Annotated in this window: 51 protein-coding genes (2 of these 51 running past the window's edge); 31 read left to right on the forward strand and 20 right to left on the reverse strand. The window is 54.6% G+C overall.

The window, feature by feature from the left end; all coding sequences use genetic code 11:
- Both gldG and ACYVHB_RS12425 read right to left on the reverse strand, forming a co-directional pair.
- Positions 1-1419 carry the 5' portion of a gliding motility-associated ABC transporter substrate-binding protein GldG gene (gene gldG / locus ACYVHB_RS12420; RefSeq protein ID WP_461052057.1) on the reverse strand. The gene continues 261 nt to the left of window position 1, outside the view, so the window shows 1419 of its 1680 coding nt (coding positions 1-1419); the start codon lies at positions 1417-1419; its stop codon lies off the left edge, out of view.
- A gap of 62 nt (positions 1420-1481) precedes the next feature.
- On the reverse strand, positions 1482-1730 hold the full coding sequence (locus ACYVHB_RS12425) for a hypothetical protein (protein WP_461052058.1): 249 nt from the start codon (positions 1728-1730) through the stop codon (positions 1482-1484).
- Between the two features lie 165 nt (positions 1731-1895).
- Here ACYVHB_RS12425 and ACYVHB_RS12430 point away from each other — a divergent pair, with 165 nt between their 5' ends.
- Positions 1896-2738, forward strand: a complete 843-nt coding sequence (locus ACYVHB_RS12430) for an SRPBCC family protein (RefSeq protein WP_461052059.1) — start codon at positions 1896-1898, stop codon at positions 2736-2738.
- Entirely contained in the window at positions 2719-3888 is a 1170-nt protein-coding gene (locus ACYVHB_RS12435; protein ID WP_461052060.1) for a zinc-dependent alcohol dehydrogenase, read from the forward strand. The genes ACYVHB_RS12430 and ACYVHB_RS12435 overlap by 20 nt, the downstream gene beginning before the upstream one ends.
- 82 nt (positions 3889-3970) lie before the next feature.
- On the opposite strand, the gene ACYVHB_RS12440 is transcribed toward ACYVHB_RS12435, so the two are convergent.
- Positions 3971-7516: a putative LPS assembly protein LptD gene (locus ACYVHB_RS12440; protein WP_461052061.1), complete on the reverse strand. Its 3546-nt coding sequence runs from the start codon at positions 7514-7516 to the stop codon at positions 3971-3973.
- A 103-nt stretch (positions 7517-7619) separates the two neighbouring features.
- Here ACYVHB_RS12440 and ACYVHB_RS12445 point away from each other — a divergent pair, with 103 nt between their 5' ends.
- The 3 genes from ACYVHB_RS12445 to ACYVHB_RS12455 all read left to right on the forward strand — a co-directional run bounded on the left by ACYVHB_RS12445 (position 7620) and on the right by ACYVHB_RS12455 (position 11386).
- Positions 7620-8546, forward strand: a complete 927-nt coding sequence (locus ACYVHB_RS12445; protein ID WP_461052450.1) for an N-acetylmuramoyl-L-alanine amidase family protein — start codon at positions 7620-7622, stop codon at positions 8544-8546.
- A 116-nt stretch (positions 8547-8662) separates the two neighbouring features.
- Entirely contained in the window at positions 8663-9673 is a 1011-nt protein-coding gene (locus ACYVHB_RS12450) for an MlaD family protein (protein ID WP_461052062.1), read from the forward strand.
- A gap of 102 nt (positions 9674-9775) precedes the next feature.
- Positions 9776-11386: an acyl-CoA carboxylase subunit beta gene (locus ACYVHB_RS12455; protein WP_461052063.1), complete on the forward strand. Its 1611-nt coding sequence runs from the start codon at positions 9776-9778 to the stop codon at positions 11384-11386.
- Positions 11387-11656: 270 nt separating this feature from the next.
- On the opposite strand, the gene ACYVHB_RS12460 is transcribed toward ACYVHB_RS12455, so the two are convergent.
- Complete coding sequence (locus tag ACYVHB_RS12460; RefSeq protein WP_461052064.1) at positions 11657-12085, reverse strand: c-type cytochrome; 429 nt, start codon at positions 12083-12085, stop codon at positions 11657-11659.
- Positions 12086-12167: 82 nt separating this feature from the next.
- Positions 12168-12764, reverse strand: a complete 597-nt coding sequence (gene gldD, locus ACYVHB_RS12465) for a gliding motility lipoprotein GldD (protein ID WP_461052065.1) — start codon at positions 12762-12764, stop codon at positions 12168-12170.
- Positions 12765-12832: 68 nt separating this feature from the next.
- Between gldD and ACYVHB_RS12470 the strand changes: the two genes are divergently transcribed.
- Positions 12833-13702 carry a YitT family protein gene (locus tag ACYVHB_RS12470; protein ID WP_461052066.1) on the forward strand — a complete coding sequence of 290 codons (870 nt, stop codon included), beginning with the start codon at positions 12833-12835 and terminating at the stop codon, positions 13700-13702.
- A gap of 87 nt (positions 13703-13789) precedes the next feature.
- Here the strand turns inward: ACYVHB_RS12470 and ACYVHB_RS12475 are convergent, their stop codons facing one another.
- The 8 genes from ACYVHB_RS12475 to ACYVHB_RS12510 all read right to left on the reverse strand — a co-directional run bounded on the left by ACYVHB_RS12475 (position 13790) and on the right by ACYVHB_RS12510 (position 18802).
- Positions 13790-14542: a hypothetical protein gene (locus ACYVHB_RS12475; RefSeq protein WP_461052067.1), complete on the reverse strand. Its 753-nt coding sequence runs from the start codon at positions 14540-14542 to the stop codon at positions 13790-13792.
- Positions 14543-14653: 111 nt separating this feature from the next.
- Complete coding sequence (locus ACYVHB_RS12480) at positions 14654-14944, reverse strand: hypothetical protein (protein ID WP_461052068.1); 291 nt, start codon at positions 14942-14944, stop codon at positions 14654-14656.
- A gap of 13 nt (positions 14945-14957) precedes the next feature.
- Complete coding sequence (locus ACYVHB_RS12485; RefSeq protein WP_461052069.1) at positions 14958-15260, reverse strand: DUF2442 domain-containing protein; 303 nt, start codon at positions 15258-15260, stop codon at positions 14958-14960.
- Positions 15257-15532 carry a DUF4160 domain-containing protein gene (locus ACYVHB_RS12490; RefSeq protein ID WP_461052070.1) on the reverse strand — a complete coding sequence of 92 codons (276 nt, stop codon included), beginning with the start codon at positions 15530-15532 and terminating at the stop codon, positions 15257-15259. Before ACYVHB_RS12490 ends, ACYVHB_RS12485 begins: the two co-directional genes overlap by 4 nt.
- Before the next feature lie 3 nt (positions 15533-15535).
- A complete protein-coding gene (locus tag ACYVHB_RS12495) occupies positions 15536-16312 on the reverse strand; it encodes a TIGR00266 family protein (RefSeq protein WP_461052071.1) in 777 nt (258 codons plus the stop codon).
- Positions 16313-16453: 141 nt separating this feature from the next.
- Entirely contained in the window at positions 16454-16744 is a 291-nt protein-coding gene (locus tag ACYVHB_RS12500) for a hypothetical protein (protein WP_461052072.1), read from the reverse strand.
- 60 nt (positions 16745-16804) lie between these two features.
- On the reverse strand, positions 16805-18343 hold the full coding sequence (gltX, locus tag ACYVHB_RS12505) for a glutamate--tRNA ligase (protein ID WP_461052073.1): 1539 nt from the start codon (positions 18341-18343) through the stop codon (positions 16805-16807).
- Between the two features lie 84 nt (positions 18344-18427).
- Positions 18428-18802, reverse strand: coding sequence for a Rid family detoxifying hydrolase (locus tag ACYVHB_RS12510; protein WP_461052074.1), 375 nt, complete (start codon positions 18800-18802; stop codon positions 18428-18430).
- Between the two features lie 87 nt (positions 18803-18889).
- Here ACYVHB_RS12510 and ACYVHB_RS12515 point away from each other — a divergent pair, with 87 nt between their 5' ends.
- Both ACYVHB_RS12515 and ACYVHB_RS12520 read left to right on the forward strand, forming a co-directional pair.
- A complete protein-coding gene (locus ACYVHB_RS12515) occupies positions 18890-19483 on the forward strand; it encodes a TIGR04282 family arsenosugar biosynthesis glycosyltransferase (protein WP_461052075.1) in 594 nt (197 codons plus the stop codon).
- A 16-nt stretch (positions 19484-19499) separates the two neighbouring features.
- Entirely contained in the window at positions 19500-20639 is a 1140-nt protein-coding gene (locus ACYVHB_RS12520; RefSeq protein WP_461052076.1) for an App1 family protein, read from the forward strand.
- 56 nt (positions 20640-20695) lie between these two features.
- Here ACYVHB_RS12520 and ACYVHB_RS12525 read toward each other — a convergent pair whose 3' ends face one another.
- From ACYVHB_RS12525 to ACYVHB_RS12535, 3 genes are all read right to left on the reverse strand, one after another.
- Positions 20696-21634, reverse strand: coding sequence for a sugar phosphate isomerase/epimerase family protein (locus tag ACYVHB_RS12525; protein ID WP_461052077.1), 939 nt, complete (start codon positions 21632-21634; stop codon positions 20696-20698).
- 70 nt (positions 21635-21704) lie between these two features.
- Positions 21705-23495, reverse strand: coding sequence for a hypothetical protein (locus ACYVHB_RS12530; RefSeq protein ID WP_461052078.1), 1791 nt, complete (start codon positions 23493-23495; stop codon positions 21705-21707).
- Positions 23496-23573: 78 nt separating this feature from the next.
- A complete protein-coding gene (locus tag ACYVHB_RS12535) occupies positions 23574-24824 on the reverse strand; it encodes a hypothetical protein (protein ID WP_461052079.1) in 1251 nt (416 codons plus the stop codon).
- 267 nt (positions 24825-25091) lie between these two features.
- Here ACYVHB_RS12535 and ACYVHB_RS12540 point away from each other — a divergent pair, with 267 nt between their 5' ends.
- The 5 genes from ACYVHB_RS12540 (at position 25092) to ACYVHB_RS12560 (ending at position 31438) form a co-directional block, all read left to right on the forward strand.
- Entirely contained in the window at positions 25092-25715 is a 624-nt protein-coding gene (locus tag ACYVHB_RS12540; RefSeq protein WP_461052080.1) for a hypothetical protein, read from the forward strand.
- Positions 25716-25738: 23 nt separating this feature from the next.
- The gene (locus tag ACYVHB_RS12545; RefSeq protein ID WP_461052081.1) at positions 25739-26884 is read left to right on the forward strand and encodes a helix-turn-helix domain-containing protein; all 1146 of its coding nucleotides are present in this window, start codon (positions 25739-25741) and stop codon (positions 26882-26884) included.
- A 77-nt stretch (positions 26885-26961) separates the two neighbouring features.
- Positions 26962-28479 (forward strand): S41 family peptidase, encoded by a 1518-nt coding sequence (locus ACYVHB_RS12550; protein WP_461052082.1) that lies wholly within the window; start codon positions 26962-26964, stop codon positions 28477-28479.
- A 92-nt stretch (positions 28480-28571) separates the two neighbouring features.
- Positions 28572-29279 carry a deoxyribonuclease V gene (nfi, locus tag ACYVHB_RS12555; RefSeq protein WP_461052083.1) on the forward strand — a complete coding sequence of 236 codons (708 nt, stop codon included), beginning with the start codon at positions 28572-28574 and terminating at the stop codon, positions 29277-29279.
- A gap of 107 nt (positions 29280-29386) precedes the next feature.
- Positions 29387-31438 carry a hypothetical protein gene (locus ACYVHB_RS12560; protein ID WP_461052084.1) on the forward strand — a complete coding sequence of 684 codons (2052 nt, stop codon included), beginning with the start codon at positions 29387-29389 and terminating at the stop codon, positions 31436-31438.
- Positions 31439-31444: 6 nt separating this feature from the next.
- Here ACYVHB_RS12560 and ACYVHB_RS12565 read toward each other — a convergent pair whose 3' ends face one another.
- Positions 31445-33283 carry a glycoside hydrolase family 2 protein gene (locus tag ACYVHB_RS12565; RefSeq protein WP_461052085.1) on the reverse strand — a complete coding sequence of 613 codons (1839 nt, stop codon included), beginning with the start codon at positions 33281-33283 and terminating at the stop codon, positions 31445-31447.
- Between the two features lie 131 nt (positions 33284-33414).
- Between ACYVHB_RS12565 and ACYVHB_RS12570 the strand changes: the two genes are divergently transcribed.
- From ACYVHB_RS12570 to ACYVHB_RS12580, 3 genes are all read left to right on the forward strand, one after another.
- Complete coding sequence (locus ACYVHB_RS12570) at positions 33415-34515, forward strand: saccharopine dehydrogenase family protein (RefSeq protein ID WP_461052086.1); 1101 nt, start codon at positions 33415-33417, stop codon at positions 34513-34515.
- A gap of 113 nt (positions 34516-34628) precedes the next feature.
- On the forward strand, positions 34629-34979 hold the full coding sequence (locus ACYVHB_RS12575) for a winged helix-turn-helix domain-containing protein (protein WP_461052087.1): 351 nt from the start codon (positions 34629-34631) through the stop codon (positions 34977-34979).
- A gap of 118 nt (positions 34980-35097) precedes the next feature.
- On the forward strand, positions 35098-35625 hold the full coding sequence (locus tag ACYVHB_RS12580; RefSeq protein ID WP_461052088.1) for a molybdopterin-dependent oxidoreductase: 528 nt from the start codon (positions 35098-35100) through the stop codon (positions 35623-35625).
- A 102-nt stretch (positions 35626-35727) separates the two neighbouring features.
- Here the strand turns inward: ACYVHB_RS12580 and ACYVHB_RS12585 are convergent, their stop codons facing one another.
- Positions 35728-37095, reverse strand: coding sequence for a PQQ-dependent sugar dehydrogenase (locus ACYVHB_RS12585; RefSeq protein WP_461052089.1), 1368 nt, complete (start codon positions 37093-37095; stop codon positions 35728-35730).
- A 138-nt stretch (positions 37096-37233) separates the two neighbouring features.
- On the opposite strand from ACYVHB_RS12585, the gene ACYVHB_RS12590 reads away from it, so the two are divergent.
- The 14 genes from ACYVHB_RS12590 to ACYVHB_RS12655 all read left to right on the forward strand — a co-directional run bounded on the left by ACYVHB_RS12590 (position 37234) and on the right by ACYVHB_RS12655 (position 55438).
- Positions 37234-38949 carry a PA14 domain-containing protein gene (locus ACYVHB_RS12590; RefSeq protein WP_461052090.1) on the forward strand — a complete coding sequence of 572 codons (1716 nt, stop codon included), beginning with the start codon at positions 37234-37236 and terminating at the stop codon, positions 38947-38949.
- Between the two features lies 1 nt (position 38950).
- Positions 38951-39292: a tRNA-binding protein gene (locus ACYVHB_RS12595; protein ID WP_461052091.1), complete on the forward strand. Its 342-nt coding sequence runs from the start codon at positions 38951-38953 to the stop codon at positions 39290-39292.
- Positions 39293-39338: 46 nt separating this feature from the next.
- Positions 39339-41399, forward strand: coding sequence for a plastocyanin/azurin family copper-binding protein (locus ACYVHB_RS12600; protein ID WP_461052092.1), 2061 nt, complete (start codon positions 39339-39341; stop codon positions 41397-41399).
- Between the two features lie 74 nt (positions 41400-41473).
- Complete coding sequence (locus tag ACYVHB_RS12605) at positions 41474-42157, forward strand: hypothetical protein (RefSeq protein WP_461052093.1); 684 nt, start codon at positions 41474-41476, stop codon at positions 42155-42157.
- The gene (locus tag ACYVHB_RS12610) at positions 42154-42684 is read left to right on the forward strand and encodes a hypothetical protein (protein WP_461052094.1); all 531 of its coding nucleotides are present in this window, start codon (positions 42154-42156) and stop codon (positions 42682-42684) included. Before ACYVHB_RS12605 ends, ACYVHB_RS12610 begins: the two co-directional genes overlap by 4 nt.
- Before the next feature lie 41 nt (positions 42685-42725).
- Entirely contained in the window at positions 42726-44108 is a 1383-nt protein-coding gene (locus ACYVHB_RS12615) for a M20/M25/M40 family metallo-hydrolase (RefSeq protein ID WP_461052095.1), read from the forward strand.
- 145 nt (positions 44109-44253) lie between these two features.
- Positions 44254-44718, forward strand: coding sequence for a hypothetical protein (locus ACYVHB_RS12620; protein WP_461052096.1), 465 nt, complete (start codon positions 44254-44256; stop codon positions 44716-44718).
- A 328-nt stretch (positions 44719-45046) separates the two neighbouring features.
- Complete coding sequence (locus ACYVHB_RS12625) at positions 45047-46216, forward strand: pyridoxal phosphate-dependent aminotransferase (RefSeq protein WP_461052097.1); 1170 nt, start codon at positions 45047-45049, stop codon at positions 46214-46216.
- A complete protein-coding gene (locus ACYVHB_RS12630) occupies positions 46213-47784 on the forward strand; it encodes a flavin monoamine oxidase family protein (protein WP_461052098.1) in 1572 nt (523 codons plus the stop codon). The genes ACYVHB_RS12625 and ACYVHB_RS12630 overlap by 4 nt, the downstream gene beginning before the upstream one ends.
- 71 nt (positions 47785-47855) lie before the next feature.
- Positions 47856-48857, forward strand: coding sequence for a Hint domain-containing protein (locus ACYVHB_RS12635; RefSeq protein WP_461052099.1), 1002 nt, complete (start codon positions 47856-47858; stop codon positions 48855-48857).
- A gap of 172 nt (positions 48858-49029) precedes the next feature.
- Positions 49030-50472 (forward strand): DUF1800 domain-containing protein, encoded by a 1443-nt coding sequence (locus ACYVHB_RS12640; RefSeq protein WP_461052100.1) that lies wholly within the window; start codon positions 49030-49032, stop codon positions 50470-50472.
- A 63-nt stretch (positions 50473-50535) separates the two neighbouring features.
- Positions 50536-51768, forward strand: coding sequence for a DUF1501 domain-containing protein (locus ACYVHB_RS12645; RefSeq protein ID WP_461052101.1), 1233 nt, complete (start codon positions 50536-50538; stop codon positions 51766-51768).
- A gap of 221 nt (positions 51769-51989) precedes the next feature.
- On the forward strand, positions 51990-53198 hold the full coding sequence (locus tag ACYVHB_RS12650; RefSeq protein ID WP_461052102.1) for an acetyl-CoA C-acetyltransferase: 1209 nt from the start codon (positions 51990-51992) through the stop codon (positions 53196-53198).
- A gap of 89 nt (positions 53199-53287) precedes the next feature.
- Positions 53288-55438: a 3-hydroxyacyl-CoA dehydrogenase NAD-binding domain-containing protein gene (locus ACYVHB_RS12655; protein ID WP_461052103.1), complete on the forward strand. Its 2151-nt coding sequence runs from the start codon at positions 53288-53290 to the stop codon at positions 55436-55438.
- A 45-nt stretch (positions 55439-55483) separates the two neighbouring features.
- On the opposite strand, the gene ACYVHB_RS12660 is transcribed toward ACYVHB_RS12655, so the two are convergent.
- Positions 55484-56518: an AraC family transcriptional regulator gene (locus ACYVHB_RS12660; RefSeq protein ID WP_461052104.1), complete on the reverse strand. Its 1035-nt coding sequence runs from the start codon at positions 56516-56518 to the stop codon at positions 55484-55486.
- Positions 56519-56640: 122 nt separating this feature from the next.
- Between ACYVHB_RS12660 and ACYVHB_RS12665 the strand changes: the two genes are divergently transcribed.
- Complete coding sequence (locus tag ACYVHB_RS12665; protein WP_461052105.1) at positions 56641-57162, forward strand: nuclear transport factor 2 family protein; 522 nt, start codon at positions 56641-56643, stop codon at positions 57160-57162.
- A gap of 6 nt (positions 57163-57168) precedes the next feature.
- On the opposite strand, the gene ACYVHB_RS12670 is transcribed toward ACYVHB_RS12665, so the two are convergent.
- Positions 57169-57671 carry the 3' portion of a ribonuclease HII gene (locus tag ACYVHB_RS12670; protein WP_461052106.1) on the reverse strand. 103 nt of this gene lie beyond the right edge of the window, so the window shows 503 of its 606 coding nt (coding positions 104-606); its start codon lies beyond the right edge, outside the window; it ends in the stop codon at positions 57169-57171.

Genomic DNA, 57671 nt, shown 5'->3' on the forward strand with positions numbered 1-57671 from the left:
CGCGCTGCGTTTATAGTCAACGTCGTTGATTAGCAGATCACCATCCGAGCAGACCAGCACCCGCGACAGCTCACCCACCGGTCGGAAACCGCTGGCACGGGGGTCGCCGGGCAGAACGCGGTTGGCAAACAGCGACTGAAACCGGCCTTCGAGCAGACACCCCACGATCTTGACGCCCCCTGTATACGTTTTCGGGTCGGGCTGCTGGCGGGCTTCGTTGTACGAAATCAGGGCGGGGGCCTTCAAAATTTGGGTGTACGGTGACGTCAACAAGAGGGGTGTTTTACGGATTGGCTGCCCGTCACCCCCCAACGCCCGGACGGTGTCTAATGTACTGACAAACCGGCTTAGTACCGCGTCGAGATTCCGTACGATAGGACTGCCGCTGTTGCCAAAATTGTTCAGCAGTGGGTAGAACCGCCACGGCACCAACTGCACGTTGGGTTTGTCGCCAATGTTGCCGACGTTGAGCGGAATAGGCGCACAAACAAAATCCTTCACAACGTCGCGGTTGACGCGAACGCCCCAGCGGAAAAACAGATCGTCGAGGTTCAGATTGAGCGGCTGCGCGTAGGTGCCTTCGTTGTTAACGCTGTCCACTCGCTGCCCATCCACAAAGAACAGCGCCCGCCCGCCATTGACCACGAACTGATCTAATTTGAAAACTTCGTCTTCGGAGAAAGGCCGGTCGGGTTTCGGCACCAGAATCGCGTCGAGATTGGCAATGGGGCCGGGCTTGGTCATATCCACGAAAAATAGATCGTAGTTCTCCTGCACCGACGCCAGCAAATCGGCGAAGCGCGAAGGCGGCACCTGCGTATGGCCGTAGAGCAATCCCACCCGTCGGCGATTTCCTTCGACCTGCGTCAACTTGCGGATGGCCGACGCAAACTGGAACTCCACGCCCTCGTAGGACTGATTCAACTGCTCTTCGGGCGAAGCCGCTTTATTGCCTTTCAGCAGCAGCACGGCCGTTTCTTTACCCTTGTAGGAGACAATGGCACCCGGAAACACCAACTTCTCGGTACGTTTACCACCTTCTTTGGCAAACAGATTAGTCGGCAGCAATCCGCGTTGCTGTAATTTCTGGATGAGTTTGGCCTTCGCATCGGCGTCGGTGATGGCGTCGGGATCCGTAAAGCGGTAGGTGACGGTTTTATTGGCACCGGCACCAAACTCATCGAGCGTTTCGCGAACGGCATTTTCGAGCCGTTTGAATCCCGGCGGCAGGTCGCCCGTCAGGTACACGTCGACGTGAACGGCATCGGGCAGGTCGGTAAGCAGCGACGCCGTAGCCGCCGAGAGGGTATAGCGCTTTTCTTCGGTTAGGTCGATCCGGAAGAAGACGAATGCCGACAGTACGTTGACGGCGATCAGGGCAGCAAGAATAAAAAGCGTACGTCGGGAAGCAGATTTCATACGAGGCTATAACGAACGCGCCGACTAATAGTGTTTAGCAGACCTTAGCCGTTTTAGCAACCTCAGTTCCACCGCTGCTCAGGAATGGTCAGCAAGTTGATCGCTTTGGCGTCGGCCTGGGCGGCTTCCACCGTGTCGATTTTCTCGGGGTCGATCCCAATTTCTTTCATGAGCCGATACTGCCGGGCTTCGATGTACACCAAACGGGCCGTGATCTGGTTCATTTTAGCCGTTTGCTCATCCTGACGGGCCAGCAGGTAAGCGGTTTTCATCTCCAACTCGTCAAGCCGTTGTTTATCGCGATCAGTCATGGTGGTTTTTTTTAGAGCCGGGGCAAGATACAACTTTTTGGCGTGTCGCCAGTCGGGAAAGAGCCGTCGGAATGACGTTAACGCACGGCTCCCTTGCCTCAAACTTCTCAACATTAATCATACACTCTGGTTACGCTACGGAGTAAACAAACCAACCTAATCATCATGGCAAAAACGAAAGATTTAGCAAAAAGTGGAGTGATCGACATGGCGCCGGTCGATCCTATACCCAGCGGGTCGAGCCGGATCAATGTGGGGCCAACGGAGCGCTACGTATCGGCCGGGGCCGGGGCGCTGCTGGCAACGGTTGGCTTGCGCAAAGGTGGATTAGGCGGCATTTTGCTGGCGGCTCTCGGTGGCGCTCTGGTGTACCGGGGCACCACCGGCTACTGCCCCGTTAACAATGCGATTGGCCGCGATACGTCGGAAGAGAAAACCGAAACCGACGTGCTGGAAATCAGCAAGAGCGTGACCATCAACAAGCCCCGCGAGGAAGTTTATGCGTTCTGGCGGCAACTCGAAAACCTGCCCCAGTTCATGCAGCACCTCGAATCCGTTACGCAGCAGGACGACAAACGGTCGCACTGGGTAGCTAAGGTCAGCACCGGCAGTAAGGTGGCGAAGCTACTGCCAGCCGTCGAGTGGGACGCGGACATTGTGGAAGAAGAACAAAACAGTCGACTGGTCTGGCGGTCAGTACCGGGTGCCACCATCGACAATTCGGGTGAGGTGCGGTTTGTGGATGCGCCGGGCAACCGGGGTACCGAAGTCCACGCAACCATCAAATACCGCGCTCCGGAGGGCATCGTGGGCGAAGCCGTACTGAAACTGCTTAACCCGACGCTCAAGCAGATGGTGAAAGAAGACATCCGGCGTTTCAAGCGGCTACTCGAAACGGGCGAGATTCCAACGCTCGCAGGGCAGTCGTCGGGCCGCGAAAAAGAAGGCGAATCAGTTTACAGGAAGCAACCTACTCAACAGAAAGAACATGAAGGCGTTGTGCTATAACGGAAAATACGACTTGCGCGTGGAGCGCGTTCCAGACCCCGAAATTCTAAACCCCCGCGACGCCATCATCAGGGTTCGTAAAACGGCCGTTTGCGGCTCCGACCTGCACCTGCTCAACGGCTACATCCCAACCATGCAGGAAGGCGATATTATTGGCCACGAGTTCATGGGCGAGGTTGTTGAAACGGGTAAAGGCGTCACGAACCTCAAAAAAGGCGACCGGGTGGCAGTGGCGGCTACCATTGGCTGCGGCTACTGCAATTACTGTTCCACCGGCTCGTGGTCCCTTTGCGACAACTCGAACCCGAACGCCTACATGCCCGAACAAATCATGGGCGACTCACCAGCGGCTATATTCGGCTACACGCACTCGTTTGGGGGCTACGCCGGGGGCCATGCCGAATACGTTCGGGTGCCGTTTGCCGACAAGGGTATGTTCGTTGTGGACGAACGCCTTACCGATGAGCAGGCCGTATTTCTGGGCGACGCCTTCCCAACCGGTTTCATGGCGGCCGATATGTGCGGCATCCAACCGGGCGACACGGTGGCTATCTGGGGCTGCGGGGGCGTGGGGCAGATGGCCATTCAAAGCGCGTTTCTGCTGGGAGCCGAGCGCGTGATTGCCATTGACCGCGAACCCAGTCGGCTCGAAACCGCCCGGCGTGTGGGCAAAGCCGAAACGCTCGACTTCTCCAAAGTAGACGTATTGGAAGCCCTGCGCGAGATGACCGGTGGGCGTGGCCCTGACCGTTGCATCGACTGCGTAGGTCTGGAAGCCGTTGACGACAGCGCCCAATATTACTACGATAAAGCCAAGCAGTTCGTGGGGCTGGAGATTGACCGCGCCATTGTGCTGCGGCAGGCCATCATTGCGTGCCGGAAGGGAGGCACCGTCTCCATTGTGGGCGTATATGCGGGTTTGGTAGACAGTATGCCAATGGGCGCGGCTATGAACAAAGGGCTGACCTTTAAAATGGGACAGCTTCACGCCCAAAAATACATGCCCCGCCTGATGGAATACGTTGCTAACGGACAGGCTGACACGGGCTTCCTGCTGACGCACCCCATGAGCCTCGACGATGGCATGAAGGGCTACGATATGTTCAGCAACCGGGCCGATGAGGTCATGCGCGTGGTGTTTACACCGTAATTAAAGAGTGAAAGAGCGAATGAGTGAACGAGTGGTGCAACCGATAGCAATTGGCGGCACCACTCGTTCACTCATTCGCTCTTTAAAATCCGCCCCGGTCGTAGAAACTGCGTCGGCGGGAGAGTTTCAACTCCTGGAGGATGGATGACCGTGCCCGCAGGTCGAAGGAGTAGTTGCCCGCCCGCAGGTTGTTGCCAGCGTAGGGGGTCCAGTTGAACGCCATTTCCCAGCAGTGCAGGTCGCGGTTAATGCCGATGGTCGTCAGCGTGGGACTTTTGAACTGGAAATCGTAACCCGTTTGCACCGTAATTTTCCACTTGGGCGTCAGGCTGAGATCGCCCGTTAGCGTCAGGGCCTGAATTACCTGCGAACGTATAGGAGTGAGCTTGGTGAGTCCGAAGGTGTAACTGGCGTTTATTGACCAAGGAATATTGAAGTCAACGTATACTTCGGGGTTATCGTTGATAGCCTTGAGCGTCGCATCAGTTGCGTTGGGGCTGGTTTTGGGTTTATCGGCCTGCTTGGGCGCAAATCGGGCGCTGACGTACGCCTGAACGTTGGTTAGTCGAAGTAATCCCTGTCCTTCCTGAAAAGCATAAACATTTGGTACACGGATGAATTCCTGGTTTTCGTACTGAGCTACATCAAGAATGAGGGGTGAATAACTGATTGGCGGAATAGGTGTATTAGAAATAGGCAATGCGTAGACGGGGGTGCCACCGTAAGGCCTATATGCGTATGGGTCGAAGGTAGACGAGAAGTTGAAGCTGATGTTTTTGAAAATCTGCGTGTTTGCGCTGATCGAAATTGGCGATAGCTTGTAGTCCGGGGCCAGCAGGTTGTAACTGCCGGTCATGCTCAGGTTGTCGAAGATCGGCACTTTCTTAAAATCCTGCCCCGTCGAGTCGTTGCGGGTGCGCACCTTCATTTCCAACTGATTCACGATACCGAACGAGATAAACGCCGACTCGGTACTGCCGCCCCCGCCACTACTGCCACCCAATCCCCGAAACCGCGACAGCGTCCGGCGGTATTCGGGCAGCCCCTGCAAACTCCCAACTTCGGGCAATACCTGAAACTGTCCGAACGATGGGTTCGTAAAATCAGGAATGTAGCTGAATGAGATGGACGGCGCGACCGTGTGCCGGATGGCTTCAATGCGCTTGCCCCGAATAAAGTACGTCCCGTAGAAACGGGTGTTCATGCTGGCGTTGACGGAAAAATTGTAGGACGGAAAAAAACCACGGGCCGTATCAACCCGGACGGCGTTGCTGTCTGGCACGTAGGTGTAGTCTAATCGCTTGGAGTAAATATCGCCTTGCAGCGAAAAGCCCGGTGTCAGGTTGATGTAGCGGAGCAGCTTGACGTTGGGCAGCGAAATAGGAATGCTGTAACGGGCCTGCACTACCCGATTTTCCCAAATCTGCGGCAACGCTTCCGAGCTAAACGGAATCAGATTAGGGTCTCGCGTAATCCGGCGTAAGCGCAAATCGTCAGCCCGTTGAATGCTGTCTAAGGTCCGTTGAAGAGCGCTGATGGGTTGCAAATTTGAAATAACCGGAAAGCCCAGGCCCGTCGTGTCAATCTGTCGCCGGATGGTGTTACTGACGCTGATTGACCCACTAATATCCAGTCCTACCCGAAAGCTCTCGTACCAGCGACCTGTGCCGCCTTTGAGCGCAAACGGCGAAATCTGGTTAACACCGAGGTTAAAATCCGACGACACGTCCGTTTTGCCATTGACCCGTTGGTTGGTCACCTGGTCGAGTGCCCCAAACTGCTGATTCACGCGGACATTGGCCCCCGCCCGCACGTACTGCCCAAAGGTGCGGCTATATTGGACCGACGAGGTGGCTACGTTGGAGATGTAGGACGCAGTATTATATGAGTTGGTTTGATTGAAGTTGTTACTGGTGACGTTGACGTTGGCCGAAAAACTGCCCCGCCCGCGTGGCACCGGCGAGTGCGACCACGAAACGGCAAAGTCATTACGGGGCTTTTGCGTCGTATCGACCCGGTCGCCGGAGCGGTTGCGGTTGAAGCGCAAATCCACGCCCCCACTGTAGCGGTAACGCTTATTGTAAGCCGACGACACGCCCAACCCCCAGCTTCCCCGCGAGTAAATCTGTCCTTTGAACTGCAGTCCGAAGTTTTCGTTCACGGCCCAGTAGTAGCCCCCGTCGCGCAGGTAATAGCCCCGGCCGTTGGGTTCTTCACCGTATTGGGGCACCAGAATACCCGACACGCCAATTTCTTTCCGTTTGGGAAACGGGAAAAAACCGAAGGGCAACCCAATGGGCAGCGGAATCTGGTTAATGACTAAGTTAAACGGCCCCGCCACCACCGATTTGTTGTGGATCACCTTCAGCTTGCTGGCGTTGATGTGGAAGTGGGGCGTGGCTAAGTTGCAGGTCGTGTAAATAGCTTTGCCGATGTACAGGTTATCCTCGGCGTCTTTCTTCACCGTCACGCCCCGGATGTTCCCCTCGCCCTGCTGGGTAACGACGCTCTGAATGCGTCCCTTTTTGGTTTTGAAGTTATACCGAATCTCTTTCGAGTCGTACTTTCCTTCGCCATCGGCAAAAATAGGCCGTCCAACGAGTTTTTTAGCGGTCGAATCATAGCGACCTTTGGCGTACACCTCGTTGGTGAGGTAATTAATACGGATGTAGTCAGCTTTGAGCGAAATATCACCGTAATCGACGCTGGCATCACCGTACAGTTCCACCGTCTGACCGTCGGCCGCGTAGATGGTGGAGTCTTTGGCCTGGTAGTTGACAGTAGTTTGAAAGGTAGCGTCGGCGGTCTGAACCGAATCCGACGGAGCTGAATCAGCAACGGCGGCAAGGCTCGAATCAGCCCTCGGTATGGCCTGGCTAACGGCGGTTCGGCTTTCGGGCCGAACATCATTCGGCGAAACAATACCGGGCCGTATTCGTCCAGCCTGCCCAATGGCGCTCGTTTGTGAACGCGGGGCGGTGGCCGTTATCGACGGTGTTTTAGTTACGACGGGACGGCTGACCTGAACCGAATCGCGGGGGGGCAACGGCGTACGGACTACTACCGGGGGGTTGGTCCGGACCGAGTCGCGCTTAACCGGTGGAACAGCGGCTACCTGTACGGAATCGGGTTTGATGGCTGGCGCGGGTCGGACCAACCGGACTATTGCTGGTGGCCGAACAAGCGCTGGCGACAGGATACGGGGGCGCAACCGGTCGATTCGGGCGGCTTTCGGTTGCAGGGGTGAGACAATGATGGTCGACGTCCGGGCAATTGCCGGAACAGTAACCTGACTCGAATCGGTCGGTTTAGGCGTATCCGCCGTTACCGCCTGACGCGACCGGGTCGTATCGGGTCGGGGCGCATTTGAGGGAACAACCTTAGATCGGGACGGACTTGGGCCTAAGCGGCCGGGCTGTGAATAGGTTGGATTAAGCTCCCGTTCCAGCTCGCTCTCTTCGGCTGGCCGACTGGTGGGGTTGGTTGTTGAGGTCGGTTTAGTCGGCTTACGGGGTGTCGTCGTGTTCTGACCCAGCGCGTTGTGCGCCCAGAAGAACCAGATAATACCCAGAAAAGAACGTACCAGTACGGACCGCAAAATAAAGTATGCCTTTTTCAGTTTTATCAAAAAAATTACATTTGCCAAAAGGCCGTTACTTCTACAGTTTACAAAGGTATCCACGAACCGTTATCCCGCTATCGCTTTGAAACGTTTTCACCTGTTAAAAATTATTAAACCAACCGGCCACCAACTGTTGGTTCCGGCTCCCGGAATAGTAACAACACTATTGCTGGCGGCCTTCCCATTGCTGGCCCTCACCATTGCACCAAACCGGTTCGATATCCTGCCAACGCTGACGCAGGACACCGTCCGTCGCGATGGCAACGCCACCACGCAGGGTGGCGTTGCACCGGCAGCCGATGCAACTCAATCAGCCGAAAGCGCACCGAACCGGATTCGGACCGTTGTGCTCGATGCTGGTCATGGCGGCAAAGACCCCGGCACGCATGGTCTTAAGGTGCGTGAGTCGCGGGTGGTGCTGAAGTTAGTGCTTGAACTGGGTCGGAAAATCAAGAAAGAGATGCCGGAAACGCGCGTCATCTACACCCGCTCCACCGACCATTTCGTTGAGCTGTCGGAGCGGTCGGCCATTGCCAACCGCAATAAAGCCGATCTTTTCATCTCGATTCACTGCAACGCCAGTCCTTCGTCGAACCGGGTGTACGGCACGGAAACGTACACGATGGGGCTGCACAAAACGGAGGGAAACCTCAACGTAGCTAAGCGCGAAAACGCCGTTATTCTTAAAGAAGCCAACTACCAGCAGACCTACAAAGGGTTCAACCCAAACTCGCCACTGGCACACATTATGCTGGCTAACTACCAGCACGCGTTTATGGGCAGCAGCATCAACTTTGCCGAAAAGGTGGAGCGCAGCTTCCGACGCGCTGCCGAACGCCGAAGCAATGGTGTGAAGCAGGCGGGGTTTCTGGTACTTTGGCGCACCACCATGCCCAGTGTGCTGATCGAAACCGGCTATCTGACCAACCCAGCCGAAGAGCAGTATCTGATGTCGGAGGCAGGACAGGAGCAGATCGCGGGTGCCATCTACAAAGCGTTTGCCCAGTATAAGGAAGAGATCGAAACGGCAAACTAAGGTGGGCGTCGGTCCGGCTTTTTTCATCCGCTTGCGGCACAAACACCCGCCGGACTTGGTTATACGGTCAGCCAAACCGGTTGACGCAGTTCGCCAGTCGGCTCACTCTCACACACATGAAAATCTCCCAGGAAGTAAAAGTTGGTTTGCTGGCGGTCATTACGTTACTGATGCTTTTTTTCGGGTTTAACTTCCTGAAAGGCTCCGACTTCTTTTCGTCAAATCATAAGTACACAATCATTTACGACAACATTGACGGGCTAACGGCATCCAACCCCGTGCAAATCAATGGATTAACTGTCGGCCAGATTCGCAACATCAAGATATTACAGGACCAGAACAACAAACTCTTAGTCACAATTGAGGTCAAAAGCGGCATCCGTGTAACAAAGGGATCGCGGGCGGTGCTGGCCGACGATGGACTCTTGGGGGGTAAGCTCATCCGATTAGGCATCAACCCCGGCGCACCCGAACTCGAAAACGGGGGGATGCTGGTGTCGGCCAAAGAGTCAGGCCTCTCAGCCCTGATTAAGGAAAAGACCCTACCTGTGTTGAACAACGTCGATTCGTTAACGTATCAACTTAATCGCGTTGTGGGGCAGTTTGACCAGACCGGCATTGTGCTGAACCGAACGCTGGCGTCAGCCAATGCGGGCGTCCGAACGCTCGATCTGGCCATTAACGAAAACCGAGCCGGGCTGCGGGCCACCCTCGACAATGTAAACCGGCTGTCGAGTTCATTAGTCGAAACCGAAAAGCAACTGAAGCCGATTCTGGCCAAAGCCGACACCTTCACCGACTCGCTGCAGGGCCTGCAACTGAAACAAACGCTCGGCAGCGTGAACAAAACGGTCGACAACCTGCAGAAGATTTTGGGGGCTATCAACGAAGGGCAGGGGTCGCTGGGGAAGTTGACGACGAACGACTCACTCTATCGCAATGTCAACGCCACCACCGCCAGCCTCGAAAAACTATTAACCGACCTGCGCGAGAATCCAAAGCGCTACGTCCACTTCTCGCTCTTCGGCAAAAAAGATAAGACGGCGCCGGCTGGCAAACCGGGCAGTGCCACCATTACGACGTCGGTTATCACCACCACGAAGGTAGACACGACCACACAGCAGTAATTCACCTCACCCCCAGCCCCTCTCCTTGGGGAGAGGGGTGACTGACAGCCGAGCCTGCTCCCCTCTCCCCAAGGAGAGAGGCTGGGGGTGAGGTGAAACCCTATGCAACCCCTCCTAACCGACCTTCAAACCCGCACGGCCCAAATTCAACTCGGTGGTGGGCAGAAAAAAATTGACGATCAGCACCGCAAAGGCAAGCTAACCGCCCGCGAACGCATCGACTACCTCACGGACGACGGCAGGCCATTCGTGGAGATCGGCTTGTTTGCGGGTGATGATTTGTACGTTGAACACGGCGGGTGTCCGTCGGGGGGCGTCGTTGTAGGGATTGGGTACGTGTCGGGGCGGCAGTGCGTGATTGTCGCGAACGATGCGACCGTAAAAGCCGGGGCGTGGTTCCCCATCACGGCCAAAAAGAACCTCCGGGCGCAGGAAATTGCCATGGAAAACCGCCTACCCATCATTTATTTAGTCGACAGCGCGGGCGTGTATTTGCCGTTGCAAAACGAGGTGTTCGCCGACAAAGAGCATTTCGGCCGGACGTTTCGGAACAACGCGCACCTCTCGGCCATGGGGGTGTTGCAGGTAGCAGCCGTCATGGGCAGTTGCGTCGCTGGTGGGGCCTACCTGCCCATCATGTCCGACGAAGCGCTGATTGTGGAAGGCACCGGCTCCATTTTTCTGGCCGGTCCGTATTTAGTCAAAGCGTCCATTGGCGAAGACGTCGATGCTGAAACCCTCGGCGGGGCAGTTACGCACACCGATATTTCGGGCGTGATCGACAACCGCTACCCCGACGACAAAAGCTGTTTAGACGCGATCAAACGCATTCTTGACAAGACCGGCCGCTCTGAAACAGCCGGTTTCGACCGCGCCGAGTCCGTAGCACCCACTAAAAAACCCGCCGACATCTACGCTATTTTGCCTGCCGACCGGGTCAAACCCTACGATATGCGGGAGATCATTGAGCGGCTCATCGACGCATCGGACTTTGACGAGTACAAGCCCGGCTATGGTCAGTCGCTACTGTGCGGCTACGCCCGCATCGACGGCTGGGCGGTGGGCATCGTGGCCAATCAGCGCAAGGTCGTAAAGGCAAAAGGCCGCGCTGGTCAGCCTACCGAGATGCAAATGGGGGGCGTTATCTACGGCGACGCGGCTGATAAAGCCGCCCGGTTTATCATGAACTGCAATCAGAAACGGGTGCCACTCGTGTTTTTACAGGACGTTTCGGGCTTCATGGTCGGGAGCCGGGCTGAGCAGGGTGGCATCATTAAAGACGGGGCCAAGATGGTGAGCGCGATGGCCAACTCAGTCGTGCCCAAATTCACGGTCGTCATCGGCAACAGCTACGGAGCAGGCAACTACGCCATGTGCGGCAAAGCCTATGACCCGCGCCTGATGCTGGCCTGGCCCACGGCGCAAATGGCGGTAATGAGCGGGGCATCGGCCGCTAAAACGCTGGTTCAGATACAAGTGGCATCGCTTAAAGCGAAGGGAGAAGTTATCACGCCCGAAGCTGAGCAGGCATTATTGACTAAGATCACCGGTCAATATAACGCGCAGCTATCGCCTTACTACGCTGCCGCCCGGCTCTGGGTCGACGCCGTTATTGACCCACTCGATACCCGGCAAATCCTCTCCGAAGGCATCGCAGCCGCCAACCACGCGCCCATCACGAAAGCATTTTCAGTAGGAGTGATTCAGACGTAAGTTAACGTGAATTATGGATGTTGTAAGCAATAAGGCATTGCCATCCAATGCATTGCAGACCGCACCGGCGGACCGGCTCAGTCCTTCGACAAGCTCAGGATGACATCCTACTCAAGCTGTTTAGCTGATATATAGCGGTTAGCCAGTCATCCTGAGCTTGTCGAAGGACTGAGCCGGTCCGCCGGTGCGGTCTGCAACTTTATCTATAACTCACTTTAAGTTAAAGATTGTTCGTGGTTTGTAGTTACTGGCAACTACGAACTCACAAACTTACTTCACCGCTCGCACGGCCTTCACCTCATCGGCTTTAACAGCGTCGGCTTTGTTGCCGAAGTTGTTGCGGATGTAAGTTAGCACGTCGGCGATTTGGGTATCATTCAGAAAGTCGTGGGCAGGCATGACATTATCGTAAAATTCTCCCTCAATCTCCTGACCCTGCAAGCCCTTGAGCAGCACGTTGATGAGCCGGGTTTTGTCGCCCAAGACCCAGTCGGTGCCGCGCAGGGGTGGGTTCAGGTTCGGGACGCCGGAGCCGTTGGCCTGGTGGCAAGCTAAGCAATATTGCTCATAGATAGCCTGACCAGCGGGTTTGGCGGCTACGGCTGAAACAGCAACGGTTGACGTGGTGACGGGCTTTGGCGATTGTGCAACAGCATCGGAGACCCACAAACAGAAGAGAAACGAAAAGAGCAGCTTCATTGGACAGACGTTGAGACATTGGGGGTTGTAAACTGTGGCAAAGTTCAGAACTTTGCCACAGTTTACAACCCCCAATTCTCGTTTACCGACGCCATTTCAGCGTGTTCAGCAGATGCACCACGTCTTTCCGAATATACTGAATAATCGGCTGTAGCGAATCGTTTTGGGTGGCCGTATTGAAATACAACGCCCCTCGCAGAAAATGGGTTGTCGAGTCGGTCGTTACGAACTGCACCTGGCTCGGTACCTCGCCCGATAGATCGATCAGGCTTGCTTCCAAACCTGACTTTAATTTAAGGGTCCGTTGTTCAATGGCGTAGGCTTTGATGTTGTGCCGGGCCGCCAGTTTATACGAATCTTCGAGGAAATCCCGCAGTCGGTTCACGTCGTTCCGAATGGGCTTGTAGGTTAATTGAACACTGGCGTGAAAAGCCGGATAGTTAATGAAAATCCAGTGCGGTTCGGCGCGGGCGAACGTATCGGGCAGAATCCGGGCTACTTTGTTGTACTCGAACTGATAGGGGTGCGTTGGTTCGAGGAGGGTGTAGCGCGGGGCGGGCAGGTCGAAGCGCGGGTAGGCTTTCGGTTTGGGCACGTAGGTGTCGGATGAGTCGCTGCTCCCGCAGGCGGAGAGCAGCAGGACAACGAACCCAACGAGAGCACTGGAAGTTAATTTCATAAAAGAAGGCATAACGCTATACAAACGACGCGTGCGACTTTCTTAGTCTAACCCTAGAATTCGACACTATGTCTCCACGGCCCATCTGGTTCCAGCCCGTAAAAAACTTTATATTGATCGTTGCAGGCATTTTAAGTGCGGGTATGGGCCTGAAAGGATTTCTGTTGTCGAGCCGCTTCATCGACGGGGGCGTCACGGGCGTTTCCATGCTGCTGGCTGATGTGATTGGGTGGCCGCTTGCCGTACTGATTCCGGTTATTAACCTGCCGTTCATCGCGCTTGGCTACCGGCAGATTGGCGGTCAGTTTGCGCTGAAAAGTGCCGTCGCCATCGTTGGCTTGTCGGTGTGTCTCGCCGTTATCCCCTACCCCGACGTCACCCCCGACCTGCTGCTAACATCCGTTTTTGGCGGCTTTTTCATTGGTGTTGGTATTGGGCTGGCCATGCGGGGCGGGGCCGTGCTGGACGGTACCGAAATTGCCGCGCTCCTCATCAGTCGCAGTAGTCACCTCCTCAAAGTCAGCGACGTAATTCTGTTACTCAACGTGATTATATTCGGGGCAGCGGCTTTTTTCCTGACCATCGAACTGGCGCTGTATTCGATCATTACGTATTTCGCGGCTTCCAAAATGATCGACTTTCTGGTGCATGGTCTGGAAGAATACACGGCCGTTCTGATTGTGTCGCCCCACCATCCACAGATCCAAACGCGCTTAGCCGACATGGGTTGGGGCGTCACGGTGCTGGCCGGTCAGCAGGGACATGGCAAACAGGGCGTGCGGGAAGAGGCTCACGACGTGCTGTACACCGTTATTACCCGGCTCGAAATCGGTCGGTTGAAAGCAATTATCAACGAAGTCGACCCCAACGCGTTTATGATTCAATACGGCATTAATGACGTATCAGGCGGTAAGGTCAAGAGTTTGCCGCTGCATTGAGTGTAGGTAAGGTTTGAGTGTTTAGGTGTGTACGTATTTGCATCAGACAAGGCACGTACACACTCAAACACCTCTAAACACTTTGCGTCAGCGCTTTCCTGGTTGCTTCTTCAGAAAAAGAGTAAGGCCAGCCTGATAGTAGAGCAGGTTAGCCTTAAAGGCAGGCAGGTCGGCTACATTACCATCATTGAACTCCCATTGCTGGTTCCGCAGGAACGGTAACTGATATCCTACCCGTGCCCCAAAGCGCAGTTCGTCATACGTTTTTTTAAACCAGTAAACGCGAACATCGGCCCCAACGCCCCCGTGTAAATTCACGTAAAGCCCCTGCCGGAACGTTACCGGGTTGTAAATCGCCGGGTTAGCAGCCACATTAGCCAGCAGGACATTATCGCGGTCGACGGGCAGCAGCGACAGCCGATACCACATAATATCGTACCCCAGCATTGGCCCCACGATGAACCGGCGCGTGTTGATAAGCCTGTACATTTCGGTAAAGCCAAGACCGAATCCATACAGCCGTCCCCGCCGAACAGCCCCACTCACAACGGGTCCGTCTTCGGTTGTCAACGTACCGATAAAGCGCGTTTCGCTCATCCACTTTCGGTTGTCGCGCACCAATGAGATCACGAAGTTCCCAAACGAACTACCAACGCCGTCCGCATTGAGACCGGTTTGCAGCAGTTTGTCCTGAATACGCACTAAGCTGGTATTGTCCACAAGCGGCACCTCCACACTAAAGCGAAGCCCCCTCACAGATCGTCGTGTCGTATCCTGCGCCTGACTTACGAACGATACCAGCCCAATAAGCAGGCTGGCAATTACAATTCCCTTTTTCATACCGTTGCAAACCTTTAGTTTGATGAATTTGTCGACCGAAATGTAGGCAATAAAAAAAGTCACTCCGACTGAACAAAGTGACTTTTTCATTCTAAAAATTTGACTTGCTACTTACACATTTACGTTCTCCAGTTCCTCCTGCCGCACCGGCTGACCAAGCAGCGTAGCAAACCGGTTGATGTTGAATGTTGGCTCAAACCAAACCTCACCCATCACCGGATGCTTCACCGGCACGTCGGGGTTTTGGATTTCGTTGAGCAATACGCCGGTTTCGCCCGTGGTGTGGCGTTTCACCTGCCGGACGGTATAGAGTTGATCCTGTTTGGGGGTCTGAATACCAAACTCCGCATAAAACGCCAGCACCGGTGCCGGAAATTTGTCGTTCGTGCAAATGATTTCCATGACTGTATTCTCTTTATGCATTAACCAGCGTTCGAGCCTGTTGTTTGCCCGGCGAGTGGTACGCGTTCGTTTCGTAGGTGCCTAAAAAATCCTGAATGTGATACACTTCGTCATCGTCACGGAATAAAAGAATATCGCCGTCAGCAATGTGATAATGCCGACGTTGAATCGGTGAAAGTTGAGCAATGCCGGGAAAGCGGGACAAAGGGGCATCCAACGCCCGGCCGTCTTCTAAATGAAGTGTGATGAACTCCGCTTTTCGAAATGAAATCCGGGTGATCTCAGGTTTCACCGTATTAAATCCAACGTCTCTCATCGTAGGTTCAGCGTTTTCGTCTTTCCTTCAGCCGCAAAGTGAAGGATTGACTTTTCAAGTAATTCTTTGTTTGTCGCTAACAATTTCAACGCCGTAGAAATTTCCTTATTTGTTAAATTCCCCTGCTCAAAGACCTCCAGTGTATCTAACCAGATTTTGGCCGGTTTGCCCGAACGACTTTTTGTGTTCGAGACGTGAACGTGCATCCGTTCGATGAGATCGTAAGCAAAGATATAAAATACCAAATTTCCATAAACCGCTAATTTCGGCATGGGTTAATCCAGCAGCCCGCCCAACTTCCCCAGCACCGAACCGCCTTCCCGGTTAGCCTGCCCGCCCGATGCACTCAGCCGCTCCACTAACTTGGAGATCGGCATCGACTGAATCCAGACTTTGCCCGAACCGCGCAGCGTCGCCATAAACAGCCCCTCGCCCCCAAATACCATGCTTCGCAGCCCGCCCGCCCGTTGAATATCGAAATTGATACTGGGTTCAAAAGCCACTACGCAACCCGTGTCCACGCGCAGCATTTCGTTGTTCAGCGTCCGCTCAATTACTACGCCACCCGCATGAACAAACGCCAACCCATCGCCCTGAATCTTTTGGAGAATGAAGCCCTCACCGCCAAAAAATCCGGCACCAAGCCGCTGGTTGAAGTGAATGCTAAGTTTAGTGCCGAGGGCCGCGCACAGAAATGCGTCGCGTTGCACAATGAGCGAATTGCCGTAGACGGCACCTAAATTGATCGGCAGTACCGTGCCGGGATACGGAGCAGAAAACGCTACTTTACGCTTGCCAACACCCCGGTTGGTGAAGTGCGTCATGAACAGCGATTCGCCCGTAATGAGCCGGGAACCCGCCTGAAGCAGCTTACCCATGAAGCCCTGATCGGGCTGTGAACCGTCGCCCATTTTTGTCTCAAACTGAATACCGTCTTCCATAAACAGCATGGCTCCGGCTTCGGCAATGACGGTTTCGTTGGGGTCGAGTTCAATTTCGACGATTTGAATGTCTTCGCCGATGATTTTGTAGTCGATTTCGTGGGAATACATGGTTGCGTTAGGTTTGGGGTTCCAGTTTATTGAGTCGAAACTACAGAATATGCCGAATTCGACAGACCATTTTTCGTATAAACGGCACAAAAAAAGCCCAACCGGGTGATTTCACCAGTTGGGCCAACACACACAGATAATTTATCGTTTCGGCTTTTCGTCCAGGTCAATATCATCGTCTAAGTTCAGTTCATCGTCCTCATCGGCTTTCGCGTCGGCATCATCCGCAACGGGTTCTCCCTTGAGGTTGAGGTCGGTACGGTGGCGAAGTTTTTTGTCGTCCACCGTTTTATTCAGAAACTGATTGATTTTGTCGATGTCGAAACTGGTTGTGATTTCGCCAAACGAGTTGATCTGAATATCGAACCCTTCGAGTTCTTTATGAACGCGGGGTTTTTCGTTTTCGTCGGGATTAATTTTCTTCTTAGCCATAATTGTCTTGGTGCATATTATGCGTTAAGTCTTGTTAGTAACGAAATGTTTAACTGCGCTCTATGCTGGTACTTTCAACATTGCTAACGCGGTTTCGAGCCGCCGAACGGTTTCTTCTTTCCCAATGATTTCCATCGTCAGCATTAGGTCCGGGCCTGCGCCGGAGCCGGTCAGAGCCAGTCGCATGGCCTGCATGATTTTTCCCTGCTTGATGCCTGCCTGCGTCATGGCATCGCTCAAGGTGTGCTTGATGTCGTCGGCGACAAAGTTCCCGGTGAACGCCTGAAGTGCATCGCGGAAGGCGGTCACCGCCCGCACGGCATCATCGTTCCATTTAGCGGCCGCGATGGTCTCGTCGTAGGTCGTTGGCGCATTGAAAATAGTGGCGGCTTCGGCAAAAATTTCGTGGTCAAAGTTGACACGCCCTTTGAGCAGGGCCACAATTTTTTCGGCTTTCGCGGGTGGGCAGTCGAAACCGGCCGCTTCAGCTTGCTGCTGCACGGCGGGGGCCAGTTCGGCGTCGGGCCGTAGCCGGATGTACTGGTGGTTGAACCACTGCGCTTTCTGGATGTCGAACCGCGCTCCGGCTTTGTGCACCTGCGTCAGGTCGAAACTGGCGATCAGTTCATCCATTGAGAACAGTTCCTGCTCCGTGCCGGGATTCCAGCCCAGTAAGGCCAGAAAGTTAACCGTTGCTTCGGGCAGGTACCCTTCTTCGCGAAATCCTTTGGCCACCACGCCCGTAACCGGATCGGTCCACTGCAGCGGGAAAATGGGGAAACCACCGAGGTCGGCGTCGCGTTTGCTGAGCTTGCCGTTGCCTTCGGGCTTCAGCAACAGCGGCAGGTGCGCAAACTGCGGCATCGTGTCTTCCCAGCCCAGATACCGGTACAGCAGCACGTGCAGCGGGGCCGACGGTAACCACTCCTCACCTCGAATTACGTGCGTAATCTCCATCAGGTGATCGTCCACGATATTGGCGAGGTGGTAGGTTGGCAGACCGTCCGACTTCAGCAGCACCTTGTCGTCAATCGCCGATGAGTGCACGTTGACCCACCCCCGGATGAGGTCGTTGAGCCGGACTTCTTCCTTGCGAGGTGTTTTGAGCCGAATCACGTACGGTTCACCGGCGTCCATACGGGCGCGAACGTCGTCGGCCTTCATGGTCAGCGAGTTACGCATCTGCATCCGGGTTATGGAGTTGTACTGAGCGGCCGGAGCGTTGGCGTCTTCGAGCCGCTGCCGCATCGCGTCTAACTCCTCAGCCGTATCGAAGGCATAATAGGCTTTGCCTTCGTCAACGAGCCGTTGGGCTTCTTTCTGGTAAATAGCCCGGCGCTCCGACTGGCGGTAAGGCGCGTGAGGTCCCCCCACAGATTGTCCTTCGTCGATCTCAATACCAACCCAGCGAAGGGCCTCGATGATGTATTCTTCGGCACCTGGCACAAACCGATTTTGGTCGGTATCTTCAATGCGCAGCAACATTTTTCCGCCCATCTTCCGGGCGAATAGGTAGTTATAAAGCGCGGTACGCACACCACCGATGTGAAGTGGACCAGTAGGACTGGGCGCGAACCGAACGCGAACGGGTTTTGACATAGATTAAAGAGCGAAAGAATGAAAGAGCGAGAGAATGAATGAGCGAGTAAGCATGTTCGCTCATTCATTCTCTCGCTCTTTCACTCATTGAACAGCGATTACTGAAATTTCAACATTGACATCTTTGGGCAGGCGGGCTACTTCGACGGTTTCGCGGGCTGGCGGTTCGGATGTAAAATAGTGACCATACACCTCGTTGATGGCTGCGAAGTTGTTCATGTCTTTAACAAAGATGCTGGCCTTTACAATGTTCGTGTAGTCCATATCGGCAGCGTACAAAATGGCCCCGATATTCTTCATCACCTGCTGCGTTTCGGCCCGAATATCACCCAGCGGTGCCAGTTCGATGGCGACTTGCCCCGACACGAACAACATAGCCGAAGCGGATACCTTCACAGCCTGACTGTAGGGGCCGATGGGCGCTGGTGCCTGTTCGGTATAAACAATTTGTTTGCTCATTGATTCTGATTGTATGTCTGTTTATCGTCGGGTAACAGCGGTTGTCCGATCACCGTTACGCCCGTAAAGTTACCGACAAACCCCCGCATGGCCGAAAATACGCTTATCATCTTCGTTAAAAACCCCATTCCCGGCACCGTCAAGACCCGTATTGCCCGGACTGTTGGTAACGAACGGGCTACGGAGGTCTACCGGCATTTGCTTCGGTATACGCAGGAAATCACCCGCCAACTGACCTGCCACCGGGTTGTCTATTACGGCGATTTTGTCAACCTGGATGACGGCTGGAACGGGTACGATAAACAACTACAGTCGGGTCAAACCCTCGGCGAACGGATGCTGACCGCCTTTCGGGAGCAGTTTGAGCAAGGGGCCAACCGGGTCGCGCCAGACCGTGCAGTCATCATTGGCAGCGACTGTTTATCCATCACACCTACTCATATCGAAAGGGCGTTTTTGGCATTAGACGAGGCCGACGTTGTAATTGGCCCAGCAACGGACGGCGGCTATTATTTACTGGGTATGAAGCAATTGCACCCATTTTTGTTTGAGGGTATGCCGTGGAGCCAGCCCGAACTTCGACAGTTAACCGAACGGGCAATTGTGCAAAACGGCCTGACGTTCGAGCGGCTGGAGGAACTGACTGATATTGATGAATGGACCGATTACGAAAACGCATGATAATTACTACACTGACATGACCACCTGGAAAGAATTCTTAGTCAATACCTCGGCTGATGCAGAGGTGCATTTCGACCGGCTTAAAGAACGTCTCTTCGGGCGGCTCGATGCGGACAAACCTTATAAAATTGTGTATTACCGGGGATTCGGTAGTCCGTCGGCCGTTTGGCTCAAAGGCCGTGTTCTGCGCCAGAAGGACCTCAGTACACCCTCCGACAATGACACATTCTTCGAGAACGTCCTGGCCACTTACCAGCGCTTCGAGAGCGACGAAGTACCGGGCGTGACGGTGCGCGTGGAAGCGTTCGGGCAGGCGCATACGGCCGTTACCGACGAAGAAGGCTACTTTGAGGTGACCATTAACCCACCCAATGATTTACTCAATTTGTTTCCTGGCCGGGTGTGGTTTCCGGTGCGCTACTCACTCGACGGCATCACCCAGCCTAATACGCAGGAACCAGTCAGCAAAGACGGGCACATGATGGTGTCGCCCCCGTTTAGCCAGTTCGGCGTTATCTCCGACATTGACGATACGGTGCTGGTGACGGGAGCGACGAGTATGCTTCAGACTGCCCGGCTCACATTTCTGGGAAACGCCTACACGCGGTTGCCTTTTGCGGGCGTGGCGGCTTTTTACCGGGCGTTGCAAAGCGGCCCACTCACGACGCTGTTTAATCCTATTTATTACGTGTCGAGCAGCCCGTGGAATTTGTATGATTTGCTCATCGACTTTTTCCGGATTCAGGGTATTCCGAAAGGCCCAATTCTGCTCCGCGATTTGGGCCTGGACCCGAATCTACTGTCATCGGGATCGCACCACACGCATAAATTGGCTATGATTCGGAAGGTACTGGATGTTAACCCGCAATTGACGTTTGTGCTCATCGGCGACAGTGGTCAGCAGGACCCCGAAATCTACACGCAGGTCGTCCGCGAAAATCCGGGGCGTATCCGGGCCATCTACATCCGCGACGTGACGCCGGAAACCCGCGACGCATCGGTTCGTGAGCTAATTCGCACGACCGAAGCCGCCAACGTTCCGATGCTACTCGTGACGGATACCGTCGCTGCCGCTGAGCACGCGGCCACCCTCGGCCTCATTGACCCCGACACGATTCCGGAGATCAGGGCCGACCGGCGGGCGGATAAAGAATAGTTTGTGGTTTGTAGTTGCGGTTCCCCGCCGGGACAACAAACTATAAACTCATGCACTCACACACCCGCTACCATCGCCTTCATCTTCGCCATTGCTGTATTGGCCACATCCTGAGCGGGCTGAGCGTAGTAGCTTTTGTTAAATACCTCCAGCGACAGCACGATGGGTTTATCAGCACGCTTAATCATACTGAGCGTTTCGCGAATGGGCGCTACACCATCACCCGGAAATACCCGATCAGCGTCAGTAATGGCCTCGCGGGGAAGGTTGGCCGGGTAATCGTTGACGTGGAAAACGTCGGTGGCGGGTTTGCCAACAAGCGATAAACCGGCCTGACTCGACCCACCTTTGTAAAGGTGATAGATGTCCAGCAGCACCCGCGCCGAGGGGTGACCGCTTTCAATGGCCACGTACATGACCTCGCTTAACTTGTTCAGGTTTTTTGAGAATCCCCACAGTTCCAGTTGTGGCACCACGCCCGTTTGGTCGCCAAGGTCGAGGATGGCGCGGTATCGTTCGGCGGCCTGGCGCAGGTCAATAGAAGGACTGTTGGGCGTCTGCGCCCCGACGGGTGGGGCAGCGGTGCGTTTGCAGCCCAGTTCGGCCAGCAGCGCCATTTCGCGTTTCATCTGGTCGAGGCCCTTAGCACGGGCGGATTCATCATCAATGATCCAGGGTGAGAATCCAATCAGGTTTTCGATGGTAATTCCCAGATCACTGATCCGTTTGCGGGCATCAGCAACCGTGCCACCTTGTTTCATATAGTCCTGGAGTGTGTCGATCCAGATTTCGACCGAGCGAAAACCTGCTTTGGAAACCGTTTCGAGTTCCTTCACGAAGCCTAATTTGTGGCCCCGGATAGTGCTCATGTTTAAGCAAAGCGTGAACGGCGACAGTTTAGGGGCCGACTGGGCCGATTCTGGGAAAACAGATCCGCCAACTGTGGCGGTCAGGGCGGCCAGCGTCTGGCGACGGGTGACTGAGGATTGAGACATGAACGGTAAATACAAAAACGGGCTTTATCTACTGAATAAATGGGTATACAAAGGATAAATTAGCTCCCCGCTACAGCAACGGGTCTTTCACCTCCGCATCGAACACACCCGTTAGTACCTGACCGTTGCGTTTGACCTGCACCCAGATTCGGTAGTGTCCGGCGCGGGGGAAGGCATACGGAAACTCGACCATGTTGTTGGCAGGCATTTTATGGTTCATTCCGGACATTCCAGTCATCAGTATCCGGTTCTTTTCGGCGTCGGGCAGGGTACGGAGCCGGGTCACGTAGCGGTCGATGCTGTCGCGGAACTGGTTCGCGTCGGGATATTGAAATGTCCGGGCGGTGTCGGCCAGCCGCCCCACAAATGATCCTTCAGCGGCCATCGAATACGTACCCACGGGGTGCAGGTGAATATAAACCGAACCGTCGGAGCGCAGAATAACCGCGTGACCGCCCATACCGAGGTACGGCTCCAGGGTGGCGGCTTTGCCTAACGAATCGGCCACAGCAAATTTCAGATTGTACAATTTACCCGTTTCCTGCACCGCTGATGGCTTATCCATCCAGAGCATCGACGAGCCGTCAGCGAGTTTCATACTGGCACCGGGCTTGCCGCACACGACCATCTCATTGTCTAAATGCGGCACATTTTCGCTGCCTACCTTCACGCCCATCGGATTAGTAACGAGCCAGCTATCGTCGCGGTCCCGCTCCGGCCGGTGCCGCTTCGGCGTACCTACCGGGGCGACACCGGTCGCACGGCGGTCTAAGGGTACGTATGCCTGTCTATCGTTACCCGCAATAACTACGGTATCGGTCATCGTTTCGGCGTAACCGGAACGAAATACAATATCAGAATACAGCAAGTATTTACCAGCGGGCAGCGGGGGTAGTGCGGCCTGATAAGTCAGGGTGTCGCGCCGGTCGGGGTGCAGGTGAGCGAAAGCATCCAGGCCCGGCATTCTGACCAAAAACGTGTGCATCAACTTACCGTGGTCAGGAATGACGAAGCTGAGCCGTCGCCGTTGCTGGGGCGTACTGCGCCGACGACCAGTAACCGACGTGCCGCCAAAGCCGGTAGTATCGATCTGAATAATTAATTGCGGCTGAGCCGAAGCCGTCTGACCGGAAGCCTGCCCAACCGATGCCTCAATACGCAACGGGCGATAGAGTTGCTCCGTACGGTATTGTTCAGCCGAACTGTTCCACCAAAACCGCCAGCCCGTCAGCATTAGCGCCAGCACCACCGCGCCAACGCCCATCCCCACCAACCGACGCCGACCGAGCGCAGCCGGAGCTGTTTGGCCGGGCTTGATGACACCATCGGCGTTGCTGGCACCAATAATGGTGATCATCATCACCACCAGCAGCAGGCCCATCAGGGCCAGACCAGCACCCGTACCTTCGGGCATGGTGCGCAGGGCGGTCGCTACCGACATCACGGGCACCACCACCCGCTGCCGTCCGTCGGGACCGTCAATGACCAGTTCGATGCTCGACGAACCCGCGTCCATCAGCCACAAATCGCCCTCAAACCGGCCAGTACCCGTGCGCGTCAGTTCGTCGTGCATGGGAGCGCCTTTGTCGCCGGAGCCAAAAAATATGGGTCGTGCGCCAATGTCGCTCGCTCGTCCCTGTTCCACAAACACCGTTACTTTGGCCGTTCCCGGCACCACGTCGGGCGGCTGAATGCTCACTAAAAGCCCGTATTTACCGACCTGTTTCTGCACAATCACCCCCGAACTGCCCACGTGCGCATTGCCAATGAGCGAAAGTGTGAATGAGAGAAAGAGCGAAAGTGCGGTCACTAACCACTTTCTCAAACGCGACCCTGTTCGTGCTATACTATTGTTACTCATACTGTTGAATTTTCCACTCTTTTGCTCCGGTCCGGCCGTTCCGCCGGTGCGGTTCCGGTTCACCCTTTCGCTACTCACTTACCGCACGACCCGCTTCATCCAGTTGCCCCAGTACAGCCCAACACGGGCTGACAGAAAAGCGTAGAACAGCGCTTTGCCAAAACCAATGGCAAATTCGCCCGCCGACTGAAGATTCCAGGGCGCAAATTTATGACGGTACTGCCAGTCGGGGGGACTGTCGTAGGTCCAGGAATTGGACAGAAAAAACCAGTTTTGGGCGAAAGGCGACGTATGTAGAAACTCGCCGAACGGCCACTGAACAGCCAACAGCACGAGCATAAATGCGACAGCCAGCAATCCCGCCAGCAACCAGTCGTTCAGCGGGCGTTTGCCAACTGTGGATTTGTCGAAGCGGTGCATAAGCCAGTCGAGGGCGAGACCCGGAATAATCAGCAGCAGCGGAAAAACAAACGCCTGGTAATGGGTAATCGGATTCAGCACCGGCCCGAGTCGGGGCGTTGCCGGAAACTGTTGCAGCACCCAGCTTGGCCCGGCCAGAAACAACATGTATAAAGCGGCAATAGTCGTGATGGGCCAGCGCAGCAGCGACGCCCGTCCTGCGGCCAGCAGATAAAACGGCAGAATGATGGCTCCGACGATATAATAGGATGAGTTGTGCGCCCGATAGCGAACCATCGACTCGGCTACCATCGTAAACAGCGCTACCAGCAGCAGACCGGCCGAGATAGCAAACAACCACTTCAATCGGGTGGCCCGGCGTGCGTCGTCAGTGTCGGGCTTGGTCGGCAGTCCCCGGTATTGATTCTGTAGCGCCAGCACCCCAACCATTGCGCCAAATTGCATGGTCATAATGCCGATGGCGAGGATGGTGTGCGGGGGCGTCAAAATTTGAACGTCGAGTCCGTAGGTATTATGCCACCAGTCATCGAAGGGAGCCGAGGTAAGCATGGCCAACGCTCCCCAAACGCTGAACATGGCCCCCAGCGGTCCGTAGAAAACACCCCAAAACGGCACGGCACTGGTGCGGCCGGGGTGATTTTTGGTCAACGTCAGGCTCAAAATCTGGTACGCCGAGAAAAGGCCGGACACCACCGCCCCCACGTAAATAACCACGTGCGGGGGCGCAAACAGCCCGTCGCGGCCGATGCTCATGTGCCACATGATGTCCCAAAGCAGGCCCATAACCACGCAGAACGAGGAGAGAACAACCGCGTAGATGTAAATTGGAATGTTTAAGAGCCAATTCGTTACGAGAACGGCAGGGCGCTCCCGAACAGATTCAATGGAGGAAGGAATAGCCGGTTGCATAAGCTGCTGTGGTTTTAGTATGGACCTGGACCGCACGGACCGGTACTGAACCGTCCGACGCTTCGGATGTCCGAAGCGGCAGAAATTTACGAAAAGGTTGACAAATCCCAGATAAGTTTATGGATAAACGGCTCTAAATCAATCACCAGACAGTCGCAGAACGACGTTGGACCGTGCGCTTTCGAGGGAATGGGACATCACATTTACCAATTTACCGCGTTATTTGTAGAGGCAGACCCGTTAACACCCCATTATCATTCGCTATCAATGGAGCCCGTACTAATCATTCCACGCCAAAAAACTGTGCAGGCAGCCGGTATTCTTCTGGGTATCTGCCTGTTCATGAGTGCCTGCATACCCGATTTTTTGGTATCAAATCCCGATTGGGTCGTTATTGAGGCCGGAGACCACGAGTCCCTGCCCAAGCGTAAAGTTGGGGTGCTCTTCAGCCCCACTGAGGTCTCAGCAACGGTCACCTTCGACAGTTCCTGCATCTACGACATTGGCAAGGAAGACGAATTTGACTGGAATAAGGTCATCGGGTTAGGCTTCGTTGGCTCCAAAAACCAGGATGTTACGGTTGGAACACCCCCGCACCAGATCGACGGAGCACGGGTGGGCTGGCGGTGGAATCCTCAGCGCGGCCGGATCGACCTGAGCGCTTACGCGTACGTGGACGGAAAGCGCATCGACTTCAAAGTGGCCGAAACAGCGCTGAACACGCCCACCCGATTGACCATCAAAATCGACTACGACCGGAAGCTGTACCAAATCCTCGGCGGCAAGCCCATTCCGTTTACGCACAACAAAACCTTCGGCTACAAAACGGGCCTGTACTTCGGCGGCAACCAACCCGCCCCGCACCGCATTCGGGTGAAGATTTTGGAGTAGGCAACTGTCCCAGGTTTCTTTCCATGACCATTGCGCCTTTAGACCTCATCCTGCTACTCGGCTCTTTGCAGGGATTCATCTTGGCTATCCTGCTGTGGACGAGCCGAAAGGGCAACCGCCTGTCAAACCGGCTCTTGGCGGGCCTTATTGGGTTGCTGGCCTTGATGAGTCTGGCTGTTGGCGTGCCGGTCGCCAATCGCTGGATAAGCCACGCGTTGGATCTATTTCCCTTCTTCATGGTCATGCCGTTGGGACCACTCATCTACTTTTACGCCAAATCTATACTCGATTCCGCGTTTAGTCTTGGCCGGACCGAACGATTGCATTTTTATCCCGTCGTGCTGGATTGGGGGGCCAAACTTATCGGCTGGGTATTCATCAGCGGTCTGCTTCTTGGCTTCTTTCAGCAGGAGCAGGGACCGACCTGGGGGCGCATTATGAATGAGTATGAAACCTACGCCGACATTCCCCGCTGGCTATCGGTGACAATCTATCTGATTCTTACAAGACAACTTCTCCAACAGCAACAACATGCTCACAACGTTGGCAACACCGGCAGTCAGCAACCGAATTTACAGTGGCTTCGGCAGTTCGTAAACGTCTTTCTAATTTTTCAGGGTGTATGGCTCGTTCATTTAGTACCCTACATCATTCCTGCCCTGCGGGAGCCGTTGCTGGATAGATTTGGCTGGTATCCGATTTACATTCCGATTGTAATCCTGATTTATTGGTTAGGATTGAAAGGATATTTCTACGCCCGAAACAGCCCGGTCAGCGTGGCGAACCGCAAAGTCAGCGCCACGCCCATTCCCGCCGAAACCGTTGACAGGGCAGTCTATTTGCTTACGACGGCTATGGCGACGGACAAGCTGTACCTCGATCCGGAACTGACCGTTGAGAAGGTTGGACGGCACACGCAGTTACCGCCGAAAACGGTTTCATTCGTACTCAATCAGCATCTGCAAAAGAGCTTCAATACGTTCGTTAATGAGTACCGCGTCGAAGCGGTGAAAGGTCAATTGACGAATTCCGCCAATGAATATCTGACGCTGACGGGCATCGCATTCGAGTGCGGCTTCAATTCGCAGGCTACATTTCAGCGGGCGTTCAGGCAGACGACGGGCGTGTCGCCGAAGGAATATGTGGGGCGACAGGCAGCGGAATCTTGAAAATTACCGCTCAAATCCAGATTTGAGTAGCTCCATACGTCATTTTGCGTGTGCTTCACAGCAAAAAACGACGTACTATGAAAGCCCTTCTCTGCCTGCTGCTCGTATCATCTTTCTTAAGCAATGCTCAACCGGGAACGGATTCGTTGCAAACGAAAATTCTTCAACCCGCCGACATGCAGGCCGATTTGCGCTACCTGCGTCGGCTGCTCGAAGAAACGCATCCCGGCCTGTACCGCTACACGCCCAAAACGATCATGCAGCCCAAAATGGACAGCATTGACCGTAGCCTGAGCCAGCCGATGCCTTTTTATGCCTTTTTCAAGGTTGTGTCTGCGCTGCTGGGTGATGTTCATTGCGCTCATACGCACGCATTTCCGCACAAGAAGTGGCGCGAGCAATTTGCCGGTACGCTGAAAACATTACCGTTTATCATGGTGCCCATTCAGAACCGTTCTTACGTTCTCTTCAACGGTACGACTGACCAGACTATCAAGCCCGGCTTTGAACTGCTCAGCATTAACGGACGGTCGATGGAGTCGATCCGGCAGCAGCTCTTCCACTATCACTGGTCCGACGGCTACATCGAAACCTCGAAAGTTCAGGCAATAAGAGGGCAGTTGTTTGTCCTGTTTTATTACTGGTACATTGAACAACCTGATATGTACCGGCTCAGCTTCCGAACCCCAACCGGCGATACGGTACGCGTTAACGCGCCTGCAAAACCGTTTGGCACTTCATTGAAAATTATGAAGAAGAATCCCGTCAATAAACAGATGCTGACGTGGTATAACCGAAGAAACCCCAAACACCCCTGGCGGCTATACTTTCCTGACTCGCTGGCGCATACGGCTTTCCTGCGACTCGACGCCTTTGGGGGCGAAGGCGCGAAAAACGGCGGGCAGGCGATCACCGTTTTTCGCAGGTTCATGGACCAGGCAATGCTCAAGTTAGAGAAGAAGCAGATTCAAAATCTGATTGTCGATGTCAGAGCGAACACCGGCGGCTGGGACAGTCAGGGCATCGAACTGTTCACGTATCTGATGAAAACCGACTCAGCCGTACCCTACTACGCTCGACAACATAGTGTAACGGATAGTTCTGAGTTTATCCAGTTCTCTGACCTATCCGAAGCAGACCGGAAGAATGTAAAGAACGAGTTGATTCCTGAAACGGATGGTACGTTCACGCTCAAACAAGGCAGCGATACGCGGGAGGCTAAACGCTACACCCCCAAACCCAACCGGTTCCGGGGCCGGGTTTATATCCTGATGGATGGCGAGAGTGTTTCGACGGCCTCCGAGTTTTTGGCTGTGGCCCACGCTAATAAAGTAGGCGTATTCGTAGGTGTCGAATCCGGCGGTGCCTACGAAGGTGGCAACGGCAGCAGTTTCATTAACCTCGAGCTGCCAAAGTCGGGTATTGAGGTGAGCACTCCATTGGTTTACTATGACAATGCCGTGCCGGAACAAAAAGAGAAAGGGCGCGGCACAATACCCGATTACTACGTGCCGGTCACGATCAATGACATCTTGAACCGCACAGATTCGCAACTGAATTTTTTGACAAAACTGATTCGGGAACAGCGTCGATAGTGCGTCAGAACGGCGACACGGTTGTGAACTTTCGGCAAACCGTTTAAAGCACGATTGGTTGGGTATATGGACTGCAAACTTCCCGTACTCGCATGGCCCACTACCAACCCCTCCACGACTGGAATCTCTCCCCCACCGAAGCCGTCGCGCTGCAACAACAGCTACGTTCGCAGATTCGTATTGAGCCGCTGACCAAAACGCCCCAAACCATCGCGGGCTGCGACATCTCGTTCAACAAATTTGAGGAGACGGTGTACGCTGGTATTGTGGTACTTGATCTGGAAACGCTGGAAACCATTGAGGAAGCGGGCGTAATCAGCACGGCCCCGTTTCCGTACATTCCGGGCCTGCTGTCGTTTCGGGAGATTCCATCCTTGCTCGAAGCGTGGGCGAAGCTCAGGACCGAACCAGACGTGGTCATGTTCGACGGTCACGGCATCGCGCATCCGCGCCGGATCGGAATTGCCTCCCACGGCGGCCTGTTCCTGAACCGGCCAACCTTCGGCTGTGGCAAATCTGTACTGGTCGGCAAGTATGACGAACCAGCACTGGAACGCGGCTCGTGGTCGCCCATGACGCATTACAAGGATGTAATTGGCGCGGCTCTGCGCACGAAAAACAAGGTCAATCCCGTCTACGTATCGCCCGGCCACCTGATCGACCTCGAAACGGCAATTGCTTTGACCTTGCAATGCGATGGGGGCCGCCGTGGATTCGGCTACCGGATTCCCGAACCGACGCGCCGGGCGCACAATTTGGTAAACGCGTTACGGAGGAGTGGGCAGGTCAGTGCTAACTGACTTCAGGATCTGGCAACCCTGTCATTGGCGGACTACGCGAAATTAACAATCAATCATTGATTAGTATGTAACGGGGGGCTATCTTCAGGGTAGTCATACGCTGATCCATGTACCAGGTCCAATCTACTCATCGCTCCAGTCTCTCGCAGCAAATCCGAAACTACATCGTTGCGTTTTACCAAACACAGCGCAATGCGTTCATAATCATCGTCACGCTGGCCACCGCGTTCTACGTTCTGACCGTTCCCGATCAGGCCGAAGACATGATTTATGCCGTGATCGACACGGGCGTGTTCAGTCGGTTGTTTGGGTACATTCTGCTCAGTGCGTTCGTCTGGGGCTGGGTCGTTTACGGAAGCACCCGCATGATTCTGCACATTTCGCCCGTTGGCCTGCGCATCAACGACGAGTGCGACCGGCTGCTGCGGTGGCTGCCTAAACTCGGCGGCATAATTCCCGCGCTCATTCTGGCAATTGCTTTCTGGCAACCGGCCCACTGGCACTCCTACCTGCTATTAGGCGAAAGCGGGCTGATGCTGGCCCTATTTCTACGGGTCGAACGGCGGGTGCCGGTTTTTGCCCTGCCCAAAGGCTGGAATTTCTCTAATCGCTACACTAATTTCAGGTACGATATTCGGGAGTTGTGGCGGCATCCGCTTGGGCGGTTGACACTACGCAGCGGCTTCGTGCTGACGGGTTTCCTGCTGCTGCTTTTCTGCCTGCCCGTGGAGTGGGAGTTAGCCCGGCGGCTCCGCCCAACAGCCGTTATCATTTTTGGCATTTCGCTGCTCACGTTCTGGGGCAGTCTGCTTGTCTATTTCAACGATTATCGCTACCGTCCACTCGTGCTGCTGGTGGGCGCTTACCTGATTATCATCAGTGCCTGGAACGATAACACCGCCGTTCGGCGGGCCAGTGGCCCCTCTGTACCGTCGGTTGCGGAACGTCCAACCATCGAGACACACTTTGCTCAATGGATAGCCAACCGGCGAAAAGCGGACGGCGACACCATTCCACTGGTGCTCGTAGCGGCCGAGGGGGGCGGCATTCGGGCACTCAACTGGACGGCGGAAACGCTTATTCGGCTGGATTCCATCATTCCGGGATTCAGTCGGCACGTTTACGCGCTCAGTGGCGTATCAGGCGGGGGAGTTGGCACGGTGTTCTACACGGCTTTCCTGCGCGACGTACCGCAACAGCGACGCATCGCGCAGTTCGGCCGGTTCAGAAACGTGATTCGCGATGATTATCTGTCGGCGGTGTCGGCTGCATTGCTGTTTCCAGAGTCGCTTCAGCGGGTCATACCGGTACCAATTCCCCGCCTGGAACGGGCCAAGTGGCTCGAGGATTCCTGGGCTGACTCCTACCACGACAACCTCGGCCTGAAAACCCTTGACGAATCGCTAACGCAGTTGTATCAGGCCCCAACGGGTTATAACTACGACTTGCCGTCGCTGCTACTGAATGGTACCTTAGCCGAATCGGGCCAGAAGACCATTACGTCCAATCTTCAACTCGACCCGCGCTATTTCAACGATGTTGTGTCGACGCTCGACGTGCTCGGAACCGACGTACCGCTCAAAACGGCCGCGTCGCTGTCCAGCCGGTTCCCAGTCGTCACCAATGGGGGATTGATTGAGCGCGACAGTGCCGATCAGACCGGGCGAGAACGCCGATACGGCGGGCACGTTGTCGACGGGGGTTATTTAGACAACTCGGGCGTTGAAACTTGTATTCAGTTACTCAACAACCTTGTTCCGTCCATTCGAGGGTTAGCGGCATTGGATAGGGCAAAACGGGTGACGGTTATTCCGTACATCATTTTTATTCAGAATAGCAACACCGTCGGGCGGCTACCCCGGAAGCGCTCCATGTTACAGGCAATCAGGATACCACTACTGGGTTTTTTCAACGCCTGGGACAACGGGTCCATTACCCGCGACAACATGTTCAACTCATTCATGGATCGTTTCGCCAATCCTAAAACCAACTACCTGACGCTCCGGTTAGCCTACAACGATAACTACCCGCTGGGCTGGTTCCTGTCCGACAGTGCGGCCCGCAGCCTGAGCCAGCAGGCCCAGGACTCGATCAGTCTGCGTAACCGGGAACTGGTACGATTGAAGAACGCGTTTGGCCGGATCGACTCAGGCCGCTAATTGGCACTACCCGTTTGCCCGCGATGCCAGCAACCCGGCCGGGACCATTAGTTCGCCCGTGTGGAAGTCGATGAGGCCGTTGCGTTCGTCTTCAATATTCGTTGCCTGCGTATACACGTCGCCCGCGATGCTTCGTTTCCGCAATTCGTCTTTGAACAGGTGAATCCGCTCGGTGCGGTTGTCGGCGTCGCTGGGTCCCCCGTAATTGGCGAAGCCAAAACCACCCCACTCACTAATGACCAGCGGCACTTGTTTTCGGTAGAAAAACGGGTCGCCTACCACCATCGGGAAAGCCGTGGCGCCTTCCAGTTCGCCCCGCGTCAGGCGGTCGAGCATATTGCGCCACTGGTCGGGGTCGGGGGTGTAGAGATGGGCCGTGAACAAATCAGATTTTAACCGCCCTTCGCTGGAAACGTGGCGCCAGCCGTCATTATCGACGACCAGAAACTGCGGGTGGTGAATCTGCATGAAGTGGTACATATCGGTGATGTAGCGCCGGGTTTCGGGATTATCCGCGATGTCCTGTACGCCCCAGTCTTCGTTGTACAGGCTCCAGATCACGATGGACGGATGTGTTTCCATCAGGGCCAGCATCCGCATCAACTCCGCCTGGTGATTGGCCCGGCTCCGTTCGTTCGAGCTGTGCGGGCTGGGCACTTCCACCCACAGCAGCAGGCCCATCTCATCAGCGAGGTTGTAAATCCGGGGGTCGATGCCCGCGATGTGCACCCGAACGAGGTTACAGCCAAGTTCTTTCATCGCTACAAAATGCCGTTTCATCTCCTCAAACGTGGCCGTACCAGGCTGGTACAGAATACCGTCGAGGTAGGTGGCCTTGCCGTTCAGATATACCCAACACCCCCTGGCTTCCACCTTTCGCAAGCCAAAGTGCGTTTCGATGGGTGACCCATACCCATCGGCGTCGATGAGTTGTGCGACCAGCCGGTAGAGTGTCGGCGACTCGGGCGACCACAATTGTGCCCCTGGCACCTCAATGGTTACGCGTTGCTGTTTCTGACCGGCCTCCAACCGCAACGGGAAATCAGACTCGGCCATTGGGGTCATGTGGTCCTTGTCTTTGGCGAACACCTGCACCCGAATGATGTATTGGCCGGGGTCGAGGATGCGGGGAGTCAGGTTCACCCGCACAAATTTATCCTCCACCGTGCTCACTATACCCACGCGGGAGCGTAGCCGATTCCGCCCGACGGCCTCAATCCAGATACTGCGAACGGCCCCCGTTGAGGTTTGATACCAGATGCCCCCCCGCTTGTATACGAGCGACTCCTGCTTGCCCCGCGCCACGTCGGCATCCATCGAGTCGGCAATGCGAACCGTAAGTCGGTTTACAGGTTGCAGGAGTTCAGCATTAAGTTCGTAGGAAAATGAGGTGTACTCACCGTAATGAATGGCTTCGCCTTCGACGGTCTGGAGCAGCATACCGTTCAGCCAAACGCGGGTTTCGTAGCCACAGGCGCCAAACGTAAGCTGAAGGGTGGATTTATCGGCCGTTAGGGCAGCCAAGGGCGGCAGGTCGAATTCCCGCTCATACCACACGACCACGGTATCCTGCCACGACGTTTGCGCAGCATCTTCTTTGGCTTCGGCTAAATGCTCTTCGACCGTGCCGGGCCAGTTTGCGGTTCGCTGGTAACCGTGGCCCAGGTGCCAGCCTTCGCTTAGCCCCCGGTCGTCGGCGTCGAGGGCAAACTGCCACTCGCCATCGAGCAGCACAAACGAGTCGGTCCGGTTAACGGCGCGGGGTAGCGATGGTGATGTGGCCGGGGTAGCCAGTTTTTCTACTCGGCTCTCGGTCAGGCCGTAATTCAGCGGTTGTAACTCCATGTGGCAATAAACGGTTAAACAAGCACGGCGGTTTGATAAACGTGTCATCCAATCAACGACGGCCCTACCCACGCTATTGAACTGTCATCAATAATTTAGCAATCTGCGTAGCACGTATATTTTTACATTTCATGAACAGCCCGACAACAACGCCGTACGACGGACCGCCGTGCGACGGACCGCCCAATTTTCTGCTCTACGGAGCCAACGGCTACACCGCTCAACTCATCATTAATCGGGCCAACTCATTCGGGTTAACGCCCGTGCTGGCAGGACGGAGTGCAGCCAAAATCAAGCTCCTCGCCGAAAAACACGCCCTAACCTACCGCGTGGCCGATCTGAATGATTCCTCCGCGCTCGACGCGCTCCTGCTGGACATTCCGGTGGTGCTGCACTGCGCCGGGCCTTTTTCGCAAACGGCCGCGCCCATGCAACAAGCCTGCCTGCGGACGGGAACGCACTACCTCGATATCACCGGCGAAATTGCGGTGTTTGAGCACGGCATGACGCTGCATTCCGAAGCCATTCGGCAAAACGTCATGTTTATGTCGGGCGTGGGTTTCGACGTTGTGCCGACCGACTGCATGGCCCGTTACCTCCACGACCGGCTTCCCGATGCCACCCACCTGCAATTGGCGTTCTTCACCGAAGGGAGCAACCTGTCGCAAGGCACGGCGCAAACCGCGCTTGAAGGGGCAGGCGGGGGCGGTAAAGTCCGGCGAAACGGGCAAATTGAAACTGTACCAAATGCGCACAAGATAGTGAGTGTCAACTTTGGAAACGGCCTGGTGCGACCCTGCATGAGCATCCCGTGGGGTGACATCTCAACGGCTTACCACACCACCGGCATCCCCAACATCGAAACGTTCGTCGGCTCATCGGCGGGGCAGATCCGGCTGGCCAAACTGGGAAATTACCTCGGCGGGCTGCTGCGCAACCGGGCCGTGCAGTCGTTTCTGCAAAAACAGATTGCCAAACGCGTCACCGGCCCCGACGAAGCCACGCGCCAACGCGCTCGTACCCAAGTCTGGGGTAAGGTTTGGAACGCACAGGGCCAAATGTTGGAAGCCCGGCTGCACGGCCCCGAAGGCTACACGCTCACCGCGCTAACGGCCTTGACCATCACTAAAAAAGTGCTCAACGGCGACTGGAAGGCCGGTTACCAAACCCCGGCCGGACTGTATGGCGCGGACCTGATTCTGGAAATTGACGGAGTGACGCGGGAGGGTTAACTATAGGATTCCATAATTAACTTTACGGCACTAAACTTCACTATGGAAGTCTATAATTAAGTTTAGTGCCGTAAAATTAATTATGAACAGCTAACCCAATATTCACTTACGGCATGAATAACCTCCGCATCAATGGACGCATCTGGCTCGAAACAACTCCTGAGAACGTTACAGAGCGGTTTATGGGCGTTGGTCGGATGGAATTGCTACAGCATATTCAGCACACCGGCTCCATCAATCAGGCGGCCAAAGCCATGCGGATGTCGTACAAGCGGGCCTGGGAGTTAGTCCACTCGATGAACACCTTAGCCGACGCGCCGTTGGTGGTTACTCAAACCGGGGGCGAAAAAGGCGGGGGTGCTATCGTAACCGCCGAGGGCGAAAAACACCTCGCACACTACCGCGCCCTGCACGAACGGTTTCAGCAGTTTCTGACCGATGAATTAGCCAACCTGCCAATCTGATTGACACCCGTCGCTAACTATTTTAGATTTTAGTAACCGTTATTTCCGAAGAACTATATCGGCCGCTATCTTTCGTCAGAAATAACGCCATACTGGAACTCATTCTCACCAATCTGTGATGAACCCGATCCCGACCTACTTCAACTCGCTCCTCAGTTCGGTTAACCGGACGTATATGGCGTTGATGATTACGTTCAGCGTATTGACCTTTACCAGCTTTGGGCAAACGGTGCTGACCATTTCGGGCGAAGTAACCAAACCGCTGACGCTCCAGGCCGCCGATCTGAAGGCCATGCCACACACCGACGTGACAGCCACCGACCGCGATGGGAAAGAACACCGCTATTCTGGAGTGTCTTTATTTGACTTACTCAGGCAGGCGGGGGCCACGCTGGGCGGGGAGTTACGGGGTAAAAACCTCACAAAGTACATAGTCGTGAGGGCCATTGACGGGTACGAAGTGCTGTTTGCGCTGCCTGAAATTGATCCTGACTTTGCCACACGCACTATTCTGCTGGCCGACAGCGTCGACGGCACGACGCTGCCCACCGGAGTAGGACCTTACCGGATCGTTGTGCCCGGCGAGAAAAAGCCCGCCCGCTGGGTGCGGGAAGTGAAAGCCATTGAGATTCGATCTGCCAAATAAACGTTGTGCGCATTAGCTCATAGCGACTACGCATAAAAATCGCCCGGAAGAACTGTTTCTTCCGGGCGATTGCCTGTCGATACGATTCTGTTACCCGCAATTTTACTTCTTTGCGTACATCACCCGCCAAACCTTACCTTTCACTGAATCGGTGATGTAAAGTGAGCCATCGGGTCCTTGTGCTAACCCCACTGGACGGGCTTTGGCATCGCCGGGGCTAACGAGGTCGGGTTTGCCCGCGTTGGCGGTTTCACCCGGTTTAGCTTCTTCGGCCACACCCGCGAAATTCTCGGCGAACACCTCGTACTTGCCCGACGGCCGACCGTCTTTCCCGAACGGAATAAACGCCACAAAATAGCCACCCTGCTTCAGTGGGGCACGGTTCCAGGAGCCGTGGAAACACACAAACGCGCCATTTTTGTATCGGGCGGGAAAGGCATTTCCCGTGTAAAAAAGCAGGTCGTTGGGTGCCCAGTGCGCGGGAAAGGCCATAATTGGTTTCTCCATCCCAGCGCAACGATCTTGTTTTTTGCCATCACCCCCGTATTCTGGAGCGAGCACTTTCTTGCCCTGACTATCGTCGTTGTAGCAGTAAGGCCAGCCAAAATTAGCGCCTTCCTTCACCATCAGAAACTCCTCATTAGGCAGCTCAGCGCTTTGCTCATTGGTGTACATGCCGGGGTATAGCGTGGCCAGCATGTCGCGGCCGTGTTGCAGGGCGTATAGCGTGTTGTTAGCCGTATTCCAGTCGAGGGCCACCGCGTTGCGGATGCCGGTAGCGTAGCGTTTGCCCTCCGACTGTTTCTGATTTGGTTTGTTGGCGTCGAACACCCAGATGCCGCCGTAATTCTCCAGAATTGGGCAAGGGTCCTGCCCTTTCGAGCCTTGCGTCCGGTCCTTTTCCTGACAGGCATTAGACGGCGCACCGAAGTTGACGTACAGCTTGCCGTCGGGCGAGACGGCGAATGATTTACTGGCGTGCTGGCGTTGCAGCGTCAGTCCCGTTACGATGGTTTCGGGCTGAGTCGTCTCCGTTACCTTGCCGTTGGTGAGTTTATAGCGAAAAACGGCTGTATCGGCCGATGCGTACAGATAGCCATTATAGACACCTGCACCCGTACCGGGATACGCTCCGAACGTGGTGGTTTGGTCGGCGCGACCGTCGCCGTCAGTGTCATTCAGTTGCACAATGCCTTTACCGTCTTTGAGCCGGTCAAGTTTTACAAATAATGTTCCCGTGGTAGGGTCAATAGCCGCATGACGGGCTTTGCCAAGGTTATCGGCGAAAACCAGCGCCTGAAAGCCACTGACCAATTTAAGGCCGCCGTTGTCCGGGTCCGGCGCAATAACAACAGGTGTAGACTGGGTGACAGGCCGTTTAGCCGGTCTCTTTGGCGTATCCTTATTGGCTAAGACCAGGCTTACGGTGAGCAGAGCAGCGGTCATAGTCAGCAGAAATGATGTTTTCATAGATTATTAATTTGTGTACAAGGTTGACGCTGAATTAACGATTCGTTACGGGCGAAAGTTTTTATCGGGAAGCAGGAAATAAGCAGGTTTCCCGACTTTAAGCAGTACAAGTATACGTATTCCCGCTTTGCTCCTGGTATGACTTTATCTACTTTCTCACGAAGCCACCCCGTACTGATTCTGGCTCTCAGCGGACTGCTGTCGGCTCCACTCTTCGCGCAATCCGACTTGCCTGCATTGTCGTTGTCACAGCTAAACCGGCCCGCCAGTTGGCAACTCGCTGGAGCAATTGCCACCAAACCTGACGGATCACTGAAAATTGTGCCGACAGACCGCGTAACGGGCAGTGGGGTGCTGGTTGGTGGGCGTGACCCGCTGACGCTGACTACTCCCACCGACGATTTTCGGATGCGTTTCGATCTGCTCATGACAACGGGAACCGACGCGTCAGTATCCCTGCCTACCGGTCAAACATTGTCGTTCAGGCAAGACCGCGACCTGGCCCGGCTGCTGAAAGCGCCTGGTTTGTGGCAAACGCTGGAATTGTGGTATAGAACCGGCAGGGGCAATAGCCCGGCAATGCTTGAGAAACTGACGTTGAACGGTGTAATGGTGCGCGAGGGGCAGCTACTGACCGGCAAGGCATCGGGTCCGGTGGCGCTGATGGCCCCGAGCGGTACCGTAGCGGTTCGGAATGTGGGGTACCGAGTGTTATCGGCCCGTAATGTAGCCCAATGGAGCGGCCCACTTAGCTACACGATTTACGAAGGTGAAACCAGTAAACGTGATGAATTGGCGGGTAAAACCGTATTGAAACAGGATACGACGGCGATGGTCAATTATGAAGTGGCGTATGGCCAGCCACGCCGGTACTCAATCCTGTTCACGGGCAAACTGAACGCCCTGCAAGCGGGTGATTATCAGTTTGATCTTCACCAGGGTGGCATTGCGGGTCTCTGGATTGATGGAAAAGAGATCATTCCGGCTACGTACCACGATCTCAGTCAGCCAGAAACCCGCCCGGCAGCCCTCACCGCCGGGCCGCATGAAATTCAGGTATTTTTTACACGTTCGTGGGCGCGGCCAGGGTTAGGGCTTTACGTCTCGCAGGCCGGTACGCGTCCGCAGCCACTCCACACGCTGGCGTCGCTGCCCGAACCCGATCCGGTGGGTGTCATCAGTGTGACGCCGGAAACGAAATCCCAGCTCATCCGCTCGTTCGTGCAGATGCCGGGTGAGAAAACGAAACGTACGCACAGTCTATCGGTTGGTTCGCCGGGCGGGTATCACTACACGCTCGACCTGAACCAAATGGCGCTGCTGCAAGCCTGGAAAGGTAATTTTGCCAACGTTACCGAGATGTGGCACGAGCGCGGGGAACCTCAACTGCTCAGTCCATTGGGTACTACGGTCTATTTGCCCGCCCAACCTGCCTTGCTGGTACTGACCAATGACAACACCCCCTGGCCCGACAGCATAAGTGAGAACAGCCTGCACTACAAAGAGTTGACGGTCGATAAGCAGGGCGCACCAACCATCACGTATGAACTGGCCGGGCTGACCGTTACGGACGCCATTCGAACCCGGCAGAACGGTTTGGAAACCGATGGACTCGTGCGCACTCTGTCGCTAACGGGTTCACCGGACGGAACACCCTTTTGCCGCGTTGCCGCCGGATCTTCAATCGAGGAAGTGAGCAAAGGACTATACGCCATCAACGACCGCAGTTATTACATCCAATTCGATCCGAAAGCCAACGTAAAACTGCGGCAGAGCAGTGGCAAACAGGAATTGCTGCTGCCCGTTCCGATGAAAAACGGGGTCGGGTTGGTGGCGTACGCAATTATTTTCTGACATGACAACCGAATCTCTCACCTGGTCCGACTTTGAGAAAGTCGAGATTCGCACCGGCACTGTACTCGCGGCCGAGCCGTTTCCACAAGCCCGCAAACCGGCCTATAAACTGACTATCGATTTTGGTCCGTTGGGTACAAAACGTACGTCGGCGCAACTCACAGCTTTGTACCAGACCGATGCACTGGTGGGCAAACAGGTTGTGGCGGTCGTAAACTTTCCACCCAAGCAAATTGCTACGTTCATGAGCGAATGCTTAGTGCTGGGCGCGGTCGGCGAGGACGGTATGGTGACGCTGCTGCAAACCGAACGGTTTACGGAGAATGGTTTACGAATTGCATAGACAATGGTTAATGCAAAATGATTAATGCAAAATTACCCCTCTCATTATGAACAGATTACGACTCCTTAGTTGCGTTATAGTCGCCTTTTCACTCTTTCGCCCTCTCGCCCATTCGCAATCCCGCCCCGCAACCGAAGGCGATTACTACCGGATTGTCACGCTGCCCATTCCGGAAGAGATTAAACTCGAAGTGGGTGGCCTGGCTCCGTTGCCCGACGGGCGGCTGGCGGCTTGTACGCGCCGGGGTGAGGTCTGGATTATCGGCAATCCGTACATGCGGGGCAGCCGTGTGCCCACGTTCAAGAAGTTCGCGTCGGGACTGCACGAGCCGCTGGGGCTGATGTGGCATCCCAAAGGCTACCTGCTCTGTACCCAGCGGGGCGAAGTGACCAAGCTCATCGACAACGACGGCGACGACGTAGCCGACGAGTACAAATCATTCTACAAATGGCCGCTGTCCGGCAATTACCACGAGTACAGCTACGGCCCCGTGCTGCTGCCCGACGGCGACATGGTTATTACGCTCAACCTCGACTGGATTGGCTACGGAGCCAGCTTAGCCAAGTGGCGCGGCTGGATGTTGAAGTTGACCGAAAACGGCGAAATGACGCCCTGGGCCACGGGTTTGCGCTCCCCGGCCGGTTTTGGTGTCCTGCGCGACGGTAGTATTTTCTACACGGAGAACCAGGGAGACTGGGTCGGATCGGGCCGGATGACGCACCTCGAAAAAGGTGATTTCGCGGGAAACCCTGCTGGTTTGCGCTGGTCGGGCGAAGCTGGGTCGCCCCTGAGCCTGAAACCTGAAGATGTTCCCAGCACGGGTAAGCCAATGCACGAGGTGGCCAAAACGATGAAGAATCTAAAAGTACCGGCCGTGTGGTTTCCGCATACGCTGATGGGCATTTCAACGGCCGATTTTAAAGAAGACACCACCAACGGCGCGTTCGGACCGTTTGCCGGACAGGTATTCGTGGGCGATCAGGGCCATAGCAAAATTATGCGGGTGGCGCTGGAAAAAGTTAATGGCGAGTGGCAGGGAGCGTGTTTTCCGTTTCGGGAAGGATTCCAGTCGGGTATTATTCGCACCGTTTGGGGGCAAGACGGCTCCCTGATCGTTGGCATGACGAGCCGGGGCTGGGCCGCCACGGGTAAAGATCCGTACGGCATTCAGCGGTTAGTCTGGACGGGTAAAACGCCATTCGAGATGAAGACCATCCGCTCCAAACCCGATGGATTCGAGGTGACATTTACCACGCCCGTCGACCGCAAAACCGCCGAAGACCCGGCCAGCTACAGCCTGAATAGTTTCACCTACAAGTACCACAAAACGTACGGCAGCCCCATCGAAGACGCGAAGATCGTTCCCATTCGGGGCGTCATTGTCGCCCAGGATGGCCTGAGCGCCCGCATCGTGGCTGATACGGTGCTGCGCGAAGGCTACATCCACGAGGTAAAAGCCGAGGGCGTCCGGGCGGCATCGGGCAATCTGTCGCTGTTGCACCCAACCGGCTACTACACGTTGAACGCTATTGCACCCGGCGAAAAGGCAACCGTTGCCGCGCGAGTTACAACATCAGCTAATCATAATCACGCTGATATGATGGCTTCGGCTTCGACTAAAAACCTTGGTACGCCGGAGCGGCCCGGCGCAGCGAAAAAGGTCAGTAAAACGGCTGCAACAGCCGTTAAAAGCAACAAGCGCCTTATTGAGCAGCCTACGGATTGGGCCAGCGGTCCCGACCAAGTCATCACCGTTGGCACCAAACCGGGCCTAAAATTCGATATCGAGAAGGTAGAAGTAAAAGCCGGTAGCCGTGTGAAAGTCGTCTTCAACAACAACGACGACATGCTACACAACTTCGTGATTGTGAAGCCCGGCATGGCCAACCCCGTCGGCGACCTGGCCCTGCGGTTGAATCTGAACGGCCCGAAAATGAACTACGTACCCAACACGCCAAACGTGCTGTATCACACGAACATTCTGCAGCCCGAAACCGCCGAAAGTATCTACTTTGTTGCCCCCACCGAACCGGGCGATTACCAGTTCGTCTGCACTTTCCCCGGCCACTCCTCGCTGATGCAGGGAACGCTGAAAGTGGTGAAGTGATGTAACCTGGACGGCCACGTCCGGGCGAAATACAAAGAGTAATTTTTTGCGTAAGCAGTCGAGCCAAGTATGCCATGATACGAAAGGCCCATGAATTTAGCAAAGAAGATTTAGAAGGATGTTTTGCCGATTATCATTATCAGCCTGAGCTAACAAGTAAATTAGACGCATCAAGCGGTGCTTTTGATCAGGCTGTGATTCAGGAAATCGTTTTATGGAAGGTGAATCGGTATCCGATCTTAAATCAAGAAATAGTTACTCTTCTGAACGAACTTACCAAGTTGCGCCAAGGCGAACATCGCGACGGCAAAACAGTTCTTGAGATGCTGTTGGCAAAACAGTCGAAGGGAATTGATCTGCCAATGGCTTCAACAATCCTCAGATTTCGCAATCCAAATGTATTTCAGATCATAGACCGTCGAGCATATCGTGTGCTTGTGAATGGTAAAGACATCTACGATATTTATTCAGCGACTTCCCAAAGCCGGAAAGTAAGTACGTATTTTGACTACCTTGATCAACTACTTGCGTTTTGTCAAGACAAGGACATACCGTTCTCAAAAGCTGACAGAATATTGTATCAATTAGATAAGCGGATCAACAAGGATGTTCGTTTGGATGGCAAACCCAGGGCAAGCAGCGACTCAGCACGCGAAGGTTGGGAAGAGCAATTTCGTTTAGCGTCTGAAACGCAGGAAGATCCTGACGCGGAAGCCAAAGAAAATGAATGGCTAAAGTCATTTGAAAACAAGCAATGAGAATAGCATTATTGCTTATAGTTAGTTTAGGGGTGTCTTTCTTCGCCCACGCTCAGCGCCAGCGGGCTGATACGGGTTACTACCGAACCGCGCCCATTCCCGTGCATCTGATGCCCGTTGAGCGGGCGGCTGGCTCGTCGTCGCTGGGAAGCGTTTACTTCTACGGCGGCAAGAAACTGTCGTCGCCCTACTCGCTCGAAGTGCCGTTTTATGAATTGAACGACCCGACGGTGAATCACCATTTCCAAACGTTCCGAACCATGACCACCCTCGGCCGAGTGGTCGGGCTGGCCCCATTGGTCTATATTCTCGTCCGCCGAAACCGAAACAGCGATGCGTACTGGACAGTGGTTGGCAGTTCTTTAGCCGCTTCGCTGACGTTTAATATCATTGGCAACAGTCAGGTCAACAAAGCCGTGTCGCGTTACAATCAGATGCTGCGCCAGCCACGCGTGGGTATGTCCGTTACGCCGGTGCCGCTGACAGGGCAGGCCGCTGTAGGCGCGGGTGTGTCGTGGGGATTCTGATGTAGTTTTTCAGTAGTTTCGCTCACTCAATCATCTAACCTATGAAAAACCGCTACGGCCTGCTCTTATCGTGTCTCCTGTTTTCCTTTGTTACGGCTTCCGCTCAAACGACCCTTAACCGCGATCCGCAAATCGCCGATCTCGTTGCCCAGCTTTCGGCCGACAGCCTGCGGGCGCACGTCGACGGCCTGGTTAGTTTCGGCACCCGCAGCACACTCAGCAGCACAACCGACCCGAAGCGGGGCATTGGGGCAGCCCGGCGGTGGGTGCTCGGCAAATTCAATCACTACGCGAAACGGGCAAACGGACGGCTCACGGCCAATATCGACACCTGGACGCTCCCTGCCGACGGTCGGCGCGTGGATGTTCCAACCGAGATGGGCAACGTGCTGGCCACGCTCAAAGGCACCGACCCCACCGATACCCGCGTGTTTCTGGTGCAGGGTCACATCGACTCGCGCGTTACGGGCGTCATGAACCGTACGGCCGTTGCCCCCGGCGCGAACGACGATGGATCGGGGACGGCTGCCGTTATTGAACTGTGTCGGGTGATGAGTCAGGCCAGTTTCCCGGCTACGGTTGTGTTTGCCGTCGTGAGTGGCGAAGAGCAGGGTTTGCTGGGGGCTGAGCACCTGTCGGAGCAGTACGTGAAGCAGAAAGTGAACCTCGAAGCCCTGCTCAACAACGACATTATGGGCAGTAACTACTCTAACGAGACGAACATTCGTGACAACACGAAGCTCCGGGTTTTCAGCGAAGGCCTGCCCGGTAATTTACTCCGAGACACCACCGGCCGCATCGCCCAAATCCGGCAGTTCGGCAATGAGAACGACGGTCGGGCACGCACTTTGGCCCGCTACGTGAAGGAACTCGGCGAGCGCTACGTCGACAACCTGGAGGTAGTGCTCATTTATCGCAATGACCGTTACCTGCGCGGGGGCGACCACACGCCGTTTGTGCAGCGGGGATTTGCGGCTGTCCGCCTGACGGAAATGAATGAGAACTACGAGCACCAGCATCAGGATTTACGGACGGAAAACGCCGGGACGCCGGCCGGCATCGAATACGGTGACTACGCCAAGTTTATGGACTTTGATTACCTGCGTAAAAACACAGCCGTCAACCTCGCTACATTAGCCAACCTCGCCAAAGCCCCGGCGGTACCGCAGGCCGTCACCATCGACGTGCGCAACCTGACTAATTCGACGGCGCTATATTGGAAAGCCCCCACGTCTGGCAAAGTGAAAGGCTATTACGTGTTGATGCGGGAGACGAACTGGCCCTTCTGGCAGAAGAAATTCTTCACTACCAAACTCGGCATGACCCTGTCCTACTCCAAAGACAACTACTACTTCGCCGTGCAGTCGGTGAGCGAGGACGGCAACGAAAGCTTACCGGTGCTGCCCGTCCCGAATTTGCGCTGATGAATAGTCAGTGTTAGGTATCAATTGACTTATTGATGAAGAATTTAGCTCCTCCCTTCAACAACAATCGGTTCTGTTCGTTTTATTCGTACTTTGTGGTCGCTTATTCGGTTTTATTAGTCAATCAATCAAAATGTAGCTGTTTATGAAGCGTTTTTTGTACATACTCTGCGTAACCATTTCATTGGCAAGTCTGAACGCCTGTAAGAAGGATAGTGATCCTGAGCCGGTATCACCTGTTGTAGGTCGCTGGGAATTGAATCGTGGCCAGTTAAGCGGCTTTGTTGCGCCTAACACAGGACTAAATACGTTGGGTATAGATCTTTATAATTATGATTTCGGCTCGTACGCATCTCGCATTGATATACGCACTGATAAATCGTTCATCAATAATATAAGACAGGATGGTCAAGTTGCGGATGTCAAAGGAACTTGGGACTATGCCAGCACCACATTAACACTTAAGTACACTGATGGTGATAGTGAGACATTCACTTACACATTAACTGATGGTGTTGAGGAATTGGCGGCACCAAACCAAGCGATTACTTTTCCTGTAAGTGCTACAGCCACCGCACCCGGTCAACTACAGATTGTTTATCGAAAGTAGATGTTAAAGCAGTTTGTATAGCCATTTCAAATAAACACTTATCGCAATATCAATGAAACAGCCACGCCTTTAACAGCGTGGCTTTCTTTTTGCACTATCAGTACACTTTTCGATAATCCAAAATCACCATGATTTATACGCATATTGAGTTTATGCACCGTTATTATTTTGCAAAAAATTGAAGAGGCAAAATAATTTAAAGGCGTTTTCGGCCCGGAGACGCTTTTTTATGGCGTTAATGAGTACTTTCACAACGTACTATCAGTGAACTAGTTAGTTTTTGATTTACTCCATTTTTATCTCCGATAAGTCCTAACGATACGTCATCATGTCATCAAATCTCTCACGCCGGGACTGGATTCGCGCCAGCGGCTTACTAACAGCCGGTCTTAGCGCAGGCTTTCGTTTTGCCAAAGCGGCTCCGGCTGTCAACTACGGGCAGTCGGTTTTCATCAATGAATTTAGTCCATTGATAACACCGCCCGATACCATGCCCAAACTGCGGGCGCGGTTATTGGCTAACGAGAATCCACTCGGCATTGCACCCAGCGCGAAAGAAGCCCTTATTAAGGCCGCTGACAGCGGAAACCGCTACGCCTGGATGGAATTTGGTAAGCTAAAGGAAATGATCGCGGCCGATGAAGGCATTAAACTCGCCAACATCATGATCTCGCCCGGCTCGTCGGATATTCTGATGGCGGCTGCGACTCATTTTGCCAAAGGCGGGGGCACCATCCTCACCAGCGCCATGACCTACGACGATCTGCTGGAGCGGGCCAAGAAACAGGGGGCTAACATCGTGGCGCTGCCCATGACGAAGGACTACAAATTCGACTTAGATGCGATCAAAGCCAAACTTACCCCCGACGTGAAGATGGTCTACATCGTGAATCCCAACAACCCAACCGGCACCGTTATTCCGGCGGCTGAGTTGGAAGCGTTTTGCCGGGAGGTGTCGCCCAAGGTTCCGGTGTTCTTGGACGAAGCGTACATTGACTTCTACGAACCCGCCGACCGGCCTAAACTTGGCAAACTCGTTGCCGAAGGACTGAACGTGATTTTGGCGCGGACGTTCTCAAAAATCCACGGTTTTGCCGGTTTGCGGCTGGGCTATGCCGTTGCTTCGCCAGAAATGCTGAAAACATTAAAGCAGTACACGAATGGTGAATTTGCCGTGAGCATTACCACCCTCATGGCCGGAATCGCCAGCTACCAGGACAAAGACTGGCAGAACCATTGCCGCGCCGAAAACGCCAAAGCCCGCTCCTACACGGCCAAAGCCCTGACCGATATGGGCTACGAGGTGATTCCATCGGGTGCTAATTTCATGCTGTTCCCGATCCGAATGAAAACCAAGCCTTTCAGCGATCAGATGTTTGCCAGCGGCATTGGTATCCAGACCCGCGACTTCAACGGGCAACCCTACTGCCGGGTTAGCATCGGTACAATGGACGAGATGGCCATATTCATGGATGGATTCAAGAAGGTAGTGGGATGACGCGACGGGATTTTATAAATGCAACCAGTGCCAGTTATGCCAGTTTGCTGGCGTGGGGGCAGTTGCAGGCCGCTCCGGCGTCGGCGCTGAACCTGCCCGCCAACGGACGGCAGGGCGACGGTCCGGCTCGCAAAGTAGTGATTCTGGGAGCTGGACTGGCCGGGATGGCCACCGCCTACGAACTGGGTAAACTCGGCTACGACTGCACTATTTTGGAAGCCCGTTCCCGCGCCGGAGGCCGCGTCTGGACAATCCGGGGTGGCACGAAAGAAACCGAACTGGACGGCACTCCGCAAACGTGCGGTTTTGAGGAAGGCAACTATTTCAATGGTGGGGCAGCCCGGATTCCGCACCACCATCAGTTGACGCTGCAATACTGCCGCGAACTGGACGTGCCGCTCCAGATCTTCAACGGCAACAACGAAGCGGCTTACCTGTACAATGACGGGGGGGCTGGTGAATTGGCGAATCGGCGGTTGCGCATCAAAGAGTATCACAATGACATGCGCGGCTACACGGCCGAACTGCTCACGAAGGCCCTCGACCAGAACGCGCTGGATCAGCAGTTGGCCAAAGAAGACATCGAAAAGCTCGTTGACTTTCTAAAGAACGAAGGCGATCTCAACACGGCTCACCTGTACAAAGGAACCAACCGGCGCGGCTACAAAACCAAGGCCGAACCGGGCGCAGGAGCAACGCCTGGCAGCATGGCCGATCCCTTTGGTCTGACGGACCTGCTGCGATCGGGGTTCACGCAGCCCGTGTTCTACAACGTCGGCGACTACATCTACGAGCAACAAACGACGCTGTTGCAGCCCGTTGGCGGTATGGACGCGATCCCAAAGGCGCTGGCGAAGAAACTGGCTGGTAAAATCATTTACAATGCGCCCGTTTCGGAACTGCGTAAGACCGAGAACGGCGTTCGGGTGGTGTATCAGCAGGACGGTAAACCCACCGAGTTAACTGCCGAGTTCTGCGTATGTACGCTGCCCCTACCGATGATCAAAAACCTTGAATCGGACCTGTCGGGCACGGTGAAGCGGGCGGCTGACTTTGTGCCGTACATCAAAACCGGCAAAATCGGACTGCAATTCAAACGTCGGTTCTGGGAGGAGGACGACTGGATTTACGGGGGCATCTCGCGCACCAACATGGACATTAACCAGATTTGGTATCCGTCGTTCGGGTTTCAGAGTAAGAAAGGGGTGCTGATCGGCTACTACAATTTCTACGGCCGGGCCGAAGCGGTGGGCACGCTGTCCGTTGCCGAGCGCGAAAAACTGGCGCTCACGCAGGGCGAGAAAATTCACCCGCAGTATCCCGCTGAGTTCGAGAATTCGTTTTCGCTGGCCTGGCACCGCATTCCCTACAGCGGGGGCGGCTGGGCGACGTATGACGACAACACCCGTAAAAAATACTACCCCGCCCTGCTGGAACCCGATGGTAACATCTACTTTGCGGGGGAACACACGACCTACCTGACCGCCTGGATGGCCGGAGCCTTTACTTCAGCCCGCCGAACCGTCGAAGCGATTCATGGCCGGGTTGGGGAATCCACAAAAAAGTAATTTATCCATAGACCAAACCTGTAAGGGCTACGCCCCCGGTCTAAAAACTTGCAGGTTTAGCCAATACAACCATGAAAAACAACCTACTCTCGTTTCTGCTGTTTCTGGCCTGCGCCACAACTACTCAACTCCTCAGTCAGCGCGTTTGGGCGCAAACGGCAACGGCTGTTGGCATGACACTCGACCAGCTCAAAGCGATCAAAGCCATTAAAATTGCGAATCTGGACAAGGATACTTACCTGAAATCGGGCGCATTTATCCTGGATCGCTACGAAGAACGACCCGCCTATGTCTTCAACTACACGGACGGAATCACGCGTAAGATCTATCTCTATAAGATTTTCTCAGCCGCCGACACCAAAGACCTTGGTCTACTGGCTCTCTATCAAAATGGCAAAACGAACGAAGTAAAACCGTTCGTGATTCCCGGCGCGTCGGCCGACCGGGCGGCCTGGGATGCGTACATCGATGACCTAAAGTACGTTGGTGAAAAAGAGCCAGGTCTAATGTCGACGCTGGCGTTTGTACTGTCGCGCGAAATGGCCGGACTGCTGGAAGGCGGTTCGGGGAAAACGGCTGAAGGCGGAACAAAGAAAAAGGAAGAGTTCAATTTCTGTTTCGCACCCGACGCGCCCGTAACGCTGCCCGACGGCTCCGCGAAAGCAATCAGCGCCGTAGCGGTAGGCGACCTCATACTGGGTTATGATACGCAGATAAAGACCTTTGCCCCTACCCGCGTCACGCACGTAGACACGCACCAATCCAATGGCTTTGCCCTTGTGGGCGTGTGGCTGGCTCCCGCCAATGAACTCACGGCTGGCAATCAGGCAAAACCAGCACAGCCAGTTCTGCTCGAAGCCACGCCCAATCACCCCGTATTGACCGCAACTGGCCGCAAATCACTGGGCAACATGCAGACGGGCGAGTTGCTTTACCGATTCGAGAATGGCAAGCCGGTGGCCTACCGGGTCGTTCGGGCCGAATCGTCCGTGCGCTCGGTGAAGACAGTTTATACCCTGACCACCGAAGTCGGTGCGTATGTAATAGCCGAAACAGTTGTGCTGGATAAATAAACCGAGCTACCTACCATTGAACCGCCCCACTCGTCGTTGATGAGTGGGGCGGTTGTGTTTCAGATCAACCTGTTTTTATACTTGAACCGACTCATTAAACCACAACCCGGTTCCGCCCTCTAACGAACTTAGTGTCTCTGTTGAGATCTCCTGTTTTAAATCAGCCTCGCTTATGACCGTACGTAACAAGCAGCAATCTTTTCAACACCTGTTCTGGCGGGCCGGTTTTGGTGCTACGCCCGATGTGATTCAGCGCGAGAGCCGCCGACCTCTCAAAAAGGTCGTGCATGATCTGATTCGTGCCAACGATACTTATACGCCCCTCACAATGGAGGAAACGGAGCCGTTGGCCGACCGCAAGATGCTGAAGACTATGGTGCGCGAAGGAACAATGGACCGGCTTATGCTCCGGCAGAAGATAAAGCAGGATACCGAGCGCATTCGGGATTTAAACGTACGCTGGGTTGAAGCGATGGCCTCGGGCAAAAACGCCCTCCGCGAAAAGATGGCCCTCTTCTGGCACGGTCATTTTGCCTGCCGGGTTCGCAATCCGGTTGCCGTTGAGCAATATCTGAACACGATTCGTCAGCACGCACTGGGCAAATTCGGCGATCTGCTCATGGCGGTATCTAAAGAACCGGCCATGCTTCAGTTCCTGAACAACCAGCAAAATCGGAAAAACGCCCCCAACGAAAACTTCGCCCGCGAGGTGATGGAACTGTTCACGCTGGGCCGTACCAACTACACCGAACGTGACATTAAAGATGCCGCCCGCGCTTTCACCGGCTGGGGATTTAGCGCCGACAACAAGTTTCTGTTCCGGTCAAACCAGCACGACGGCGGTCCGAAGACCATTTTCGGACAAACGGGCAACTTTGCGGGCGAAGACGTAATCCGGCTATTGTTGGAGAAGAAACAAACGGCCCGGTTCGTAACGAGCAAACTCTACCGCTTTCTGGTCGACGACCAACCCGACGATGCCGCTGCCAACGCCCGGATCGACACGCTGGCCGAACAGTTTTACACCAATGGCTACGATATCGCCGACCTGCTGGAGACGATCCTAACTGCTGACTGGTTCTACGAGCCGAAATACGTGGGCACCCGTATTAAATCGCCGGTGGAACTGCTGGCCGGGATGCAGCACACGCTGAGCATCTCGTTTGAGCAGAAACAACCAATTATTTTCATTCAGCGAACGCTGGGTCAGGTGCTGTTTTATCCCCCCAACGTGGCAGGCTGGCCTGGTGGCCGCAACTGGATTGACAGTTCGAGTCTGCTGTTTCGAATGCAGTTGCCCAATGCACTGCTTCAGGCGGGTGAGGTAAACATCAGACCGAAAGAAGACGGCGACGTGAACACCGAAGGGCTGGTCCGCCGGGGTAACCGATTCCTGAGCGCCACTGTTTCCTGGGCGGCTTTTGAGCAGACGTTTGCCCACGTGAGCGCCGACAAACTCCCCGACGAACTGGCCGCGCACTTATTGCAACAGCCACTGGGCCAGACGCAACGGGCACTGGTGCTGAAACGCGTTCAGCCCGGCAGTTCCCGCAGTGAACAGATTCGTAGTTTGACAGCCGCTATCATGGCATTGCCCGAATATCAACTGTGCTAATCTAACGAGCGAAAGAGTGTTGCAATCACCCCGGCCACTCTTTCGCTATTTCACCCTTTCACTATGAAACGCAGAGACTTTTTAAAACAGTCGGCCCTGACTACTGCCGGGACCATGCTGATCCCGCACTTTCTGAAAGCATTCGAGCTGAATCGGCTGGGAGCCGCACCCGTTTCCGGCAAAACGTTGGTGATTGTGCAACTCTCAGGTGGCAACGACGGGCTAAATACCGTAGTGCCGTTCCGCAACGACATCTACTACCGCGAACGACCCACGCTGGCTATTTCCCGCGAGAAGACACTGACTATCAACGATGAGATTGGCTTCAACCCGGCGCTCGAATCGCTTAAATCGCTGTACGACGACGGCTTAGTGACAATTATCAACAACGTGGGCTACCCAAATCCCGACCGGTCGCACTTCCGCTCGATGGACATTTGGCAAACTGCCAGCGACGCCAATCAGTACCTGCAAACGGGGTGGCTCGGCCGGTATTTAGACGCCAACTGCACCGGCGCGGCAACGTGTCAACCCCACAAGGCAATTGAAGTCGATGACACGCTTAGCTTAGCCTTGAAAGGCACCGAAGTAAACGGCTTAGCCATGCTCGACGCCCGGAAACTGTACAATCAAACGCGGAGCGGGCTTATTAGCAACTTAGCTAAGATTCACGCATCTGACCCGCATGATAACGTCGGCTATCTGTACAAAACACTGGCTGAAACGGTTTCGTCGGCCGACTATGTGTACGACAAATCGAAGCAGTCCAGTGCGGGGGCAGTCCGTACAACGAAGGGCACGTATCCCACCACTGAATTAGGCAACCGGCTCAAAACCGTTTCCGAGTTGATCCAGTCGGGGGTGAGCACCAGCGTTTACTACGTCTCCATTTCGGGTTTCGACACGCACATCAACCAGCCCGGCCAGCAGGAACGCCTGTTGCGACAGTACGGCGACGCGGTCAAAGCATTCATGGGTGATATGAAGGCCAGCAACCGCCAAAACGACGTGCTGCTCATGACGTTTTCGGAATTTGGCCGACGGGTGAAGCAAAACGCCAGCAACGGCACCGATCACGGTACGGCTAACAATGTGTTTCTAATTGGGGGTGGTCTGCCAATCGGTATGCCAAACCGAGTATTCAACGAAGCGCCTAACCTGACCAACTTAGAGGAGGGCGATTTGAAATACACCGTCGACTTCCGAAGCATCTACGCAACACTCCTGCGCAACTGGCTCAAAACCGATGACGTAGCCATTCTGGGACGCAAATTTGAGCCGTTGGGCTTTGTCTGATAAATTGTATTTGCGTGTTTAGGTTAGATGTGTTTCTCGTCAGTGCGCAAAATACCAATACACTTATGCAAAAACCGGCCGACGCTCTGTTGGCCGGTTTTCTTGTTTTTGACTAAGAACATATCGGATAAAAACAAAACCGTTGACCGATTCAAGTTTTGCCTGTACTTTTGTCGAACTGAAAAAACCGTATGCAAGCATACTAATTTTTGACAAACGCTATGGCCGAAGCCTTCATTTACGACGCTGTCAGAACGCCCCGTGGCCGGGGTAAAAGCGACGGTTCCCTGCACGACGTGCAACCCATTCAACTCCTGACTAACGTTCTACGCGAACTCCGCGACCGCAACCAACTCGACACGTCCCTTGTCGACGACGTAATTATGGGCTGCGTAACGCCCGTTGGCGAGCAGGGCGCTGACATTGCCCGCACGGCCGCGCTCGAAGCAGGCTACGACGAATCGGTAGCGGGGGTACAGTTGAACCGCTTTTGTTCGTCCGGCCTGGAAGCCATCAACATGGCCGGAGCCTACGTGATGTCGGGTCAGGTCGATGCGATTGTAGCCGGTGGCGTAGAGAGTATGTCGCGAGTGCCAATGGGGTCCGACGGGGGCGCGTTGTTTATGAACCCGCAGATCGTGGCTCGTCATAACATTGTGCCGCAGGGTATCTCCGCCGATCTAATTGCTACCAAGTACGGCTACACGCGTTCGGACGTGGATTCGTTCGCGGCTGAGTCGTACCGCCGGGCCGTAGAGGCACAGGCGGCTAACCGGTTCGTGAAATCACTCGTACCCCACAAAGATGAGATCGGTATAACAGTTTTAGACCGCGACGAAGGCGTTCGACCCGGCACGACGGCTGAAAGTTTGGGCAAGCTGAAACCTGCCTTTGAAGCAATGGGACAAATGGGCTTAGATGCGCTGGCGTTGCTCAAATATGCTGGTTTCGACAAAATCAACCACGTGCACCACGCGGGCAACTCGTCGCAGATTGTCGATGGCGCGGCTGCGGTGTTGGTTGGGAGCAAAGCGTTCGGCGAAATGTCGGGGCTGAAACCCCGCGCCCGCATCAAAGCGTTTGCCATTGTAGGTTCGGAGCCGACGATTATGCTGACGGGGCCTATCCCGGCCACCCACAAAGTGCTGAAACGGGCGGGCATGAGCATCGGGGATATTGATCTGTTCGAGATAAATGAAGCCTTTGCGGCCGTACCGATGCTGTTTATGGACGAGTTTGGCGTCGATCACGGTCAGCTAAACGTCAATGGCGGGTCTATTGCACTGGGCCATCCGCTGGGTGCCACGGGAGCCATTATTTCGGCCACGCTGATTGACGAACTCGAACGCACCGGCAAGCAATTCGGTCTGGCGTCGCTCTGTATCGGGGGCGGCATGGGCATCGCTACCATTTTTGAACGGGTTAATTGATGTATGATATATGAGATAGGATGTAAAGCAACATAGTCAGCGTTCATTCCATTTCATATACCATATATCCTACATCATATATCTGAAGCATGATAAATTACACAGTCGATAACAACGTGGCCGTCATTTCGTGGGCCATGACCTCGGCCCCGATGAACGTCCTCAACGACGAATCCATCCCACAGTTCGAAGCGGCTTTGCAACACGCCTTCACCGATGAAGGCGTAAACGGTATCATCATTTCGTCCGAAAAGCCTGAATTCGTGGCCGGGGCTGACCTGAAAATGATTCTGCGTGCCAATGACAAAGACCCGGCTGAGATGCTAAAAGTCACGTCGGAGTTGAACCGCGTACTTCGCAGCATCGAAACGAGCGGTAAACCAACCGTAGCGGCCATCAACGGCACAGCCCTCGGTGGGGGTTATGAAATTTGCTTAGCCTGTCACTATCGCGTGGCACTGAATAACCCGAAGACGCAGATTGGTCTGGTTGAAGTGACGATTGGATTGCTTCCTGGTGGGGGCGGTACGCAACGGTTACCGCGCATGATTGGCATTCAGGCCGCCCTGCCACTGCTGGTTGAAGGCAAGAAACTTGGCGTCCAGGAAGCAAAGACCATGGGCCTCATCGACGCTATTGCCGACAGCCCGGCTGACATGATGCAGCAGGCCCGTGACTGGATTGCGGCCAACCTGAAACCGGTGAAACCGTGGGACGAAGTAGACCGTAAGACCGGGAAAATTGTTGGTAAAGACAACTTCAAGATACCGGGTGGTGCCATTCAGAGCGTCGTGGGTGCGCAAACATTTGGGGCGGGAACGGCCATGCTGATGGACAAGACTAAAGGCAACTACCCCGCCCCGCTCGAAATTATGGGCGCGGTCTACGAAGGCTTGCAGGTCAACATCGACCGGGCATTGGTGATCGAAGCGCGGCATTTCGTGAAAGTCGCGACCTCAAAAGTGGCTAAGAACCTGATCGGGACGATGTTTCTGGGCATGAACGAAGCCAATAAAGGAGCCAGCCGTCCGAAAGACCAGCCTAAAACCGACGTTAAAAAACTGGGGATTCTGGGCGCGGGCATGATGGGCGCAGGCATTGCCTACGTATCGGTGCAGGCGGGTATTCAGGTAGTGCTGAAAGACGTATCGGTCGAAGCGGCCAAAAAAGGCAAAGACTACTCGCGGAATCTGCTGAAAAAAGGCGTCGACCGGGGCAAGGTCGATCCGCTGAAAGTAGACGGGATTCTGAACCTAATCAAACCCACCGCCGACTACGCCGACATGCAGGGCTGCGACCTGATTATTGAGGCCGTATTTGAGAAGCAGGAGTTGAAAGCGCAGGTGACCAAAGAAGCTGAACCGATGCTGACGGAGACTGGCATATTCGGCTCCAACACGTCGACGCTCCCCATTAGTGGATTAGCGGAAGCGTCGGTAAAACCGGCCAACTTCATTGGCATTCACTTCTTCTCGCCAGTCGACAAGATGATGCTCGTGGAGATCATTGTGGGCAAACAAACCTCCGATTACGCGCTGGCCGTAGCAATGGATTATGTCCGCAAGATTCGTAAAACGCCCATTGTCGTCAACGATTCGCGCGGCTTTTATACGTCGCGCTGCTTCAGTACGTACACGTCGGAAGGCATGGAATTACTAAAAGATGGCGTTGACCCAATTTTGATTGAAAATGCGGGTAAAATGGCTGGGATGCCGGTTGGACCGCTTGCCGTTCACGACGAGGTCGCTTTGGATCTGAGTCTGAAAGTAATGTCGGAGTCAATTAAAGCAGGCGTCATGAACGAAAGCGAGCCAACGTATCAGATGGTGAAGAAATTTAACGAACTGGGTCGCGTGGGCAAAAAAGCGAAAGCGGGTTTCTATAACTATCCCGAAGGCGAACCCAAGTATTTGTGGCCGGGGTTAGCTGAGTTGTTCCCCGTTTCGGAGCAGCAACCGTCGCTCGACGAAGTTAAAACGCGTTTGCTCTATCGACAAGCTATCGAAGCAGTGCGTTGTTTTGACGAAAGCGTTGTGCGGACAAAATTAGACGCCGACCTCGGCTCCATTCTGGCGTGGGGCTTTCCGGCCTACACGGGCGGAGCGCTCTCGTTCGTAGATTTTGTGGGTATTGCTCAGTTTGTAAGCACCCTCGACCGCTTAGCCGATCAATACGGTGAGCGCTTCCGCCCGACGGAGAAACTACGCGAACGAGCTGGGCAGAAAGAGTTGGTGAATTAACCGTTTGCCGGAAAAGCCGGATTGAAAGCCTGACGTTGCGCAACGTCAGGCTTTTCTGGTTAAATGAACCTGCTTATTAATTTGATAGCTGCCCGGCGTGGTGCCCGTCCAGCGTTTAAACGCCCGGCTAAATGCACTTAATTCATTGTAGCCCAGAATGTACGAAACCTCTTTGATTGGGTGCCGGCCTGATTCAAGAAAATCGATAGCTAACGACTTCCGAATCGAGTCGGCCACCTGCTGGTAGGTTAGCCCTTCTTCCTGAAGTTTACGTTGCAGACTACGCGGGCTGGTATTGAAGTTAGCGGCAATGGCTTCTAACGACGGAATGCCGAGATTAGCGTTGGCCAGCAGGTAGCTGCCAATACGGTCGCCCACGTTCTGCCCAGTTCCAAAATCCTGCTTCCGGGCACTCACTTTCTGCAGCAATACCCCCTGCAACTCATAGTTAGCCGTCAGAATCGGCTCATCCCAATAGCGGCCATCGAACGTCAGCCTATAGTAGTCGAATTGTTGGATTGAGCGGCAACGAAGTACCCGCTCATACTCAGGCCAGTCAGCATTCACATAGGGTAGCCTAACCGCGTTGGGCTGAATCTTTGCCAGCACCAGGCCGTCAACCTCATGAATTATGAACGCCATGAAAAAGTCCACCATCTGTCGAAACACCAGTGGAGATTCTTGCTGTCGGCTTTGGTTTGGAATGAGTTGAATGGTAAACGTTTGACCCATCCGCTTCACGTCTACATCAATGACGTCGGTAATCAGGTGTGTAAAAGCAGCCGCCTGTGTTAGTGCTTCGCCAATGGTTTGGCTGCTTTGAATCACTCCGCCCACAACACCCAGTGCGGTCAATTGCAGTGACTCACCAAAGTGAAGTCCGAAGTGAACGTCCCCGCTTACCTGCGTGGCGTTGAGCCATAAATCAGTCGCTTGCTTAGTGGTCAACGTTGGCTGCGCTCCGTCCTTTAAGCCGTCAAAATTAACGCCTGCCAACTGACATAACCACTCGGCAGAAAGGTTTTTCTGCACCGCATAGCCCAGCAAGCTTAAAGCCAGTAGTCTTTGATAATTCTGCATGAAGTAAAACTACTGAAATTAAGAAAGGCATCTTCCAGCCTGTCGTAAAGTGGTAATCAGTTGGCGGCTACGGGTAAATCTCACCCAGGATGGCCCCAATACCTTTGTCAAAAAAAAACGGCATGAAAACAATCGTAATCAGTTTAAGCGTGGCGCTGAGCACCTTGGCTAACGCTCAACAAATCGATGGGCGATTTGCAGAATCGAACCGTCAGGCATCAATTAATCAATCAAAAAACGCAGGGAACATGGAACAGGCAAAGCAGGTGGTCAGTGATTTTTTAACGGCGGTACAACAGCACGATGGCGAAAAAATGACAGCGCTGCTACATCCGAATGTAACGTGGAGCCAGCCAGGCAACAACAGATTTGCCGGGCAAAAACGCTCAAGGGAGGAAGTGTTTCAAATGGCGGGGGGCATGCAGGAAGTAGCTGCTAAAACGTTGACGCTTAGCGCCGTGAAAACGCTATCCGTCAACGGCAACCAAGTAGCCTGCTTAGTGCATTGGCAAGCGGTTCAGCCGAATGGTGGTGTCCTGAACGTCGACAATATTGACGTGTATACGGTAAAGGACGGTCAGATCGTCAACGCCATGGTCTTCTCCGCCGATGTAGCGCAAGAAGACAACTTCTGGTTGAAGTGAGCCGTATCATACCAGCCTGAAACTCATCCGGTGGTACTTGGTGGGGCCAAACTGCCGGATAGCGACCCGATGGGCGGGCGTGGGGTAGCCCACGTTCTGTGCCCAGCCATAAGCCGGAAACTCGCGCCCCAACCGCTCCATCAGTGCGTCGCGATACACTTTGGCCAGCACCGACGCAGCCGCAATGGACAAATACTGCGCGTCGCCTTTGGTAATGCAAGTGTGCGGAATCAGGGGGTAGGGCACGAACCGGTTTCCGTCGACCAGCAAATGCTCAGGTTGGAGTGCGTTAGGCCGGGCCACGTCAGGCAGTATTGCCAGTGCATCCACCGCCCAGTGCATAGCCAGAAAACTCGCCTGCAAAATATTAATCCGGTCAATATCCTCGGGCGACACTTCGGTGATAGCCCAGGCCAGCGCGTCGCGTTCGATGTCAATTTTGACCCGTTCACGCTGTTTCGCACTCAGTTGTTTGGAATCGTTCAGGATGGGATGGGTATAATTGCGGG

Source organism: Spirosoma arcticum (assembly GCF_054779955.1).

Bases quoted from the DNA above. Each gene is read 5' to 3' on its own strand.
- ACYVHB_RS12425 (WP_461052058.1), bottom strand. From the start codon at position 1,730: ATGACTGATCGCGATAAACAACGGCTTGACGAGTTGGAGATGAAAACC.
- ACYVHB_RS12430 (WP_461052059.1), top strand. From the start codon at position 1,896: ATGGCAAAAACGAAAGATTTAGCAAAAAGTGGAGTGATCGACATGGCG.
- ACYVHB_RS12435 (WP_461052060.1), top strand. From the start codon at position 2,719: ATGAAGGCGTTGTGCTATAACGGAAAATACGACTTGCGCGTGGAGCGC.
- ACYVHB_RS12450 (WP_461052062.1), top strand. From the start codon at position 8,663: ATGAAAATCTCCCAGGAAGTAAAAGTTGGTTTGCTGGCGGTCATTACG.
- ACYVHB_RS12455 (WP_461052063.1), top strand. From the start codon at position 9,776: ATGCAACCCCTCCTAACCGACCTTCAAACCCGCACGGCCCAAATTCAA.
- ACYVHB_RS12460 (WP_461052064.1), bottom strand. From the start codon at position 12,085: ATGAAGCTGCTCTTTTCGTTTCTCTTCTGTTTGTGGGTCTCCGATGCT.
- gldD (WP_461052065.1), bottom strand. From the start codon at position 12,764: ATGAAATTAACTTCCAGTGCTCTCGTTGGGTTCGTTGTCCTGCTGCTC.
- ACYVHB_RS12470 (WP_461052066.1), top strand. From the start codon at position 12,833: ATGTCTCCACGGCCCATCTGGTTCCAGCCCGTAAAAAACTTTATATTG.
- ACYVHB_RS12475 (WP_461052067.1), bottom strand. From the start codon at position 14,542: ATGAAAAAGGGAATTGTAATTGCCAGCCTGCTTATTGGGCTGGTATCG.
- ACYVHB_RS12480 (WP_461052068.1), bottom strand. From the start codon at position 14,944: ATGGAAATCATTTGCACGAACGACAAATTTCCGGCACCGGTGCTGGCG.
- ACYVHB_RS12485 (WP_461052069.1), bottom strand. From the start codon at position 15,260: ATGAGAGACGTTGGATTTAATACGGTGAAACCTGAGATCACCCGGATT.
- ACYVHB_RS12490 (WP_461052070.1), bottom strand. From the start codon at position 15,532: ATGCCGAAATTAGCGGTTTATGGAAATTTGGTATTTTATATCTTTGCT.
- ACYVHB_RS12495 (WP_461052071.1), bottom strand. From the start codon at position 16,312: ATGTATTCCCACGAAATCGACTACAAAATCATCGGCGAAGACATTCAA.
- ACYVHB_RS12500 (WP_461052072.1), bottom strand. From the start codon at position 16,744: ATGGCTAAGAAGAAAATTAATCCCGACGAAAACGAAAAACCCCGCGTT.
- gltX (WP_461052073.1), bottom strand. From the start codon at position 18,343: ATGTCAAAACCCGTTCGCGTTCGGTTCGCGCCCAGTCCTACTGGTCCA.
- ACYVHB_RS12510 (WP_461052074.1), bottom strand. From the start codon at position 18,802: ATGAGCAAACAAATTGTTTATACCGAACAGGCACCAGCGCCCATCGGC.
- ACYVHB_RS12515 (WP_461052075.1), top strand. From the start codon at position 18,890: ATGGCCGAAAATACGCTTATCATCTTCGTTAAAAACCCCATTCCCGGC.
- ACYVHB_RS12520 (WP_461052076.1), top strand. From the start codon at position 19,500: ATGACCACCTGGAAAGAATTCTTAGTCAATACCTCGGCTGATGCAGAG.
- ACYVHB_RS12525 (WP_461052077.1), bottom strand. From the start codon at position 21,634: ATGTCTCAATCCTCAGTCACCCGTCGCCAGACGCTGGCCGCCCTGACC.
- ACYVHB_RS12530 (WP_461052078.1), bottom strand. From the start codon at position 23,495: ATGAGTAACAATAGTATAGCACGAACAGGGTCGCGTTTGAGAAAGTGG.
- ACYVHB_RS12535 (WP_461052079.1), bottom strand. From the start codon at position 24,824: ATGCAACCGGCTATTCCTTCCTCCATTGAATCTGTTCGGGAGCGCCCT.
- ACYVHB_RS12540 (WP_461052080.1), top strand. From the start codon at position 25,092: ATGGAGCCCGTACTAATCATTCCACGCCAAAAAACTGTGCAGGCAGCC.
- ACYVHB_RS12545 (WP_461052081.1), top strand. From the start codon at position 25,739: ATGACCATTGCGCCTTTAGACCTCATCCTGCTACTCGGCTCTTTGCAG.
- ACYVHB_RS12550 (WP_461052082.1), top strand. From the start codon at position 26,962: ATGAAAGCCCTTCTCTGCCTGCTGCTCGTATCATCTTTCTTAAGCAAT.
- nfi (WP_461052083.1), top strand. From the start codon at position 28,572: ATGGCCCACTACCAACCCCTCCACGACTGGAATCTCTCCCCCACCGAA.
- ACYVHB_RS12560 (WP_461052084.1), top strand. From the start codon at position 29,387: ATGTACCAGGTCCAATCTACTCATCGCTCCAGTCTCTCGCAGCAAATC.
- ACYVHB_RS12565 (WP_461052085.1), bottom strand. From the start codon at position 33,283: ATGGAGTTACAACCGCTGAATTACGGCCTGACCGAGAGCCGAGTAGAA.
- ACYVHB_RS12570 (WP_461052086.1), top strand. From the start codon at position 33,415: ATGAACAGCCCGACAACAACGCCGTACGACGGACCGCCGTGCGACGGA.
- ACYVHB_RS12575 (WP_461052087.1), top strand. From the start codon at position 34,629: ATGAATAACCTCCGCATCAATGGACGCATCTGGCTCGAAACAACTCCT.
- ACYVHB_RS12580 (WP_461052088.1), top strand. From the start codon at position 35,098: ATGAACCCGATCCCGACCTACTTCAACTCGCTCCTCAGTTCGGTTAAC.
- ACYVHB_RS12585 (WP_461052089.1), bottom strand. From the start codon at position 37,095: ATGAAAACATCATTTCTGCTGACTATGACCGCTGCTCTGCTCACCGTA.
- ACYVHB_RS12590 (WP_461052090.1), top strand. From the start codon at position 37,234: ATGACTTTATCTACTTTCTCACGAAGCCACCCCGTACTGATTCTGGCT.
- ACYVHB_RS12595 (WP_461052091.1), top strand. From the start codon at position 38,951: ATGACAACCGAATCTCTCACCTGGTCCGACTTTGAGAAAGTCGAGATT.
- ACYVHB_RS12600 (WP_461052092.1), top strand. From the start codon at position 39,339: ATGAACAGATTACGACTCCTTAGTTGCGTTATAGTCGCCTTTTCACTC.
- ACYVHB_RS12605 (WP_461052093.1), top strand. From the start codon at position 41,474: ATGATACGAAAGGCCCATGAATTTAGCAAAGAAGATTTAGAAGGATGT.
- ACYVHB_RS12610 (WP_461052094.1), top strand. From the start codon at position 42,154: ATGAGAATAGCATTATTGCTTATAGTTAGTTTAGGGGTGTCTTTCTTC.
- ACYVHB_RS12615 (WP_461052095.1), top strand. From the start codon at position 42,726: ATGAAAAACCGCTACGGCCTGCTCTTATCGTGTCTCCTGTTTTCCTTT.
- ACYVHB_RS12620 (WP_461052096.1), top strand. From the start codon at position 44,254: ATGAAGCGTTTTTTGTACATACTCTGCGTAACCATTTCATTGGCAAGT.
- ACYVHB_RS12625 (WP_461052097.1), top strand. From the start codon at position 45,047: ATGTCATCAAATCTCTCACGCCGGGACTGGATTCGCGCCAGCGGCTTA.
- ACYVHB_RS12630 (WP_461052098.1), top strand. From the start codon at position 46,213: ATGACGCGACGGGATTTTATAAATGCAACCAGTGCCAGTTATGCCAGT.
- ACYVHB_RS12635 (WP_461052099.1), top strand. From the start codon at position 47,856: ATGAAAAACAACCTACTCTCGTTTCTGCTGTTTCTGGCCTGCGCCACA.
- ACYVHB_RS12640 (WP_461052100.1), top strand. From the start codon at position 49,030: ATGACCGTACGTAACAAGCAGCAATCTTTTCAACACCTGTTCTGGCGG.
- ACYVHB_RS12645 (WP_461052101.1), top strand. From the start codon at position 50,536: ATGAAACGCAGAGACTTTTTAAAACAGTCGGCCCTGACTACTGCCGGG.
- ACYVHB_RS12650 (WP_461052102.1), top strand. From the start codon at position 51,990: ATGGCCGAAGCCTTCATTTACGACGCTGTCAGAACGCCCCGTGGCCGG.
- ACYVHB_RS12655 (WP_461052103.1), top strand. From the start codon at position 53,288: ATGATAAATTACACAGTCGATAACAACGTGGCCGTCATTTCGTGGGCC.
- ACYVHB_RS12660 (WP_461052104.1), bottom strand. From the start codon at position 56,518: ATGCAGAATTATCAAAGACTACTGGCTTTAAGCTTGCTGGGCTATGCG.
- ACYVHB_RS12665 (WP_461052105.1), top strand. From the start codon at position 56,641: ATGAAAACAATCGTAATCAGTTTAAGCGTGGCGCTGAGCACCTTGGCT.